At 49.8% G+C, this 43,706-nt stretch carries 40 protein-coding genes, 2 tRNA genes and 1 riboswitch (1 of these 43 only partly in view); of the genes, 30 read left to right on the forward strand and 12 right to left on the reverse strand.

Going from position 1 to position 43,706, the window contains the following annotated elements; genetic code table 11:
- On the reverse strand, nucleotides 1-193 hold the 5' end (the start) of the coding sequence (locus ACTHUM_RS00880) for an EamA family transporter (protein ID WP_003680126.1). 239 nt of this gene lie to the left of the window's left edge; the window shows 193 of its 432 coding nt (coding positions 1-193); it begins with the start codon at nucleotides 191-193; its stop codon lies beyond the left edge, outside the window.
- 178 nt (nucleotides 194-371) lie between these two features.
- On the opposite strand from ACTHUM_RS00880, the gene ACTHUM_RS00885 reads away from it, so the two are divergent.
- Nucleotides 372-2,048 carry a formate--tetrahydrofolate ligase gene (locus tag ACTHUM_RS00885; protein WP_004518820.1) on the forward strand — a complete coding sequence of 559 codons (1,677 nt, stop codon included), beginning with the start codon at nucleotides 372-374 and terminating at the stop codon, nucleotides 2,046-2,048.
- Between the two features lie 64 nt (nucleotides 2,049-2,112).
- Here the strand turns inward: ACTHUM_RS00885 and ACTHUM_RS00890 are convergent, their stop codons facing one another.
- Nucleotides 2,113-3,042 carry a glycosyltransferase family 2 protein gene (locus ACTHUM_RS00890; RefSeq protein ID WP_004518819.1) on the reverse strand — a complete coding sequence of 310 codons (930 nt, stop codon included), beginning with the start codon at nucleotides 3,040-3,042 and terminating at the stop codon, nucleotides 2,113-2,115.
- A 128-nt stretch (nucleotides 3,043-3,170) separates the two neighbouring features.
- Entirely contained in the window at nucleotides 3,171-4,235 is a 1,065-nt protein-coding gene (gene fba / locus ACTHUM_RS00895) for a class II fructose-bisphosphate aldolase (RefSeq protein WP_003686828.1), read from the reverse strand.
- A 150-nt stretch (nucleotides 4,236-4,385) separates the two neighbouring features.
- On the opposite strand from fba, the gene ACTHUM_RS00900 reads away from it, so the two are divergent.
- The 8 genes from ACTHUM_RS00900 to ACTHUM_RS00935 all read left to right on the forward strand — a co-directional run bounded on the left by ACTHUM_RS00900 (nucleotide 4,386) and on the right by ACTHUM_RS00935 (nucleotide 11,083).
- Nucleotides 4,386-4,814, forward strand: coding sequence for an acyl-CoA thioesterase (locus ACTHUM_RS00900; RefSeq protein WP_070588022.1), 429 nt, complete (start codon nucleotides 4,386-4,388; stop codon nucleotides 4,812-4,814).
- 1 nt (nucleotide 4,815) lies between these two features.
- Nucleotides 4,816-5,712, forward strand: a complete 897-nt coding sequence (locus ACTHUM_RS00905; RefSeq protein ID WP_070625055.1) for a tyrosine recombinase XerC — start codon at nucleotides 4,816-4,818, stop codon at nucleotides 5,710-5,712.
- Between the two features lie 340 nt (nucleotides 5,713-6,052).
- Nucleotides 6,053-6,982, forward strand: a complete 930-nt coding sequence (locus tag ACTHUM_RS00910) for an energy transducer TonB (RefSeq protein ID WP_049344498.1) — start codon at nucleotides 6,053-6,055, stop codon at nucleotides 6,980-6,982.
- Nucleotides 6,983-7,084: 102 nt separating this feature from the next.
- A complete protein-coding gene (locus ACTHUM_RS00915) occupies nucleotides 7,085-7,744 on the forward strand; it encodes a MotA/TolQ/ExbB proton channel family protein (RefSeq protein WP_049332314.1) in 660 nt (219 codons plus the stop codon).
- A gap of 3 nt (nucleotides 7,745-7,747) precedes the next feature.
- Nucleotides 7,748-8,185: an ExbD/TolR family protein gene (locus ACTHUM_RS00920; protein WP_049344497.1), complete on the forward strand. Its 438-nt coding sequence runs from the start codon at nucleotides 7,748-7,750 to the stop codon at nucleotides 8,183-8,185.
- Nucleotides 8,186-8,317: 132 nt separating this feature from the next.
- A complete protein-coding gene (locus ACTHUM_RS00925; protein WP_070695214.1) occupies nucleotides 8,318-9,979 on the forward strand; it encodes an electron transfer flavoprotein-ubiquinone oxidoreductase in 1,662 nt (553 codons plus the stop codon).
- Nucleotides 9,980-10,062: 83 nt separating this feature from the next.
- Nucleotides 10,063-10,914 (forward strand): dihydropteroate synthase, encoded by an 852-nt coding sequence (gene folP, locus ACTHUM_RS00930; RefSeq protein WP_070695213.1) that lies wholly within the window; start codon nucleotides 10,063-10,065, stop codon nucleotides 10,912-10,914.
- Between the two features lie 93 nt (nucleotides 10,915-11,007).
- Nucleotides 11,008-11,083: transfer RNA gene (locus ACTHUM_RS00935), tRNA-Ile, on the forward strand.
- Between the two features lie 540 nt (nucleotides 11,084-11,623).
- Here the strand turns inward: ACTHUM_RS00935 and ACTHUM_RS00940 are convergent.
- Complete coding sequence (locus tag ACTHUM_RS00940; RefSeq protein WP_004518811.1) at nucleotides 11,624-12,082, reverse strand: RrF2 family transcriptional regulator; 459 nt, start codon at nucleotides 12,080-12,082, stop codon at nucleotides 11,624-11,626.
- Nucleotides 12,083-12,228: 146 nt separating this feature from the next.
- On the opposite strand from ACTHUM_RS00940, the gene ACTHUM_RS00945 reads away from it, so the two are divergent.
- Both ACTHUM_RS00945 and ACTHUM_RS00950 read left to right on the forward strand, forming a co-directional pair.
- A complete protein-coding gene (locus tag ACTHUM_RS00945) occupies nucleotides 12,229-12,609 on the forward strand; it encodes a hemerythrin domain-containing protein (protein WP_049344491.1) in 381 nt (126 codons plus the stop codon).
- 86 nt (nucleotides 12,610-12,695) lie between these two features.
- The gene (locus ACTHUM_RS00950; protein WP_049344489.1) at nucleotides 12,696-13,853 is read left to right on the forward strand and encodes an NnrS family protein; all 1,158 of its coding nucleotides are present in this window, start codon (nucleotides 12,696-12,698) and stop codon (nucleotides 13,851-13,853) included.
- Between the two features lie 100 nt (nucleotides 13,854-13,953).
- Here the strand turns inward: ACTHUM_RS00950 and ACTHUM_RS00955 are convergent.
- From ACTHUM_RS00955 to ispB, 3 genes are all read right to left on the reverse strand, one after another.
- Nucleotides 13,954-14,028: transfer RNA gene (locus ACTHUM_RS00955), tRNA-Arg, on the reverse strand.
- 18 nt (nucleotides 14,029-14,046) lie between these two features.
- Nucleotides 14,047-14,493, reverse strand: coding sequence for a DUF441 domain-containing protein (locus ACTHUM_RS00960; protein WP_004518807.1), 447 nt, complete (start codon nucleotides 14,491-14,493; stop codon nucleotides 14,047-14,049).
- Between the two features lie 4 nt (nucleotides 14,494-14,497).
- Nucleotides 14,498-15,472, reverse strand: a complete 975-nt coding sequence (gene ispB, locus ACTHUM_RS00965; RefSeq protein ID WP_004518806.1) for an octaprenyl diphosphate synthase — start codon at nucleotides 15,470-15,472, stop codon at nucleotides 14,498-14,500.
- A gap of 263 nt (nucleotides 15,473-15,735) precedes the next feature.
- Between ispB and rplU the strand changes: the two genes are divergently transcribed.
- From rplU to ubiM, 3 genes are all read left to right on the forward strand, one after another.
- Nucleotides 15,736-16,044 (forward strand): 50S ribosomal protein L21, encoded by a 309-nt coding sequence (gene rplU / locus ACTHUM_RS00970; RefSeq protein WP_100066624.1) that lies wholly within the window; start codon nucleotides 15,736-15,738, stop codon nucleotides 16,042-16,044.
- A gap of 27 nt (nucleotides 16,045-16,071) precedes the next feature.
- Entirely contained in the window at nucleotides 16,072-16,344 is a 273-nt protein-coding gene (gene rpmA, locus ACTHUM_RS00975) for a 50S ribosomal protein L27 (protein WP_002212328.1), read from the forward strand.
- A 274-nt stretch (nucleotides 16,345-16,618) separates the two neighbouring features.
- Nucleotides 16,619-17,803: a 5-demethoxyubiquinol-8 5-hydroxylase UbiM gene (gene ubiM, locus ACTHUM_RS00980; RefSeq protein ID WP_004518804.1), complete on the forward strand. Its 1,185-nt coding sequence runs from the start codon at nucleotides 16,619-16,621 to the stop codon at nucleotides 17,801-17,803.
- A 67-nt stretch (nucleotides 17,804-17,870) separates the two neighbouring features.
- On the opposite strand, the gene ACTHUM_RS00985 is transcribed toward ubiM, so the two are convergent.
- Together ACTHUM_RS00985 and queF are read right to left on the reverse strand one after the other, a co-directional pair.
- Complete coding sequence (locus ACTHUM_RS00985; protein WP_049337017.1) at nucleotides 17,871-18,548, reverse strand: 7-cyano-7-deazaguanine/7-aminomethyl-7-deazaguanine transporter; 678 nt, start codon at nucleotides 18,546-18,548, stop codon at nucleotides 17,871-17,873.
- A gap of 101 nt (nucleotides 18,549-18,649) precedes the next feature.
- Nucleotides 18,650-19,123 (reverse strand): preQ(1) synthase, encoded by a 474-nt coding sequence (gene queF / locus ACTHUM_RS00990; RefSeq protein WP_003748427.1) that lies wholly within the window; start codon nucleotides 19,121-19,123, stop codon nucleotides 18,650-18,652.
- A 3-nt stretch (nucleotides 19,124-19,126) separates the two neighbouring features.
- A riboswitch (PreQ1 riboswitch) is annotated at nucleotides 19,127-19,171 on the reverse strand.
- A 147-nt stretch (nucleotides 19,172-19,318) separates the two neighbouring features.
- Here queF and rfaQ point away from each other — a divergent pair.
- On the forward strand, nucleotides 19,319-20,401 hold the full coding sequence (gene rfaQ / locus ACTHUM_RS00995; RefSeq protein ID WP_049337016.1) for a putative lipopolysaccharide heptosyltransferase III: 1,083 nt from the start codon (nucleotides 19,319-19,321) through the stop codon (nucleotides 20,399-20,401).
- Nucleotides 20,402-20,407: 6 nt separating this feature from the next.
- Here the strand turns inward: rfaQ and ACTHUM_RS01000 are convergent, their stop codons facing one another.
- The gene (locus ACTHUM_RS01000; protein ID WP_049337014.1) at nucleotides 20,408-21,388 is read right to left on the reverse strand and encodes a hypothetical protein; all 981 of its coding nucleotides are present in this window, start codon (nucleotides 21,386-21,388) and stop codon (nucleotides 20,408-20,410) included.
- 362 nt (nucleotides 21,389-21,750) lie between these two features.
- On the opposite strand from ACTHUM_RS01000, the gene ACTHUM_RS01005 reads away from it, so the two are divergent.
- Both ACTHUM_RS01005 and pncB read left to right on the forward strand, forming a co-directional pair.
- Entirely contained in the window at nucleotides 21,751-23,046 is a 1,296-nt protein-coding gene (locus ACTHUM_RS01005) for a M23 family metallopeptidase (protein ID WP_003748435.1), read from the forward strand.
- Between the two features lie 92 nt (nucleotides 23,047-23,138).
- Nucleotides 23,139-24,359 carry a nicotinate phosphoribosyltransferase gene (gene pncB / locus ACTHUM_RS01010; protein ID WP_039861840.1) on the forward strand — a complete coding sequence of 407 codons (1,221 nt, stop codon included), beginning with the start codon at nucleotides 23,139-23,141 and terminating at the stop codon, nucleotides 24,357-24,359.
- 39 nt (nucleotides 24,360-24,398) lie between these two features.
- On the opposite strand, the gene mtgA is transcribed toward pncB, so the two are convergent.
- Together mtgA and aroE are read right to left on the reverse strand one after the other, a co-directional pair.
- Entirely contained in the window at nucleotides 24,399-25,100 is a 702-nt protein-coding gene (gene mtgA, locus ACTHUM_RS01015; protein ID WP_004518794.1) for a monofunctional biosynthetic peptidoglycan transglycosylase, read from the reverse strand.
- A 2-nt stretch (nucleotides 25,101-25,102) separates the two neighbouring features.
- Complete coding sequence (gene aroE / locus ACTHUM_RS01020; RefSeq protein WP_004518793.1) at nucleotides 25,103-25,912, reverse strand: shikimate dehydrogenase; 810 nt, start codon at nucleotides 25,910-25,912, stop codon at nucleotides 25,103-25,105.
- Between the two features lie 197 nt (nucleotides 25,913-26,109).
- Here aroE and glnA point away from each other — a divergent pair, with 197 nt between their 5' ends.
- From glnA to ACTHUM_RS01085, 13 genes are all read left to right on the forward strand, one after another.
- Entirely contained in the window at nucleotides 26,110-27,528 is a 1,419-nt protein-coding gene (gene glnA, locus ACTHUM_RS01025; protein WP_004518791.1) for a type I glutamate--ammonia ligase, read from the forward strand.
- A 375-nt stretch (nucleotides 27,529-27,903) separates the two neighbouring features.
- Nucleotides 27,904-28,554, forward strand: a complete 651-nt coding sequence (locus ACTHUM_RS01030; protein ID WP_004518789.1) for a site-2 protease family protein — start codon at nucleotides 27,904-27,906, stop codon at nucleotides 28,552-28,554.
- Nucleotides 28,555-28,685: 131 nt separating this feature from the next.
- Nucleotides 28,686-29,690, forward strand: coding sequence for a tRNA dihydrouridine synthase DusB (gene dusB / locus ACTHUM_RS01035; protein WP_004518788.1), 1,005 nt, complete (start codon nucleotides 28,686-28,688; stop codon nucleotides 29,688-29,690).
- A 38-nt stretch (nucleotides 29,691-29,728) separates the two neighbouring features.
- Nucleotides 29,729-30,001, forward strand: a complete 273-nt coding sequence (locus ACTHUM_RS01040; protein ID WP_004518787.1) for a hypothetical protein — start codon at nucleotides 29,729-29,731, stop codon at nucleotides 29,999-30,001.
- Between the two features lie 130 nt (nucleotides 30,002-30,131).
- Complete coding sequence (locus ACTHUM_RS01045; protein WP_004518786.1) at nucleotides 30,132-30,653, forward strand: hypothetical protein; 522 nt, start codon at nucleotides 30,132-30,134, stop codon at nucleotides 30,651-30,653.
- Between the two features lie 119 nt (nucleotides 30,654-30,772).
- The gene (locus ACTHUM_RS01050; protein ID WP_003684241.1) at nucleotides 30,773-31,012 is read left to right on the forward strand and encodes a Fis family transcriptional regulator; all 240 of its coding nucleotides are present in this window, start codon (nucleotides 30,773-30,775) and stop codon (nucleotides 31,010-31,012) included.
- Between the two features lie 43 nt (nucleotides 31,013-31,055).
- Nucleotides 31,056-31,790, forward strand: a complete 735-nt coding sequence (locus tag ACTHUM_RS01055) for a glutamine amidotransferase-related protein (protein WP_004518785.1) — start codon at nucleotides 31,056-31,058, stop codon at nucleotides 31,788-31,790.
- A 76-nt stretch (nucleotides 31,791-31,866) separates the two neighbouring features.
- Nucleotides 31,867-32,742: a DMT family transporter gene (locus tag ACTHUM_RS01060; protein ID WP_288971014.1), complete on the forward strand. Its 876-nt coding sequence runs from the start codon at nucleotides 31,867-31,869 to the stop codon at nucleotides 32,740-32,742.
- Nucleotides 32,743-32,807: 65 nt separating this feature from the next.
- Nucleotides 32,808-33,626 (forward strand): hypothetical protein, encoded by an 819-nt coding sequence (locus tag ACTHUM_RS01065; protein ID WP_004518783.1) that lies wholly within the window; start codon nucleotides 32,808-32,810, stop codon nucleotides 33,624-33,626.
- A gap of 108 nt (nucleotides 33,627-33,734) precedes the next feature.
- On the forward strand, nucleotides 33,735-34,904 hold the full coding sequence (locus ACTHUM_RS01070; protein ID WP_314574835.1) for a chloride channel protein: 1,170 nt from the start codon (nucleotides 33,735-33,737) through the stop codon (nucleotides 34,902-34,904).
- A 162-nt stretch (nucleotides 34,905-35,066) separates the two neighbouring features.
- A complete protein-coding gene (purH, locus tag ACTHUM_RS01075) occupies nucleotides 35,067-36,647 on the forward strand; it encodes a bifunctional phosphoribosylaminoimidazolecarboxamide formyltransferase/IMP cyclohydrolase (protein ID WP_295698640.1) in 1,581 nt (526 codons plus the stop codon).
- Nucleotides 36,648-36,802: 155 nt separating this feature from the next.
- On the forward strand, nucleotides 36,803-36,931 hold the full coding sequence (locus ACTHUM_RS01080; RefSeq protein WP_256388401.1) for a hypothetical protein: 129 nt from the start codon (nucleotides 36,803-36,805) through the stop codon (nucleotides 36,929-36,931).
- 764 nt (nucleotides 36,932-37,695) lie between these two features.
- A partial coding sequence (locus tag ACTHUM_RS01085) for a collagen-flanked surface repeat-containing protein (protein ID WP_440392565.1) occupies nucleotides 37,696-43,706 on the forward strand: 6,011 nt, incomplete at its 3' end.

Raw genomic sequence — 43,706 nt, forward strand, 5'->3', positions numbered from 1 at the left:
TAAAGCCGTTCACACCCTGCCATTTGCCGGTGTAGGTTAAAAACAATACCAAAGCGGCGAGGATGACCAAGGTGCGGATAAAGGTGGCGAAATCTGAATCTATGCCCTGTAAACCCATTTTGGCGAAAATGGCGGTCAATGAGGCGAAGCCTGCCGATGCCAATGCCCAAAACAGCCATGCGTTACTGCTCATGTTTTATTCCTTTGTTTCAAATTGTTGACAATATGAATCCGCTTGTTGATGAAATATCGAAATTTTCACTGCGGTTTGTCTTTGGAAAACGCTATAATAGAACTAATATTCTTTTTCTTCCAGCCGTCTTTATTATATTGTTTCAGACGGCCTTTCCCTCTCTCAATAAAGGAAAATCATGAGCTTCAAAACCGATGCTGAAATTGCCCAGTCTTCCACCATGCGCCCGATTGGTGAAATTGCCGCCAAGCTGGGTTTGAACGTTGACAACATCGAGCCCTATGGTCATTACAAAGCCAAAATCAATCCTGCCGAGGCATTCAAGCTGCCGGAAAAACAAGGCCGTCTGATTTTGGTTACCGCCATTAATCCGACTCCTGCGGGTGAGGGTAAAACCACCGTAACCATCGGTTTGGCGGACGCATTGCGCCATATCGGCAAAGACTCGGTTATCGCCCTGCGCGAGCCTTCTTTGGGTCCGGTGTTTGGTGTTAAAGGTGGTGCGGCAGGCGGCGGCTATGCCCAAGTTTTGCCGATGGAAGACATTAACCTGCACTTTACCGGCGACTTTCACGCCATCGGTGCGGCGAATAACCTGCTCGCCGCCATGCTCGACAACCATATCTATCAAGGCAATGAGTTGAACATCGATCCGAAACGCGTGCTGTGGCGTCGCGTGGTCGATATGAACGATCGTCAGTTGCGCAACATTATCGACGGTATGGGCAAACCTGTTGACGGTGTGATGCGTCCCGATGGTTTTGACATTACCGTTGCGTCCGAAGTGATGGCAGTATTCTGTCTTGCCAAAGACATCAGCGATTTAAAAGAGCGTTTGGGCAACATCCTTGTCGCCTATGCCAAAGACGGCAGCCCTGTTTACGCCAAAGATTTAAAAGCGAATGGCGCGATGGCGGCATTGCTTAAAGATGCGATTAAGCCTAACTTGGTACAAACCATCGAAGGCACTCCGGCCTTTGTACACGGCGGCCCGTTCGCCAACATCGCCCACGGCTGTAACTCTGTAACCGCTACCCGTTTGGCGAAACACCTTGCCGATTACGCCGTAACCGAAGCAGGCTTCGGCGCGGATTTGGGCGCGGAAAAATTCTGCGACATCAAATGCCGTCTGGCGGATTTGAAACCTGATGCGGCTGTTGTCGTGGCTACCGTCCGCGCTTTGAAATACAACGGCGGCGTGGAGCGTGCCAATCTCGGCGAAGAAAACCTCGAAGCCTTGGCAAAAGGCCTGCCTAATCTGCTGAAACACATTTCCAACCTGAAAAACGTATTCGGCCTGCCTGTGGTGGTTGCCATCAACCGCTTTGTGTCCGACTCCGATGCCGAGTTGGCCATGATTGAAAAAGCCTGTGCGGAACACGGCGTCGAAGTTTCCTTGACCGAAGTGTGGGGTAAAGGCGGCGCGGGTGGTGCAGACTTGGCGCACAAAGTCGTCAACGCCATCGAAAATCAACCGAATAACTTCAATTTTGCCTACGATGTTGAGTTGAGCATTAAAGACAAAATCCGTGCGATTGCCCAAAAAGTGTACGGCGCGGAAGATGTCGATTTCAGCGCAGAAGCGTCTGCCGAAATCGCTTCACTGGAAAAACTGGGCTTGGACAAAATGCCGGTCTGCATGGCGAAAACCCAATATTCTTTGAGCGACAACGCCAAACTCTTGGGCTGCCCTGAAGGCTTCCGCATTACCGTGCGCGGTATTACCGTTTCTTCCGGTGCGGGCTTCATCGTTGCGCTGTGCGGCAACATGATGAAGATGCCGGGTCTGCCGAAAGTTCCAGCTGCCGAGAAAATCGATGTGGATGCAGACGGCGTGATTCATGGCTTGTTCTGATTTAGATTGATTTTGAAATAGATAAAGGCCGTCTGAAACGAGGTTTCAGACGGCCTTTTATAATTTAAGTGAATTTCAACCGGCTTTTTAAGAAATTGAAGAAATTGTCTATCATGTCGAACATCGTATTGCGGTCTTCGCCAAACAAAGAAATGCTGCGGTCCTTACTGATTCTGTCATACGCGGCAAAAATGGTTTTCAGCTCTTCGGTGGTCAAGCGCAGTTGCTTTTCGTACAAGATGCGGCTTAAGAGCGTTACTTCCGTCGCGTTCAAATCAGGGAAGAGATGACTGATCCACAACTCCATGGTGTATTGGACGGATCTGTTGATTTTGTCTCTTTTTTTGCTTTCTTGATTTGTGTGTATCCTGTATGACAACAAAGACTCGGGCAGGTTGGCAAAGGTTTTGCCATGTAGGGCGCATTGTACCCACATATGGAAATCGGGAGCGGTTTCTGTCGCGGTGTAGTTTATCCCAAGGTTTTTAATGCTATCGTGCCGCCACATGGTGGTGGGGTTGAACATGTTTTGGGCGGCAAAGGAGAGAAAGGCTTTAATGTCTTTGTCGAGCAGGGGGAGGTCGCTTAAAACGGGTTCTCTTCCGGTTTGGTCGTCGAAAAAGATGGTGGCTTGGCTGCCGACAATATCGATTTCGGGATGGCTGTCTAAAAACTGAATCTGTTTTTCAAAACGATCCAAGGCGCAAATATCGTCTGCGTCCATTCGTGCCACATATTCGACCTTTACGTCTTTGAGCATATCCATGGCAAATTGGCAGGCAAACGGCTCGCCCCTGTTTTCCGGAAGGTGGAAAACCTGCAAACGTGAATCTTTAGCTGCGTAAGCCTCGAGGATTTCGCCGGTTTTGTCTGTTGAAGCATCGTTGATGGCGATGACGAAAAAGTCACGGAATGTTTGATTCAATACCGAATCCAAGCATTCGGGCAAATAAGCTTCGGCACAATAGGCCGGCAAAATAACGGCGAGTTTCATGTTTGCTTTCGATGTGTTTTGATGTGTAGTCGGTGGAAGATTTTACTATAAATTTCCCAAAAGCTAAGGCCGTCTGAAACCTTATTTTCAAGTTTTCAGACGGCCTTAGTGTGAATCCGAGATACGGATTATTTAACGATTTGGTTCAATTCGCCTTTGGCGTATTTGGTTGCCATTTTTTCCAAAGAAATCGGTTTGATTTTGTCGGCTTGGCCTTCGCAACCGAATGCGAGGTAGCGGTCAAGACAGATTTGTTTCATGGCTTCGACGGTTTTGCTCAAGTATTTGCGCGGGTCGAATTCGGATGGGTTTTCTGCCATGAAGCGGCGGATGGCACCGGTAGAGGCGAGGCGCAAGTCGGTATCGATGTTGACTTTGCGCACGCCGTGTTTGATGCCTTCGACGATTTCTTCTACAGGTACGCCGTAGGTTTCACCAATTTTGCCGCCGTGTTCGTTGATGACTTTCAGCCATTCTTGCGGAACGGAGCTGGAACCGTGCATCACGATGTGGGTGTTGGGCAGGGCTTGGTGGATTTCTTTGATGCGGTCGATACGCAATACGTCGCCTGTGGGCGGACGGGTGAATTTGTATGCACCGTGGCTGGTACCGACGGCAATAGCCAATGCGTCAACGCCGGTATCTTTAACGAAACGTACGGCATCTTCGACGCTGGTCAGCATTTGGTCGTGGGAAAGTTTGCCCACTGCGCCGACGCCGTCTTCTTCGCCGGCTTCTCCGGTTTCGAGGTTGCCCAATACGCCGATTTCGCCTTCGACGGACACGCCGCAAGCGTGGGAGAAGTTAACGACGGTACGGGTGGCGTTGACGTTGTATTCGTAAGAAGAAGGGGTTTTGCCGTCTTCCATCAGCGAGCCGTCCATCATCACAGAGGAGAAGCCCAGTTGGATGGAGCGTTGGCACACATCAGGAGATGCGCCGTGGTCTTGGTGCATTACGACAGGGATGTGCGGGAATTCTTCAACTGCGGCCAAAATCAGATGGCGCAGGAATGGGGCACCTGCGTATTTGCGTGCGCCTGCGGATGCTTGAACGATAACGGGGGCGTTGACTTGGTCGGCCGCCTCCATGATGGCGCGCATCTGTTCGAGGTTGTTAACGTTGAATGCGGGCAGACCGTAGCTGTTTTCGGCAGCATGGTCCAATAATTGGCGCATGGATACGAGTGCCATGAGAAGCTCCTGAAGTAGTGAAGGGTAAATTTATCCGATAAATTATAATGTTTTTTGAAATGAAAAACTACAAGCTGCTACATTGTTTTTATATATTAACGAACAGGGTCTCGGTTTATAATGGCGTGGTATTGAAAACGGGTGTGCAAAATGGATAGGATTTCGGTGGCCAAGTGTGATAAGCCTTTGTTTCAGACGGCCTTGACGGTGCAGGTGGGCGATGTGAACTATGGCGGCCATTTGGCGAACGATGCTGTGTTGCGTTTGTGCCATGAAGTGCGGATGCGTTGGTTGGCGAAGCTGGGTTGGAGCGAAATGGATGCTGGAGGGGCAGGCCTGATTATGGCGGATGCGGCGGTGCAGTATTTGGCGCAAGGTCATCATGGCGATGAGCTGTCGGTAGAAATGGGGGCGGCAGGCATGGCCGGTGTGGGCTTTTCTTTGTTGTACCGTATCCGCAGGATTTCAGACGGCCTTGTGCTGGCGAAAGTACAGACAGGCATGGTGTGTTTTGATTATGGCAAACAACGCGTCTGCCGTCTGCCTTCGGCCTTGAAAGCAGCATTGGAGGCCGTCTGAAATGGCGGAATCAAATAATTTTGCGCTTCATCTTGAACGCTATCTGAAAACCTTGCTGCAACAAGGCAAGTCGGAGCATACCGTTTCCGCTTATCGGCGCGATTTGAGTGAATTGATGCGCCTATTGCCCGATAATCTGGAAAACGGTCTGCCGACGCGCCGTGATTTTGTGGCGGTATTGAAAAAGCTGTCGCAAAAGGGCTTGAGCGAAAGCAGCTTGGCGCGGAAATTGTCGGTATGGCGGCAGTATTGCAGTTGGCTGGTGCAGATAGAAGTCATGGAAAGCGATCCGACATTTAATATGAAAGCGCCGCGCCTGCCCGAACGCTTGCCTAAAGCACTACCGCAAGAACCTTTAAACCATATCCTTGACCATGCGCCTGTTGATGACGAATTGGACGTGCGCGATAAGGCCATGTTTGAATTGATGTATGGTAGCGGTTTGCGCCTGAGCGAGATACAAGGTTTGAATCTGGACGGTATCGTTTTGGACGAAGGCTGGGTCAGTGTGAAGGGTAAAGGCGGCAAGCAGCGGCAAGTGCCTTTGGTGGGCAAGAGCATTGCGGCATTGCGTGATTATTTGGCAGTGCGTATTGCCAAAGAGGGCGAGCAGGCCTTGTTTACTAATAAGAACGGCGGCAGGCTGGGGCAACGTCAAATTCAAAAACGCCTGCAGGCGTGGGCAGTGCGCGTGGGCAGCGCCAGCCATATCTCGCCGCACATGATGCGCCACAGCTATGCAACCCATCTTTTGCAGGCATCGGGCGATATCCGCGCCGTACAGGAATTGTTGGGTCACAGCAACCTTTCCGCTACGCAAGTTTATACAAAGCTGGACTTTGACCATTTGGCGCGCGTTTATGATGAGGCGCACCCAAGGGCGAAACGGAAAAAATGATTTTGTTTGAATCAGGCCGTCTGAAAGAATGTTTTCAGACGGCCTGATGTTTTATACAGATGATTTGAAACCATTTGAATTTTGATCGGTCTGATGAGGTTTCGATATTGGTTTAATGTGCGGATAGCATAAACGCCGGAAGAATAGGCTGTTTTGTCTTACCGTTTATCTTTTAAAACGACCTTTTGTTTGATAATATTAGTAATGAGAGCTAATATCATATTATGATATGCAGCCTTTAAAACAGCAGGTCTATAAACTTTCTCTATAAGCATTAATGCTTATTTTGACTGTAAAACGACTTGCAAACGGGAATTGTTGCTATTAACATAACGGAATTATGGATAAAAAACGAATTTTAACTCCAGCCGTCGTGACTTCCGTTGCGTTGATTCACGTCGGCTTGGTTGCACTTTTATGGCACGCGCACAAACCGCCTCCTGTCGAAATGGCGAATATTGAATTTGTCGATTTAGGCGATTTCGGCGGTGGCGACGGTAGTCCTGAGGGCGAAGGCGCACCTGCAGCCCCCGAGCCTACTCCAGAACAACCGAAACCCAAGCCGAAACCCAAACCTAAGCCTGTCGAACCGCCCAAACCTGTTATCAAACCTGTGGTAACGAAAAAAGAAAAAGCGGATATCGTGCAGCAAAAGGAAAAACCGAAACCTATCGAGAAACCTAAGCCCGAGCCTAAGCCGGAACCCAAACCTGAGCCGAAGCCCGAGCCAAAACCTGAACCAAAACCAGAGCCGAAGGCAGAACCTAAACCATCTCCTAAAGCATCTGAATACTCAGGCAGCAAAACCGGGCCGAACACTGCTGAAAACGGTAAAGGCAACGGCGAAGGCAAAGCCTTGAGTGGAGAAGGAAAAGGCAACGGCGGCGGTACGAAAGGTACAGGCAGCGGCCGTGGCGAAGGCGGCGGATCCGGTAGCGGCGGTGCGAAAGGCGAACATGGTTCCGGTACCGGTGGCGGAGGTGGTGGCAGCGGTACAGGTGCCGGCAGCAGTAAAGGCAATCCGGCAAAAGGAACCTGCCATATTCCGAGACCTCCGTATCCTTCACTGTCCACTGAAAATGGCGAAGAGGGCTTGGTTGTTTTGAAAGTCTTGGTTGGTCCCGGCGGTAAAGTGGATTCAATTAGTGTGAATAAATCAAGTGGTTATAGTCGTCTGGATAATGCAGCGCGTAAAGCCGTTAAAGATGGTAGCTGTCATGCAAGCGTTTGGACTGAATTTAAAGTACCTGTCAAATTCACGCTTGAATAAGTATCTAGGACTAAGCTGATTGATTGGAAAATATATGCTGTTGGGGAATATTTTTAAATGACCCGATAGAAATTTTAATTTTATTTTTAACTTGGAAAAATTATGGATTTAAGTTTAGTTTTCAAATCAGGTGATGTGGTACTGATTGGTGTATTTGTCCTGATGTTGTTGATGAGTGTGGTGACTTGGAGTGTCATTGTGATTCGCTGCATCAAATACCGCAAAGCGAAAAAAGGCAATGCTCAGGTAAAAGAGTTGATGTTGAATGCGTTTACGCTGGCTGATGCCGTACAAAAAGCCAAAGCGGTAGAAGCACCGATGAGCAATGTTGCCGATGAGTCTCTGCGCGCATACCAAAACTACCGTCAAACGACAAGCAAATCGCTGATTGACGAATTGCCTTTGAATGAATACTTGGTCGTTCACATCCGCAACAGCATGTCACAAACCATGCGTCAGTTCGACTATGGCATGACCGCGTTGGCCTCCATCGGCGCAACCGCTCCGTTTATCGGCCTGTTGGGTACTGTTTGGGGTATTTACCATGCCCTGATCGGCATCAGCGAAAGCGGTCAAATGAGCATTGCTGCGGTAGCCGGTCCGATTGGTGAGGCTTTGGTATCGACTGCCGTCGGCCTGTTTGTAGCGATTCCGGCTGTATTGGCATACAACTTCCTCAATCGCGGTACAAAAACCATCGCGCAAGATATGGACGCATTTGCACATGACCTGCATGTCCGCCTTCTGAATCAAAAGGATTAAATCATGGCTTTCGGATCAATGAATTCTGGCGATGATGCGCCGATGTCGGATATCAACGTTACACCTTTGGTGGACGTGATGCTGGTGTTGCTGATTGTATTTATGATTACCATGCCGGTGCTGACCCACTCGATTCCTTTGGAGTTGCCGACTGCTTCGGAAAAAGCGGCGAAAGAGGATAAGCAGCAGCCTAAAGATCCTTTGCGTTTGAGCATTGATGCCAATGGTGCTTATGTTGTTGGCGGAGATTCGGATAACAAAGTGGATTTGGCAACGGTAACTGCCAAGCTGAAAGAAGCCAAAGCGAAAAACGAAGATGTGATTGTGGCGATTGCGGCGGATAAAGCGGTTGAATACGATTATGTCAACCAAGCCCTGCAAGCGGCGCGCGAAGCCGGTATCAGCAAAATCGGTTTTGTAACGGAAACCAAAGCGCAGTAATCTTTTGAATACAGTAAAGGCCGTCTGAAATTTGAGTAAAGTTTCAGACGGCCTTTTGTTGTATTTGGTAACTATATGTCCAGGCTGTATAATTAGCGGATTAAATTGAATAATGACAATACAGGAACCACTATGACAGAAACCATCGAGCGCGACAGTATGCAATACGATGTCGTGATTGTCGGCGCAGGCCCGTCGGGTTTGTCTGCCGCCATCAAACTCAAGCAGCTTGCCGAAAAGAATGGACGCGAAATCAGCGTTTGCGTGGTGGAGAAGGGTTCGGAGGCCGGTGCGCACTCGCTAGCCGGTGCCATCATCGATCCGATTTCTTTGAATGAGTTGATTCCTGATTGGAAAGAAAAAGGCGCGCCGCTGACGCGTACAGTGACGAAGGACAGGGTTTTGTTCCTGACCGAGAAAAAAGCCTTCAACTTGCCGGTTACCCCGAATTTCGACAACCATGCGAACTATATTGCCAGCTTGGGTGAAGTCGTGCGCTGGTTGGCAGAGCAGGCGGAAAATTTGGGCGTGGAAATCTATCCGGGCTTTGCCGCCGCCGAAGTGCTGTATCACGAAGACGGTTCGGTCAAAGGCATTGCGACCGGCAATATGGGTGTGGGCAAAGACGGCGAACCGACCGATTCATTTCAGCCCGGCATGGAGCTTTGGGCGCAGCAAACCCTGTTTGCCGAAGGCTGTCGCGGCTCGCTTTCCAAGCAAGTCATTGAACAATTCAAGCTCGACCAAAACAGCGAACCGCAAACTTACGGCTTGGGCATTAAAGAAATTTGGGAAGTGCCGTCTGAAAAACATCAGCCCGGTTTGGTCATGCACAGCGCAGGCTGGCCGTTGGACAGCAAAACCTACGGTGGCTCGTTTATTTATCACTTTGATGAAAACAAAGTCGCTGTCGGTTTTGTGGTCGGCTTAGATTATCAAAACCCTTATCTGTCGCCGTTTGAAGAGTTCCAACGTTTCAAAACCCATCCTGAAATCCGCAAAACCTTTGAAGGCGGCCGCCGTATCGCTTATGGCGCGCGTTCGTTGATTGAAGGCGGTTTGCAAAGCCTGCCGAAACTCTCGTTTAAAGGTGGCGTTTTGGTCGGCGATGCGGCGGGTTTCCTGAATATGCCGCGCATCAAAGGCATTCATACGGCCATGAAATCCGCCATGCTTGCCGCAGAAGCCGTGTTCCCTATGTTGGAAAACCTCGAGGAAGTGGAAAGCTTCGACAGCGGCAAAGAGGCGGCGGATTATCAGCAACGTTTTGAACAAAGCTGGCTGTATCAAGAGCTTTACGCCGCGCGCAATGTCCGTCCGTCATTTAAATGGGGCGTTTACCTCGGCTCAATCTATACCGGCATCGACCAAATGATTTTCAGAGGCAAAGCCCCGTGGACCTTGAAACATCACGGCAAAGACAACGAGCAGCTCAAAAAAGCCGCCGAATGCAAGCCGATTGATTATCCGAAGCCCGACGGTGTGTTGACTTTCGACCGTTTGAGCAGCGTCTTCCTTGCCAACCTTGCGCACGAAGAAAACCAGCCCGACCATTTGGTACTGAAAAATCCGCAAGTCATGATAGACGTAAACTACAAAGAATACGCCTCGCCCGAAACCCGCTATTGTCCGGCCGGCGTATATGAAATCGTCGAAGAAAACGGCAGTCCGCGCCTGCAAATCAACGCTGCCAACTGCGTCCACTGCAAAACGTGCGACATCAAAGACCCGACGCAAAACATCACTTGGATTTGCCCCGAAGGCGCAAGCGGTCCGAATTACGGCGGAATGTAATTGACTGTTTGAAGTTAAAACCTAAAGGCCGTCTGAAAAATTTCAGACGGCCTCTATCCTATTATTTCATCAATGGAAGCATTATGAACACACGCATTTGGCAGGCAGGCCGATTTGAAATCGCCTTGGACAAACCGAAAATCATGGGCATCGTCAATCTGACCCCCGATTCATTTTCCGATGGCGGCACCTATTCGCAAAATGTCTCAATAGCATTGACACATGCCGAGCAGCTGCTGAAAGACGGCGCGGATATTCTCGATATCGGCGGCGAATCTACCCGCCCGGGTTCGGATGATGTTTCTCTCGAAGAAGAATGGGCCAGGGTGCAGCCGGTTTTAGTGGAAGTGGCCAAGTGGAATGTTCCCGTCAGCTTGGATACGCGCCGTACGGCGATTATGGAAAAAGCCTTGGCACAAGGCGGCGTCGATATTATCAACGATGTTGCCGCATTGAGTGATGAAGGCGCAGTCGCCTTGTTGGCGCAACAGCCGAAGACGGGCGTGTGTCTTATGCACATGCAGGGTTTGCCCAAAACCATGCAGCTTAATCCGCAATATCAAGATGTCGTCGAAGAGGTCGCGCGCTATTTAAAAGCACGCGCGGCAGAATGCGTTCAAGCAGGCATTGCCCCTGAACGCATCACGCTGGACCCCGGCTTCGGTTTCGGCAAAAACCTGCAACACAACATCACCCTGATAAAACATTTGCCTGAATTGATGGAAGCAACCGGATTCCCCCTTCTGATCGGCGTATCGCGCAAACGTATGATTGGCGAACTGACAGGCGAACAAGATGCCGCCAAACGCGTACACGGCAGCGTCGCAGCTGCTTTGGCCTCAGTGGCTAGAGGCGCGCAAATCATCCGTGTTCACGATGTCAAAGCAACATCGGACGCTTTGAAAGTTTGGGAAGCATTGGGCGTATCGGCATAATGCCCGAATAGAAAACCAACAGGCCGTCTGAAACATTTGCTCGGCATCTTGAACAAGCAACAAGTTATGCTATAATCCGCATCTACTCTTGACGGGTCTGTAGCTCAGGGGTTAGAGCAGGGGACTCATAATCCCTTGGTCGTGGGTTCGAAACCCACCGGACCCACCAAATATTAAAAATGCCCGAGGCTTTTGGCTTCGGGCATTTTTGTATTTATTGGTTTGTGAAGGGTTGGAATATAATGTCGAGTATAGAAATTCGGTTATGTCGTCCAATATATTTTTTAGGGAAAATTCTTTTTAAAAAAGAAGGAGTAGTTTGGTGGAGTTATTGCCTTATTTTCTGTTTTGTTTAGTATTTTTGTATTTTATTGCAATTATAATTAATTCAGTAATAGTATATAAAATATTAAAATCAGAAGGGGTAGATATAGGTTTTTTTGAATATCTATTTATTGGAAGTATGCAATTTAAATTTTTCAGAGTGCTATTTGGAATACAAAAAATATCCAATAAATTTTATTTGAAAATATTAAGAATAAATTTTACGGTTGCTATGATTATTCTTATTTTGGGTTTTTCTGTTGTCTTATATTCAACATATTTAGTATAAAAAATAACCTATCAAATGAAAGTCAGCTATTTAAGTTGTAGAATGTTTTGTAAACCAATGCCGTCTGAAAATCTTTATTTCAGACGGCCTGAAGATTTAGTCGGCCGTTCCGCGTATTTCGTTGATTGGGATGCGCGGTGTATAAAGTATGTCGTAAGTCGGCTTGTCCAGCAGATCTTGCAGTGAGTATTGATCTAAATGATTGAAGAAGGCTTTGATGGCACCGGTGATGATACCGGTCAGTCGGCAGGATGGGGTGATGAGGCATTCGTTGTTGTCGCCCATGCATTCGACAACCTGCATCGGCTCAAGATGGCGTACCACTGCACCGATATTGATGTTTTCAGGATTGTCTGCCAAGCGCAAACCGCCGCCTTTGCCGCGCACGCTGACCAGAAAACCGCCTTTGACTAATGAGGTAACCACTTTCATCAAATGGCTTTTGGAAATATTGTAAGTCTCGGCAATAGTGCCGATATTGACGAGGGTGTCGTCGTTGATGGCGGTATAAACCAATACGCGCAATCCGTAATCGGTATGTTGGGTCAGATACATGGCTGGCTCTTTAGATATTTTTATTATATGTCAAAAGCGTAGTGCTTGGTGAGGGGCTGTTTGACTTTATGTGGGATTGGGTTTCATAATATCTGAAACATTTGAATTAATCCAGTTTGACAGACTGTTGCCATTATAACGAACTTATGAAGCCCTTGAAACGCCATCCTGCCTTAATAGAACTTTCCCGCGAACATCATGGTTCGCTGTCGTTGTGCGTCCGTCTTCTGCGTACGCCCGATCAAAGCCATCAGGCGGAGCTGGAGCCTCATTTTGTTGAGCTTGAGCCACATTTTTGGGAAGAGGAAACCATGTTTGCGCCGTATTGGGATAAAATTGACCCTGCGTTGCGGCAGCGTTTTGAAGGCGATCATGCCAAATTACGCGCGATGATGGCGCATCCTGAATATATGAATGAATCATGGAATAAGGAGTTTGCTGTCACTTTGCGCGATCATGCGCGCTTTGAGGAGCGCGAGCTTTTCCCTGCGATTGAACCTTTTTTGCCTTTGCCTGAGAATGTGTAACAGGAAAGGGAATTGATGGCCGTCTGAAAAGTTTCAGACGGCCTCTGTTGCTGTTTTATGATGATATAAAAATTGAAGGAACCACCATGACCGATTTGTTCAAACACCCGGTTTGGGCAATGGCCTTCCGCCCGTTTTATTCGTTGGCGGCTTTGTATGGCGCATTGTCTATACTGCTTTGGGGCTTCGGCTTTCAGGGTACGCCTGAGTTGCCGGGTTTTTATTGGCATGCCCATGAAATGATTTGGGGCTATGCCGGATTGGTTGTCATTGCATTTTTATTGACGGCCGTGGCGACTTGGACAGGCCAGCCGCCGACACGCGGTAAGGCTTTGGCCGGTTTGACCGCATTTTGGCTGTTGGCCCGCATTTGTATGTTTATTCCTGGTTGGGGGGTAACGGCAAGCGGCATATTCGGTACGATCTTTTTCTGGTATGGCGCGGTATGCATGGCTTTGCCGGTAATTCGTTCTCAAAACAAGCGCAACTATGTTGCCGTGTTCGCTATTTTTGTTTTGGGCGGCACCCATTTCGCCTTCCATCTGAAAGTGCAGCCGTTTGATGCCATTGCGCTGATGACCGGTTTGCAATCCGGTTTGATTATGGTGGCCGGTTTTATTGGTTTGATCGGTATGCGGATTATCTCGTTCTTTACGTCCAAACGCCTGAACGTGCCGCAAATCCCCAGCCCTCAATGGGTGGCGCATGCTTCACTTTGGCTGCCTATGCTGACCGCCATGCTGATGGCGCATAACATTTTGCCGGGACTGGCCGCGTTGTTTGCGTTGGCTGCCGGTGTGATTTTTACCGTGCAGGTGTACCGCTGGTGGTATAAAGCCGTGCTGAAAGAGCCTATGCTTTGGATTTTGTTTGCCGGCTATCTGTTTACTGGCTTGGGCTTGATTGCGGTCGGTCTTTCTTATTGGATTCCAAGTTTCCTGAATTTGGGTGTGCACCTTATCGGCGTTGGCGGTATCGGCGTGCTGACTTTGGGCATGATGGCGCGAACTGCGCTTGGCCATACCGGCAACTCCATTTATCCGCCGCCTAAAGTGGTTCCTGTCGCCTTTTGGCTGATGATTGCCGCAACGGTTGTCCGTGTTTTGGCTACCTTTGTGAGCGGTACGGCATACACGCACAGTATTCGTTGCTCCGCCGCTTTGTTTGCCGCCTCTTTGCTGTTGTACGCATGGAAATATATTCCTTGGCTGATCCGTCCGCGTTCGGATGGTCGTCCGGGTTAACGGTTTGGCGAAATGAGAAGGCCGTCTGAAAAGTTTCAGACGGCCTTTATTGTTGATAATAAAAAAGCCTTTCAAAGTATGAAGGCTTTTCTTGAAACTGTGGCCTCGCCAACAGGAATCGAACCTGTATTTTACGCTTAGGAGGCATACGTTCTATCCGTTGAACTATGGCGAGGCGGTAAAGGAGGGGATTTTAAACCTTTCCAGCAAAAAAAGACAATAAGCCGGCGGCAATCAAAGGGCCGACCGGAATGCCGCCGACAAAGGCAACGCCGATGACCGTGCCGATTAATAATCCGGTTACCAAAACAGGCTGTTCGCTCATCAATGGAACGCCGCGTCCGGCAAGCCAGGCAACCAAAATGCCGATAAGGACGGCAGCAATCATTTTGAAATTGATAAACTCGGAAACCGGCGGAATCTGGATTTTACCGGAAACCAACGGACTCAATACGCCGATGGTCAGCAGGATGATGCCCAGATGCAAACCGTGTTTTTCCACCAAGGGAAGATATTGCGACAAGGCCGTCTGCTGCATGAGCAGCAATACCGCCGCCGAAATCGTAATCGAGTTGTTGTTGCTGACGACGCCCAAAAAAATCAGCGTAACCAGAAACAAAGGGACAAAGCTGAAATTCATCGGATTAAGATACTCGGGCTAAAGATTCTTTTGCCAGTTGGATCATGGCTTCTTTGACTTCGCTGTCAGGCAACACGTCCAATGAAGCGATGGCTTTGTCAACGGCTTTTTTCGCTTCAGAAATCGAATACGGCAAAGCGTCGGAGTTGACGACATAGTCGTGGATTTTTTCAAAATAGCTGCGGTCGGCATTTTCCAAAGCATAGCGCACATCGTTGGCGGCCTGCTCGGAGCCGTTTCGCATCAGGTAAATCAATGGCAGGGTAGGTTTGCCTTCTGCCAAATCGTCGCCGACGTTTTTGCCGATTTCTTCGGTTTCGCCTGAATAGTCCAAAACATCGTCAATGATTTGGAAAGCCGTACCGACGTACATGCCGTAGTCTTTCAAGGCTTGCTCGTGTTCGGGGGAAGCCTTGCCCAAAATTGCGCCGACTTGCGCGGCCGCTTCAAACAATTTTGCTGTTTTGTATTGGATAACTTGGACGTATTGCTCTTCGGTAATATCCGTATTGCCGATGTTCATCAGCTGCATGACTTCGCCTTCGGCGATGATGTTGGTCGCATCGGCCATCACTTCCAATATACGCATACTGCCTGAACCGACCATCAGTTGGAAGGCGCGTGTATAGAGGAAGTCGCCGACCAAAACGGCCGCTGCGTTGCCGAAGAGATTGTTTGCGGTTTTACGGCCGCGGCGCAATTCACTTTCGTCAACGACATCGTCGTGCAGGAGGGTGGAGGTGTGGATGAATTCCACCATCGCTGCCAGCGAATACAGCTTTTCATCGTCATGCCCGACTGCTTTGCCTGCCAAAATGGTAATAATCGGACGCAGTCGCTTACCGCCCGCGCTGATGATGTATGTGCCAATTTGCGAAATCAGCGCGACATCGGATTGAACAGCTTGGTTGATGACCGCGTTCACTTTGGCAAGGTCATCGGGCAGGTGGCGTTGGAAGTAAGGCAGGTTTTCGAGCATAAAACATTCTCTGTTGATAAAACGGAGCGGAGGCTCCAATGAATCTGTTTAAACCCGTACATTCGGTCGGGGTAATAACGTTGCATAAAGATATCAGCAATCCAGCGCGTGATTATATCAGTTAAAAAGCATGCAACATATCTTTCAGACGGCCTTTTCAGTTGTAAATAAAATAAATTTTGACAAAATAGGCAAATAGAAATAGAATAGCTCGTTTCGCACATGGTGTGCGGAATGTTAACCTAATTCTCATGGAGTTGAGTATGTACGCGGTCATAAAAACCGGCGGTAAACAATACAAAGTTTCCGTTGGCGAAAAATTGAAAGTAGAACAGATACCAGCCGAACTCGACAGCCAAATCGAACTGACTGAAGTTTTGATGATTGCTGACGGCGAATCTGTAAAAGTAGGCGCACCTTTTATCGAAGGCGCAAAAGTAACAGCCAAAGTCGTTGCTCATGGTCGTGGCGAGAAAGTACGCATTTTCAAAATGCGTCGTCGCAAACACTACCAAAAACGCCAAGGCCATCGCCAAAATTTCACCCAAATCGAAATCGTGGCAATCGCCTAATTTCAAGTAAGTTCAGGAGTATTACAAATGGCAAGTAAAAAAGCAGGCGGTAGCACCCGCAACGGTCGCGATTCAGAAGCCAAACGCTTGGGCGTTAAAGCCTACGGCAACGAGCTGATCCCGGCAGGCTCCATCATCGTTCGTCAACGCGGTACTAAATTCCACGCAGGTGACAACGTAGGCATGGGCAAAGACCACACTTTGTTTGCTAAAGTCGACGGTTACGTTGAATTCAAAACCAAAGGCGCGCTGAACCGTAAAACTGTCAGCATCCGTCCTTACACCGGTTCTGAAGAATAATCGTTTTACGATTGAAAGCCGCATTCCCTTTTCGGAATGCGGTTTTTGTTTATCTGAATGTTTGTCCGTTTGATAAAATCCGTATGTCGTGAAGCTTGATTTATATTAAGGCCAAAGTAAAAACGCGCTTACAATTGATAACATTTGTTTTATTCTATCAATGCTTTCTATATAATCTATCAAATGCCTTTGATTTACCCTCATGTAGCTAAACACAGTAAACTTAAGGCCGTCTGAAAAAATCCGTATCAGTTGAATACAAGGAATTCCTCCCATGAGCTTACACAGTGATATTCTCGTCGTCGGCGCAGGCCCTGCCGGATTAAGTTTTGCCGCAGAGTTGGCCGGAAGCGGTTTGAACATAACCCTGATTGAAAGAAGTCCTTTAGAAGTGTTGCAAAATCCGCCGTATGACGGCCGTGAAATCGCACTGACGCACTTGTCGCGCGAAATCATGCAGCGATTGGGTATGTGGGATTTGATTCCAAAAGACGAAATTTATCCTTTGCGCGATGCCAAAGTGTTGAACGGTCATTCCGATTACCAGCTCCACTTCCCGCAACCGACAGAGGCACGCGGTGAGCCTGCGGACTGCTTGGGCTATTTGATTTCCAATCACAACATCCGTAAAGCCGCTTATGAAGTCGTGTCCAAATTGGATAACGTCAAAATCTTGACCGGCACCAATGTTAAAGAAGTTAAAACTTCCGACAATGAGGCGCAAGTTATTTTGGAAAGCGGCGAAGTATTGACCGGCCGTCTGTTGTTGGCCGCCGATAGCCGCTTCTCGCAAACGCGCCGTCAATTGGGCATTTCTTCCGATATGCACGATTACAGCCGCACTATGTTTGTGTGCCGCATGAAGCATACTTTGTCTAATCTGCATACCGCATATGAATGCTTCCACTACGGCCGTACCATTGCGTTGCTGCCTTTGGAAGAGCATTTAACCAATACGGTGATTACGGTGGACAGCGATAAAGCCGAGACGATTAAAAACATGTCGCCGGAAGAGTTGGCAGCCAGCGTGAAAGAGCAACTCAAAGGCCGTTTGGGTGATATGGAATTGGTCAGCACCATTCACAATTATCCTTTGGTCGGCATGATTGCCCAACGTTTCTACGGCAAACGCAGCGCGTTGATCGGCGATGCCGCAGTCGGTATGCATCCGGTTACTGCGCACGGTTTCAACTTGGGTCTGGCAAGTGCCGATCTTTTGGCTAAATTGGTTCTTGAAGCCGAGCAACGCGGTCAGGATATTGGTGCGAAGAGCCTGCTGGAAAAATACAGCACCAAGCATATGCTACACGCCCATCCGATTTACCACGGCACCAATATGCTGCTGAAACTCTTTACCAATGAAACTGCTCCGGCAAAACTGCTGCGCGGTTTGGTATTGCGTGCAAGCAATAACTTCCCGCCGCTGAAAAAACTGATTACCAAACAATTAACCGGTTAATTGTTTAAAACATAAAAGGCCGTCTGAACGATTAAAGTTTCAGACGGCCTTGTTTTTTATCTACTGCTTATTTGGCTAAAACCGATTCGGGCATTTCTTGACGGACGTTTAAGGAAGTCAGTTTTTTGGTCAAGATGCTCAATACGATGCCGTAGGCAGGCAGGAAGAAGAGGGTGCAGATGGCAAGTTTGAATAGATAGTCGACAAATGCGATGCCTTGCCAGTTTGCCGCCATAAATTCATCGTTGCTCGCATAAAAGGCAACGGCGAAAAACACCAGCGTATCCAAAGCGTTGCCGACAACGGTAGAAGCTGTGGGGGCAATCCACCATGATTTTAGACGGCGTAATCTGTTGAACACGAAAATATCGAGGATTTGCCCGAGCGCATAGGCAGAAAAGCTGGCCAATGCGATACGGCCGACGAAGGTGTTAAATTCGGCTAAAGATGCCCAGCCTGTCCAGTTGCCGTCATGAAAGAGGACGGAGAAGACGTAAGAGAGCAGCAGGGCGGGGAACATCACCCAAAAAATAATCCGTCTCGCCAACGGTGCGCCGAAAATGCGCACGGTCAGGTCGGTTGCGAGGAAGATAAAGGGGAAGGAAAATGCGCCCCAAGTGGTAAAGATACTGAAAATTTGAAAGGGGAACTGCACCAGATAGTTGCTGGCGGCGATAATAAAAATATGGAAAAGCACCAGCCAGAAGAGCGCTTTCTTCTGCTGTGCGGCAGTAAATTCGTACATGGAAATCTTTCGGAAGTTTTTTCAGACGGCATGAAGCCTTGCGAGACCGTGCAATAGAGAAAGTCTTGCAATGAAAAGGGCGTTAGGCCGTCTGAATAGGATTATTGTGCATCGTGCTCAAACAGGCGTTTGCGTGCCAAAGCTTCAAACTCTGTGCCTGCTTTGCCGTAGTTGGCAAACGGATGAATGGCGATGCCGCCGCGCGGTGTGAATTCGCCGAATACTTCGATGTATTTCGGATCCATCAGGGCGATGAGGTCTTTCATGATGATGTTGACGCAGTCTTCATGGAAGTCGCCGTGGTTGCGGAAGCTGAAGAGATAGAGTTTCAGTGATTTGCTTTCCACCATTTTGATATGGGGGATGTAGCGGATGTAGATGGTGGCAAAGTCGGGCTGGCCAGTCATCGGGCAGAGGCTGGTGAACTCGGGGCAGACGAATTTGACGAAATAGTCGTTGTCTGGATGTTTGTTGTCGAACGCTTCCAAAATTTCAGGCGCGTATTCGCTTGGGTATTGGGTTTTCTGGTTGCCCAAAAGGGAGATGCCTTGCAGCTCTTCGTTGTTGCGGGACATGAGGTTTCCTTAGTTTTTTAATGTGGGAGGTTTTCGAACCACGGGGTGCGGATTGTAATATAAATTGCATGACTTGTGCGGATTTTATAGCGATGAATCAGCAGGATAGCTTTCAGACGGCCTGTTTTGTATTTTATGAAACCTGTTTTCCGCTTTACAATAGCAGCCAATCAACAGGCCGTCTGAAAGTTTTGTATGTCTTTAGCCCAACCCAAACGTATTCTGATCATCAAATTGCGCCATCATGGCGATGTGCTTTTGAGCACGCCGGTGGTCGATGCGCTGAAAACCCGTTTCCCCGATTGCGAAATCGATATGCTGGTGTATGCCGGTACGGAGCAGCTGATTGCTGATAATCCGCAGATTGCGCAGATTTTGACCATTGATCGAAATTGGAAGAAGCTAGGCGTATTCAAGCAGTTGGCGTGTGAGAAAAACCTTTTGTCTAAGCTGAAGGCGCGCGATTACGACTGGGCTTTCAACCTGTCCGACCAATGGCGCGCGGCAATAATCGCCAAACTGTGCGCCCGTTGCAGTGTGGGTTTTGACTGCATCAAGCGCGACGGTTTTTGGTGGCGTTTCTGTCATGATTTTATCAACCATGAGCTTGATCCCAGCCATCATATCGTTGAAAACCAATTGAATATCCTTGCGCCGCTTATCCAGCCTGAAGACGTCGCCGATGCGAAGGTACGCCTTTGGGTAGCACAAGATGCAAGGGAAAGCATGCAGCAGAAATTGCGTGAGCAGGGGTGGAGCGGTGAAGATTATGTGTTACTGCACCCGGGTGCGCGTTGGCATTTCAAATGTTGGGAAGACGGCAAAAACGCCGCCATCGTACAACTTCTGCTCAACAGCGGACAGAATGTCGTATTGACTGCTTCTCCCGACACTGTCGAACAATACATGCTTCAGGAAATTATAGGCCGTCTGAATATTCCGGAAGGCAGAAAAGTATATGTGTTGTCCGGATGTTTGAGCCTGCGTGAATTGGCGGCGGCCATTGAGGGCGCCAAGCTGTTTGTCGGTGTCGATTCCGCACCGATGCACATCGCTGCAGCTTTGGATAAACCGCAAATCGCTTTGTTTGGCGCATCATGGGTGGATAAATGGCGTCCGTATTCCGAGCAGGCCGAAGTCATTTATGCCGGCGATTATGCCGAACTGCCTCACCCCGACAGTATCGATACCAACGATCCGACACGTTTGTTGAAAGCGATTCCTTTGCAGGATGTGTGGGATAGAATTTCTGCCAAATTGGAGGCGTTGGAGGCTTAAAACCGCTTACCACGATCCGTTAAACGTTTTAGCTTTGCGCCAAAATGCCCATTTGGAACGGCGGCCGATTTCCAGCGTGCCGCCGTTTTCGCCGTCTGTGGTAATGCATACAGTTTTCAGACGGCCTGAGGCGAGTGCGTCCCATAAAGGCGAAAACCAACGGGTTTCCCAGCTTTCCAAAATATCTTTGTATGCCCAAACATCGCCTGTCTGTAAGGTGGAAACCAAGTCGTCCAAAAAGATAAGGCCGTCTGAAACTGTGCTGCCTGTTTCTTGAACCATCTCAAACCAAGCCTTCAAATCATACGGCGCATCGAGTTTGGGCGTATCTAAAAAACGCGCCCATGCGCTGTCTGAGGCGACAATATCCGCAGACTGTGTGCCGTTCGCATCGTTCCACAGCCACAAACCGTTGATTTCCGGCAATCCTTGTTGTTCACGCGCTTGGTTAATCGGATGCGAGTGGAGAAACATTTGGATTTCCGTCTGCACGGCCAACCAAGACACCGCATCTTTGCCGTGCGCCTGACCGTCCATTTCCGGCTGCCCGCACACATCCAAAACACATTCCGCCCCCCAATCTTCTATCGTCGGCATACTGAGCAGCCACATGCTTTCGCAAAGCGGCTCGAATTGCCAATCTTTATCTTGATAAAACGCCGACAAGTCCGCACATAACCGTTGCGCCTCCTCTTTTTGGATGCCGATAAACTCGCCACTGATAATGTTGACATGGTGCATGCCCATCTGTTGCCAAACCGGAGAGGCAAAAGCGGCTGTGCGTTTTTGGCTTGTGTGGCGTAAACGTTGCACTTGGGCAATGAGGCTGCCGCCCCACAAATGGCGTCCGTAAAATTCAGACGGCCTGAGTGTTTCTTTGCGTAATGTGCCGTAACGCAAAAGACGGTTAAAAGCAGGTAAGGCAAGCTCAGGGACGGATTCGTCGGCAAAGCGGTTGAGTGAGGGGAGGGCGAGGGTCAGCTTCATAAGCGCAAATAGATAGAAAAACCGTTATTTTACGCGACAAATGATGCGTTTCGGAACCTTGCCCTCACGTACTCAAAAAGAGCCGTTCAGACGGCCGGTTTGGAAAAAACGGGCTGCCATGCTAAAATGCGTGGCGTAAATTTCAGAAAAACAGGGTGTAAATCAACACAATAGCCCTGATAATAACGTCAATCTCAAACACGACCTCATTCATTCCGAATGAAAACCTGATTTTCAGATCGGAAAAAAGACTCAAAGTCCTTTATCCCCAAAACTGTTTAAACCAGCAGGCGGTCGCAGCAGGCCGGATGTGCCGGCATTCTGCAAACCTCAAAAACAGACCGCCCCATTAAGGATAACGCGTGATTAAAAACAAATATTCCACTCGATTCAAAGCAACCCTCTTAGCGTTTCTGCTGCCGGCTTCAGGCATCATGACCGCATACGCCATTACCGACCCTCAACCTGCACAAACCGATTTTAAAGTCGAGCGTATTTCCGAAGAGCTGCCTGCCGTTTATGTGGAAACCAATACCTATCAATCCAGCTATTGGGCGCAAGAAGCCGTCCAAGCCGGCGACTCTTTGGCAGACGTTTTGACACGTATGGGTGTCAACCAAGAAGACATCAAGCAAATCATGGCGAAAAACAATGCCAACCTCGACATGAAAAACCTGCGGACCAACCAATCCGTCAACATCCGCATCGATTCTTCAGGCCAAGTGACCGACGTTCAATTCTTTACTGATGAAGAATTGGAACGCAACTTGGTGGCTTTGGAAAAAGTCAAAGGTAAATGGCGCATCTCCAATGCCGAAATCGACATGAAAACCATGCCGACCCTGCGTTCTGTGCAAATCCGCACTTCCGCCATCGGCGATATGCTCCGTGCCGAAATCCCTTCCGAAGTGTATATCCAGCTCAAAGAAATCTTTGCCGACTCGTTTAATATGAGCGATTTGAAAGAAGGCGATACCGTGCGTCTTTTGTACAACAGCATGTATTTCCGCGGCCAACAAATGGCGGTCGGCGATATTTTGGCGGCTGAAGTGGTTAAAGACGGCAAAACCTACCAAGCCTATTATTACAGCCAAGGCAAAGGCGACGAAGAAAGCGGCAGCTACTACGACCAAAACGGTAAGTCCCTGCAACAAAAAGAAGGCTTTAATACCGAGCCTGTTGCATACACGCGCATTTCTTCCCCGTTTGGCTACCGTGTCCATCCGGTTTTGCATACCGTTCGTATGCACACCGGTATCGACTATGCCGCGCCGACCGGTACGCCTATTAAGGCTGCTGCCGACGGCGAAGTGATTTTCAAAGGTTGGAAAGGCGGCTACGGCAATACCGTGATGATCCGACATGCCAACGGTGTGGAAACCCTGTACGGCCACATGAGCGCGTTCAGCCCTGCCGACGGCAGAGTCCGCGCCGGCGAAGTGATTGGTTTTGTCGGTACAACCGGCCGTTCGACCGGCCCGCACCTGCACTACGAAGCACGCGTCAACGGCCAGCCGGTCAACCCGACTACCGTCGCCCTGCCGACGCCGAAATTGACCCCGACCAATATGGCCGCGTTCCGCAAACAGCAAAAAGATGCCAGCACGATGTTGTCTACCATCCGCTCTTTGCCGGTTTCCGTAGCGCAGCTGGATTAATAAGATAAAGGCCGTCTGAATAAGGTTTCTTTCAGACGGCCTTTCCCATTAAAATTGATACCTCAACGCCCACGTTTACTCAGAGAAAACTTATGTCTGCTTATCAGCCCATTATCCAATCCCTGCTTGATACCGACCTGTACAAATTCACCATGCTGCAAGTCGTGTTGCACCAATTCCCGCAAACCCACAGCCTCTACGAATTCCGCTGCCGCAACAAAGAGATGGTGTATCCGCTGGCCGATATTCAAGAAGACTTGGAACGCGAGCTCAACGCCCTGTGCCAGCTGCGCTTTACCCATGACGAACTCGACTATCTGCGCAGCCTGCGTTTTATCAAAAGCGATTTTGTCGATTATCTCGAACTTTTTCAACTCCAACGCCGCTTCGTCCAAGTCAGCCCTGACGATCAAGGCCGTCTGAACATCCGCATCGAAGGCCCGATGGTACAGGCGATGTTCTTCGAGATTTTTATTCTTGCCATCGTCAACGAACTCTATTTCCGCCGCTTGGAAACGCCTGCCGTCATCGAAGAAGGCGAGCGCCGTTTGCAGGCCAAAGCGCAACAGCTGAAGGAAATTGCGGCTACACAAAATCCGAATGATCCGCCGTTCCTTATTTCCGATTTCGGCACACGCCGCCGCTACACCCTTGCATGGCAGGAACACGTTATCCGCACCTTGTTGGAAGCCGCTCCCGACATCGTGCGCGGTACCAGCAACGTTTATCTGGCCAAAAAGCTCGGCATCACACCCATCGGCACCATGGCACACGAGTTCCTCCAAGCCTTCCAAGCCTTGGACGTACGTTTGCGTAATTTCCAAAAAGCCGCGCTGGAAAGCTGGGTACATGAATACCGCGGCGACCTCGGTATCGCCCTGACCGACGTAGTCGGCATGGATGCCTTCTTGCGTGATTTCGACCTGTACTTCGCCAAACTCTTCGACGGCCTGCGCCACGACAGCGGCGATCCTTATGTTTGGGGCGACAAAGCCTACGAGCATTACAAAAAACTTAAAATCGACAGCCGCACCAAAATGCTGACCTTTTCAGACGGCCTCGATATTGAGCGTTCATGGGCGTTGCACCAATACTTCAAAGACCGTTTCAAAACCAGTTTCGGTATCGGTACCAATCTGACCAACGACTTGGGACACACGCCTTTGAACATTGTTTTGAAGCTCGTCGAGTGTAACGGCCAATCCGTCGCCAAGCTCTCCGACTCCCCGGGCAAAACCATGACCACCAACAACACCTTCCTCGCTTACCTGCGCCAAGTGTTTGACGTACCGGAGCCGGAAGAGAAAGCCTAAAAACAAAGGCCGTCTGAAATGTTCAGACGGCCTTTTTCATTAATCCATATCGCTTTCAGGTAATTCTGCCGAACCCATGCGGCGCAGGATGATATTGGTTTTGTTGTGCATCCGTTTGCTCTTAGGGTGGTCTGCGTAAAACAGCGGAGCCGGAACGCGCGCCGTGAGTTTGGCGGCTTGTTGGCGGGTGAGGGCAGAGGCAGGTTTCTTGTAGAAATACTGGGACGCCGCTTCCGCGCCGAATACGCCGTAGTGCCATTCGATTGAGTTTAAATACAGCTCAAAAATGCGGTCTTTGTCTGTAACCGCTTCCATCATTGCCGTAATTGCCGCTTCTTCGCCTTTGCGGATGTAGCTGCGGCTTTCGTTGAGAAACAGGTTTTTCGCCAGCTGCTGGCTGATGGTCGAACCGCCGGCTTTGACTTCGCCGCTTTGCTTATTGCGTTTCATGGCGTATTTGATGCCGTTCCAGTCAAAGCCGCTGTGTTCGGCAAAGTTGGCGTCTTCGGAAGCAATCAGGGCTTTTTTGAGGTTGACGGAAATTTGGTCGTAAGGCACCCAGCGGTAATCCAGCTTGACATCGCGGCCTTCTTTTGCAAACTGGCTCATGCGCATGGACATGAAGGCGGTTTTGCTGGGCGCGACGGCGCGGTAGGTAATGATGTTGCCGTACACATAAGCGTTGAAGAAAATGAAGATGCCGATGGGCAGGGCAATCAGCCATTTGATGATGCGGAACATGGTTACAGGGCTTTCATGTATTCGATAACAGGGCGGATATCGGGCGTAAATCCGCGCCAAGTATGGTAAGAGGCGGCAGCCTGACCGACCAGCATGCCCAGGCCGTCTGAAACTTCGGCCGCGCCGTTGCTTTGGGCAAAGTTCAAAAACGCCTGAGCCGCTTCGCCGTAAACCATATCGTAGGCAAGGCGGCAGCCGCGGAAAATTTCAGGGCTGACGGCAGGAAGCTGACCGCTCAAGCCGCCGGATGTGCCGTTGATGATGATATCAAAACCGCCGTTCAAATCCGACATCGGGACGGCTTCAATGCCGAAAAGCCGCGCCAATTCCTCGGCCTTGGCGTGGGTGCGGTTGGCAATGACGATACGGGCAGGGCGGTGTTCTTTCAAAACAGGAATCACGCCGCGTACCGCGCCGCCTGCGCCCAAAAGCAAAATGGTTTTGTCTTCGATGGCAATATTTTTGACCTGCGTGATGTCGTTGGCCAAACCGATACCGTCGGTATTGTCGCCGCGTATCCTGCCGTCTTCCAACCACACTAGCGTATTGACCGCGCCGGCAGCCAAAGCGCGGTCAGAATGCTCGTCCGCCAGCGCAAAAGCTTCCTGCTTGAATGGGACAGTTACATTCGCACCTTGCCCGCCCTCGGCACGAAACGCCGCAACAGCCTCGGCAAAACCGCCGATTTCGGCACAAATGCGCTCATATTCGATGTCGATGCCTTCATGAAGGGCAAACTGCCGATGGATTTGCGGCGACTTGCTGTGGGCGACGGGGTTGCCGAAAACGGCGTAACGCGGAGTGTTGTTCATAAAATGGGTCTGAGAAAACAAAAGAAAAGAGTGCTTATTATAGCGGTCTTTATGTTAAGAAAGCGTAATGTAAAATTGTTGACAATTAAACAGTCTGAAACTATATTTCATTGCGTAAAAACGGGTGCCCTGATGTATTTCAGACGGCCTTACCGTGATAGAATAACAACTTAAACCCAATCCCTCAGGAGCTGAAGATGTCCATCAAAGACGCTGTAAAACTGATTGAAGAAAGCGAAGCCCGCTTCGTAGATTTGCGCTTTACCGATACCAAAGGCAAGCAGCACCACTTTACCATCCCCGCCCGCATCGTTCTCGACGATCCCGAAGAATGGTTCGAAAACGGTCAAGCGTTTGACGGTTCGTCCATCGGCGGTTGGAAAGGTATTCAGGCTTCCGATATGCAGTTGCGTCCCGATGCGTCTACAGCTTTCGTCGATCCTTTCTACGACGATACCACCGTTGTCTTTACCTGCGACGTTATCGACCCTGCTGACGGCCAAGGTTATGACCGCGACCCTCGTTCTATCGCACGCCGCGCCGAAGCCTATTTGAAATCTTCCGGTATCGGCGACACCGCCTATTTCGGCCCAGAACCTGAATTCTTCGTCTTCGACGGCGTAGAGTTCGAAACCGACATGCACAAAACCCGTTACGAAATCACTTCCGAAAGCGGCGCATGGTCAAGCGGCCTGCACATGGACGGTCAAAATACCGGCCACCGTCCGACCGTCAAAGGCGGTTACGCGCCTGTTGCACCGATTGACTGCGGTCAAGACCTGCGTTCTTCCATGGTCAATGTTTTGGAAGAACTCGGCATCGAAGTGGAAGTGCACCACAGTGAAGTCGGTACCGGCAGCCAAATGGAAATCGGCACCCGTTTTGCCACTTTGGTTAAACGCGCCGACCAAACCCAAGACATGAAATACGTGATTCAAAACGTCGCCCACAACTTCGGCAAAACCGCTACCTTCATGCCCAAACCCATCATGGGCGACAACGGCAGCGGTATGCACGTTCACCAATCCATTTGGAAAGACGGTCAAAACCTGTTCTCAGGCGATGGCTATGCCGGTTTGTCCGATACCGCCCTTTATTACATCGGCGGCATCATCAAACACGCCAAAGCCCTGAACGCGATTACTAATCCGTCCACCAACTCCTACAAACGCCTCGTGCCGCACTTTGAAGCACCGACCAAACTGGCATATTCCGCCAAAAACCGTTCCGCTTCCATCCGTATTCCGTCCGTGAACAGCAGCAAGGCACGCCGCATCGAAGCGCGTTTCCCTGATCCGACCGCCAACCCATACTTGGCGTTTGCCGCTTTGTTGATGGCCGGTTTGGACGGTATTCAAAACAAAATCCATCCGGGCGACCCTGCCGATAAAAACCTGTACGACCTACCTCCGGAAGAAGATGCATTGGTGCCTACCGTTTGCGCCTCTTTGGAAGAAGCACTGGCCGCCCTCAAAGCCGACCACGAATTCCTCCTGCGCGGCGGCGTATTCAGCAAAGACTGGATCGACAGCTACATTGCCTTTAAAGAGGAAGATGTCCGCCGTATCCGCATGGCACCTCATCCGCTGGAATTTGAAATGTATTACAGCCTGTAAAACAGCTGAGGCATTTTAAATAGGAAATCAAAGGCCGTCTGAAACTGGATTTGAAGTTTCAGACGGCCTTTAGGCTTGAAATAGATAGGGCAATTGAATTAGGTATGATAGCGAGAAGCAATAAATCATGCCGTTTGAAAACCTTTATGGAATCGGTATTGCGTGTTAAATTTCAGCATGACAGGCCTTTTATTAAAGATATTCGCCATTACTTTATAGTGAACCAGTCTTCAAATTTAATCCTCAAGGTAAAGGCATTACTTGGGAAGAGCTGAAAGAGTCTTTCGATTCGGATAAGACAGAAGAAGATTAAAGCCTCAGGCCGTCTGAAAGGATATTTTCTGTTTTCAGACGGCATGTTTGATAAGGAAAACCATGTTTGCAAATTTTGATTTAGGCGTATTTCTGCTGGCAGTATTGCCCGTGTTGTTGGCCATTACCGTGCGCGAAGTGGCACGCGGTTATACGGCGCGGTATTGGGGCGACCATACTGGCGAGCAGCTTGGGCGTTTGACGCTCAATCCGCTGCCGCACATCGATCCTGTCGGTACGATTGTCGTGCCGTTGGTGTGTCTGATGATAGGCAGTTTTCTGTTCGGCTGGGCGCGTCCCATGCCCATCGATTCGCGCAATTTCCGTGATCCGCGCCGCGCGTGGCGTTGGGTGTCGATTTCGGGTCCGATAGCCAATCTGATTTTGGCGTTCTTCTGGGGTTTTGTCGTCGTACTTGCCGCGTATGTGCCTGAGTCTTATCAAGCGCCCTTGGCGCAGATGGCCGGTTACGGCGTGATGGTGAACTCGATTTGGGTCGCATTCAGCCTGATTCCGATTTTGCCTTGGGACGGCGGTATTTTTATCGATACCTTTCTCAACGCCAAACAGTCCATGCAGTTCCGTAAAATCGAGCCATACGGCACATGGATTATCCTGATCCTGTTGTTTACCGGCCTGCTGGCCAAACTGATTTGGCCGATTATTGCCATGATTCAGGACGCAGTGCGGATGGTTGTCATGTTGTTTATTTAAATGTTTTGGCTGAAAAGGCCGTCTGAAACTCAGTTTCAGACGGCCTTTTTCATTGTGCAACATGTAAATACAATTGGAAAAATTGCTTAAAAATTGTACAATTTCAGCCCTTTCAATTTGGCGCACACATCATGCACATCGGCGGCTATTTCATTGACAACCCCATCGCACTCGCCCCCATGGCAGGCATTACGGACAAACCGTTCCGCCGGATTTGCCGCGAGTTTGGCGCAGGGTGGGCGGTATGCGAAATGCTGACCAGCGATCCGAGCTTGCGCCATACCAAAAAAACTTTGCGCCGCAGCGATTTTGAAGGCGAGGGCGGAGTGGTGGCCGTGCAGATTGCCGGCAGCGATCCGCAGCAGATGGCGGAAGCCGCGCGGTATAACGTCGGCTTGGGCGCTCAGGTGATTGATATAAACATGGGCTGTCCGGCCAAAAAAGTCTGTAATGTGCAGGCAGGCAGCGCATTGATGCAAAACGAGCCTTTGGTTGCCGAAATCTTGGAAGCCGTTGTCAACGCGGTGGACGTACCCGTTACCCTCAAAACCCGTTTGGGCTGGCACAATGAACATCAAAATTTGCCGACCATTGCCAAAATCGCCGAAGAATCAGGCATCGCAGCCCTTGCCATCCACGGCCGCACCCGTACGCAGATGTACAAAGGTGAAGCGCGTTACGAACTGATTGCCGAAACCAAAGGCCGTCTGAACATTCCCGTTTGGGTCAACGGCGATATTACTTCGCCGCAAAAAGCTGCCGCCGTCCTCAAGCAAACCGCCGCAGACGGCATCATGATAGGGCGCGGCGCACAAGGCAGTCCGTGGCTTTTCCGTGATTTAAAACATTACGCCGAACACGGCGTTTTGCCGCCGGCCTTAAGCTTGGCAGAATGCAACGCCACCATTTTGAACCACATCCGCGCTATGTATGAATTTTATGGCGAAGTGGCCGGCGTACGCATCGCCCGCAAACACATCGGCTGGTACATCGATGAAATGCCCAACGGCGAGCAAACACGCCGAGACATCAACCGCTTGGACAGCGCCGCAGCACAATACGACACCCTTGCCGCCTATCTTGAGACGCTTTCAGAGAAAACCGACCGTTGGGTATGCCACTATCGGGAAGGCTAAAGGGTTTCAGACGGCATTTTTCTTTTGGGGAAGTAAATATGAAATTGACCTCACGGTTCAAACGCTTCGGCATAGCCGTGCTGTTGCTGACAGGATTTGGTATTTATGCTTATGACTACAATCTGATAGCCTGTAAATTAATGGATCGCTATTGGAATGAAGACAAGAGCAGGTGCATGAATCCTGATTGTCGTCAACATGATGCTTGTATGCTGAGTGCAGGTAAGGATAAAGCAACATGCGAAACCATCCGCCCCGGTGACAGTTTGGACAAGGCTTGGTATGTACTGGGCAAGCCTTGGTATGAGTAGAACGGGCGTTTCTTTTGGGGTAATAAATATGGAGATAATGTAGCAGAAATCGAACCTGACGGAGAAAAGGTTGGCAAGATTACTTGCTTTGAGCAGTAGGTTGTGTGAGGAGATGGTTTCAGGAAACCCTATGTTTCAGTTGATTAAACGTATATTTTCTAAAAAGCATCAAGCTGATTCCATGTTTCCGCGCAATCGTTTCGAACATGTGGATTGGGAACAGGAATTGGCTGATGCCACTCGTCGGCTGGTCAATGATGAAGGGCATTATGACGAGCAGGGTAATACGGTTGAGCTGGAGTTAAGTGAGGGAGCGCATAATATCCTGCTGTATTTTGCCTCAGGGGATGAAGCTCAATGTATGGAAATCCTGCAGCGTTTGAACGCATGGGATAATCAGGTTCAAACCTCTCTGGAAAAAGAGGCTCAATCGCCTATTCCTAGAGCGTATCAAGAAATAGGATATAACCGCCAATCTTGGGAAAAAGCACGGAAATTTCATGTTTGGATAGTCAATTGTGAAGAAAAACCGTATTCCATTCGTTACGTTGCCGATCATGCCAATAATGAATTTGTTATCTATCTGGCTCAAGAAAACGGGATATGGCGGGCATTTTGGGATAGTAAATTACAGAAATCTATTGCAGTATAAGATTTTGATAAAAAATAAGAATTGAATAGAGTAAATTTCTCAATCAAATTAAATAAACGCCGTCTGAATGTTCAGACGGACTCATCATCTAAAAACAAATCTAAAGAAAGACAATCACGATGAATCAAACGACGACTGACATTGCGCAATGTATTGAACAAAACTTACGACAATACTTCAAAGACTTGGATGGTACGGAACCTTGCGGTGTGTATGATATGGTATTGCATCAAGTGGAAAAGCCGATGCTTGCCTGCGTGATGGAGCAATGCGGCGGAAACCAGTCTAAAGCGGCCGTTATTTTGGGTTTGAACCGCAATACCCTGCGTAAAAAATTACAACAGCACGGTATGCTGTAATACGGCAGGGCAATCCGTCCTGACGGTCGAAGGAGAAATAACAATGCAAAATCCGAATAAATTAAATATCCATTTCATCTTGCACGAGGCATTTGAAGTGCCGGGAGCATATTTGAAATGGGCGCAATGGCGCGGACATAACATCAGTACAACCAAAGTGTACGAAAGGGAAACCCTGCCTGACAATGTGGACGATATAGATTTTTTGATTGTGATGGGCGGGCCGCAATCGCCTGATGAAGACAGGCAGGCATTCTCGTATTACGACCCCGAATCCGAGCTGCGCCTGATGCGTCAGGCGATGGCGGCGGATAAATATATTGTCGGCGTGTGTTTGGGTGCGCAGCTTTTATCCGTTGCCTACGGCGCGCGCCACACACGCAGCCCTGAGCGTGAAATCGGCATTTATCCGATTGAGCTGACGGCGGAAGGTTTGGCGGATGCCCATGTTTCCCTGTTGGGCAAAACCCTGAATACCGGCCATTGGCACGGCGATATGCCCGGTTTGACGGATAAGGCGGTTGTGTTGGCAACCAGCAAAGGCTGTCCGCGCCAGATTATCCGTTTTGCGCCCAAACATTATGCCTTCCAGGCCCATTTGGAGTTTGACCGTGAAGCCGTCGGGCTGCTGATTGCGGCGGACGGACGCGAAAATGTGGCCGAACAAAGCCAAGCCCAAACTTATGTCCAGCATCCGGATAAAATCGAAGCGGCGGATTTCAGTGAAATGAATGCCAAACTCTTCGACTTTTTGGATTCTCTGACGCAGACAAAATAAAAAAGGCCAACCCTCCAGGCCGTCTGAATAATAAATATAGAGAAGAAACGATTAACCCTTTTTAAAAGGTCGGACCATGTTCTATCAAATACTTGCCCTGCTGATTTGGGGCAGCTCTTTTATCGCTGCCAAGTATTCTTACGAGATGATCGACCCTGCGCTGATGGTTGAGGCACGGTTGTTGATTGCCGCGTTGATGGTACTGCCGTCGTGCCGCCGTCATTTGGGAAGGATTCCGCGGAGCGAGTGGAAGCCGTTGTTATGGATTTCCTTTGTCAACTACGTTGTCGTTTTGATGCTTCAGTTTATCGGTTTGAAATACACGTCTGCCGCCAGCGCGATTACCATGGTCGGGCTGGAACCCTTGCTGGTGGTTTTTGTCGGTCATTTCTTTTTCAGCGACAAAGCGAAAATTTACCACTGGATTTGCGGCGCGGTGGCGTTTGCCGGCGTGGGCATGATGGTAATGGGCGGTGCAGAAGAAGGCGGCACGATTGATTGGTTCGGCTGTTTGCTGATTTTGCTTGCGGGATTGGGTTTTGCAGGCGTGATACGACCGAGCCAGCAGATGATTGCCCGCATCGGTGCGCCTGCATTTACCGTGGCTTCCATGGCGGTGGCGGCGGTATTGTGTCTGCCGTTTTCGCTGGTGTTGGCAGACAGTTATCAAATCAACTGGTCATGGGGCGGTACGCTGTCGATTTTGTATATGGGGATCGGTTGCAGTTGGCTTGCCTATCTGTTGTGGAACAAAGGCATGAACAAAGTCCCTGCCAACGTCTCCGGCCTGCTGATTTCGCTTGAGCCTGTCATCGGCGTTATCATGGCGGTGTTAATTTTGGGCGAACATTTAAGTGCTATGTCTGCGATGGGCATTACCGTTGTTATTGCGTCCACTTTTGTCGCCGGTATGTTGGCGCGTGTCAGCAACAAACACAAAAAGGCCGTCTGAAAACGGTTTCAGACGGCCTGAAGTAAGCAGTATCTTTTTTCAATAAACATTTTGGGAAAATTTCTATGAAACGCATTATCTCCCTGCTTTTGCTTGCCTGCCCTATTTTGACGTCGGCTGCACCCGATAACGACAAAGCCGCTGTACAGGCCGTCATTGCCAAGTATTACAACCGACCGCTTGCCGCGCACAAATGCCAGCTCGCCAAGCCGCCGAAAGACAGTGAGACAGCATCTGACAACATTATGTATTGCATGAAACCTGTTGCCAATCATACCGTAACGCGCAACGGCAAAGCCGCGCGCTATGTGTTGTACACAGGTTTTGCCTACGATATGGAACAAAAAGTAAAACAGGACGCTCATGTTTCTTCCGGTCTGGCAGAATTGTTTGTTTTGGAGAAAACAGACGGCAAGTGGGCAATCAAACAGCACGGAAAAGATAAAATCGGCGCATGGGGCGAGCCGCCGGAGAATAAGGAATGGAAGTTTGTTCAGGTGGGCGCACAAAACTGGGGCTATGTTGCCGAATCAAGTTATACAGGCCAAGGCGACACGACGACTTCGCAAAACTTCCTGTTTACCGATGATAGCAACCGAATCCGCAACAGCGTCATGATCAGCGGTAACGATAACGGCGCATATTTTGGCGATTGCGATGAATTGAAAGGGCGTGAAAAACGCCTCTGCAAAGACAGATATACCAGTCTGGAAGCCAAAATTGCTTTTGACAAAAGCCGTCCTGCCGTATCCGGCGTATGGGCGCTGACTGCAAAACTCAGCGGCGTATCAGGAAAGAAAAATTATAAAAATCAGAAATATATTTTCCCTTATAACGGCAAAACCCACGTCGCCCCCAAAAACTATCCCTTGGGCGGACAATAGTTCCCTCGAAAAACGCTTTGATCAAACCACTACTACCTCAAGTCAAATCCCGTGAAAGAAACGCATAAACTTTGGGCCGCCCTCATCATTACCGGCATCATCGGCGGCATGGTCGGCATTGTATTAACCGAAATCATGCATACGATTCAACATCTTGCCTACGGTTACGGTTCAGACGGCCTATACGTTTCATTCCGAGAGGGCGTAGCGCAGGCAAGTCCTGCGCGGCGTATCGTGGTCGTGGCCTGTTGCGGCGTGGTGGTCGGCTTGGGGTGGTGGTTGCTCAAACGCTACGGCAGGCCGCAACCGGGTATCAAAGCCGTGGTTAAAAATCCGCTTGCCGGTTTTCCGTTTTTTGAAACCGTCAGCCATGCCCTGTTGCAAATCATTACTGTCGGGCTGGGCTCGCCGCTCGGCCGCGAAGTTGCGCCGCGCGAAATGACCGCCGCTTTCGCCTCAGTCGGTGTCAACCGTTTCGGATCGAGCGAAGACGACGCAAGGCTGGTCATTGCTTGCGCCTCGGGTGCAGGTTTGGCGGCCGTGTATAACGTGCCGCTCGCCTCCACACTTTTCATCCTCGAAGCCATGCTGGGCGTATGGACGCAGCAAGCCGTCGCTGCCGCATTGCTGACTTCCGTCATCGCCACCGCCGTCGCGCGCATCGGCTTGGGCGACGTACAGCAATATCATCCGGCCAACCTTTCCATCAACACATCATTACTTTGGTTTTCCGTCATCATCGGCCCGATACTGGGCGCAACCGCCGTCGTTTTCCAGCGCACCGCCCAAAAATTCCCCTTCATCAAGCGCGACAACATCAAAATCATTCCCTTGGCCGTCTGCATGTTTGCACTCATCGGCGCGATTGCTGTTTGGTTTCCCGAAATTTTGGGCAACGGCAAAGCAGGCAACCAACTGACCTTTGGCGGATTGACCGACTGGCAACACAGCCTTGAGCTGACCGCCGTCAAATGGCTGGTCGTCTTGATGGCGCTGGCGGCAGGCGCATACGGCGGCCTGATTACCCCGTCCATGATGCTCGGCAGCACCATCGCCTTTGCCGCCGCAGCCGCGTGGAATACTTTCTTTCCTGCCATGTCCTCCGAAAGCGCGGCCGTTGTCGGCGCCGCCGTTTTCCTCGGCGTTTCCCTCAAAATGCCCCTGACGGCCATCGTCTTTGTTTTAGAACTCACCTACGCCCCCGTTGCCTTGCTCATGCCCTTATGCGCAGGCATGGCAGGCGCAGTATGCGTGGCGAAGAAAATGGGATTTAAATAGTCAAAAACATCAGGCCGTCTGAAACCGAGTTTCAGACGGCCTTTTACAATAAAATTGTCAACAATATCTATAAAAACCTACTGCCAAAAAGGCGAAAATAGCGGATAATACCGCCCTGAAAATTCATCCCATATCGATTAAACCTTCAACAAAGGAAATCTCATGTCTTCCATCAAACGCGCCCTGATCAGCCTGTCCGACAAGACAGGCGCAGTCGAATTTGCCCAAACCCTGACCAAGCTCGGTGTAGAAATCCTTTCTACCGGCGGTACAGCAAAGCTCTTGGCTGATGCAGGCGTTCCCGTTATCGAAGTTGCCGACTATACCGGTTTTCCCGAAATGCTCGACGGCCGCGTGAAAACCCTGCATCCGAAAATCCACGGCGGCATCCTCGGCCGTCGCGATTTGGACGAACACGTCGCTAAGATGGAAGAACACGGCATCGGCAATATCGATTTAGTGTGCGTCAACCTCTACCCCTTCGCCGCCACCATCGCCAAACCAAACTGCACATTGGAAGACGCGATTGAAAACATCGACATCGGCGGCCCGACCATGGTGCGCTCCGCCGCGAAAAACTGGAAACACGTCGCCATCGTTACCGACACCGCCGATTTCCCGGCCATCGCAGCCGAACTCGAAGCCAACAACGGCGCATTGAGCGACAAAACCCGTTTCAACCTTTCACGCAAAGCATTCAGCCATACCGCCCAATACGACGGCATGATTTCCAACTACCTGACCTCGCTTTCAGACGACGTCTTGAGCGGTCAGCCCCAAATCGGCGAATTCCCAAGCCAGTTCAACCAAAGCTGGATTAAAGTGCAAGACATGCGCTACGGCGAAAATCCGCACCAACGCGCCGCGTTCTATCGCGATATTTATCCAGCCGCAGGCAGCCTTTCCGCCTACAAACAGCTGCAAGGCAAAGAATTGTCGTACAACAACATTGCCGATGCCGATGCCGCATGGGAAGCCGTCAAATCCTTTGATGCGCCGGCCTGCGTGATCGTGAAACACGCCAACCCGTGCGGCGTAGCCGTTGCCGCCGATACCTTGACCGCCTACAAACTCGCCTACGCCACCGACACCACCAGCGCATTCGGCGGCATCATCGCCTTCAACCGCGAAGTGGACGGCGAAACCGTCAAACAAATTACCGACAACCAATTTATGGAAGTCCTCATGGCGCCGAAGTTCACCGCCGAAGCCCTCGAAATCGCCGCTGCCAAGAAAAACGTGCGCGTATTGGAAGTTCCGCTCGAAGCAGGTGCCAACCGCTTTGAACTCAAACGCGTCGGCGGCGGACTGTTGGTACAAACCCCCGATATCCACCGCCTCAACCGTGCCGATTTGAAAGTCGTCTCCAAACGCCAACCGACCGAGCAAGAATGGAACGACCTGATGTTTGTATGGAACGTCGCCAAATACGTCAAATCCAACGCCATCGTCTTTGGTAAAGGCGGTCAAACCTACGGAATCGGCGCAGGCCAAATGAGCCGCGTGGACAGCACCCGTATCGCCGCCCGCAAAGCGCAAGATGCCAATCTCGACCTCAACGGCGCCTGTGCCGCTTCCGATGCCTTCTTCCCATTCCGCGACGGCGTAGATGTCATTGCCGAGCAGGGCATCAAAGCCATCATCCACCCTGCAGGCTCCATGCGCGACCAAGAAGTCTTCGACGCAGCGGACGAACACGGTATTGCGATGGTAGTAACGGGTATTCGCCATTTCCGCCACTAATAAGCTGATATAAAATAAAGGCCGTCTGAAAACCGATTTCAGACGGCCTTTTTCAATACATTAAATCAAGACAAAGCAACAAAGCCATATCCATTCCGATTCATACGGCAACAAAACGTCCCAAGTCTAAAACCAACCCACTCAGAGAAAAAAACATGAAACACATCCTCCTCATCCTGACCCTCGCCACACTCACCGCCTGCGCCTCCAGCCATACCGGCGGCTACGGCTATGCAGGCAACAACGGCGCTTCCGCAGGCGTAACCCAAACATTCCGTTGGTAAGGCCGTCTGAAATACGGCATGGTGTTACACCATAAAAACAGACCGATTCCAAACGTAAAGGCAAGTTTTACACTTGCCTTTTTAACGCTGTCCATCGGCTCAATAGCGCATAAATTCGTATCATTTGGTTACTATTTATATGTTAGGAAACGTCAAAGGTCGTCTGAAAACAGGCCATATAAACCTATCACACGTTTTAAGCCGATCTTCAATACAAATTTCATTAATTCTCTAAATAAAAGCCCACATTTAAATCTATCACTAAAGAAACTATTCAAATTATATATTATTTATCAATCATTATTGTTTGAGAATAAAAAAGTAAAATCAAATAGCTAGAAAAACCGTTTAAAAAAAGCAACAAGTAAATTTAACGGGCATGACCGTTGAGGCCGAAAAAGTAACACTTTATCGGAAGAGTTGATTTGTAAAACCAAACGCATATAAAATTTGGACAAGGATTCCGAATGCATTGAAAGAAGCTGACAAAAAGTGACTGGTTAAGAAACAAGCTGACAAAAAACGGCACATCGTTTCCCAAACTTCACAAGCTTCCCAAAATGTATCAGCATAAAATCCCATAAAACAGGAATTTAGCTGCCATTCGGCCGAGTGGAAACTTTTGGCACGGGAATTGCATACAAGAGATTACGACGTAAAACCGCATAAAGGGGAAACTCTGAAGTGCGGCATATGTATGGGCAGGCGGTTTATAGCCGAGCAAACGTCCCAAAAGAAATCAAACCCCTTACAGGAAAATCGATATGAATAAAGTCTTTAAAGTCATTTGGAACCACGCGACCCAGACATGGACCGCGGTTTCCGAAATCAGCCATGCACACGGCAAAAAATCCGCTTCTGACAAGCGTAAAGCCGTAGCTGCTGCAGTTGCAGCGGCAGGTGCGTTGATGGCTTCTAGTGCTGCTCAGGCAGGTGTAGATTTGGGTGGTAGTGCGGTAAACATTACTCCAAATGGTACTTACAACGGTTCTAACAGAAACGTTGGTGTCAACTCTGTTGTAGTGGGTTATCAAAATACTGCCAGCAGTCAAGATGGCACTATCGCTTACGGTGCTAACAATACTGCGACTGCAAACGCAGCATTGGCAGTAGGTAATAACAATATCGCAACCGGCGGTGCATCGACTGCAATGGGTGTAAGCTCTGTTGCAAGTGGTGAAGCTTCTGTTGCAATCGGTAATGTAGCCCAAGCAACTCAAATTCGTGCGACTGCAGTAGGTAACCGTGCAACTGCTACTCAAGACTCCGCAAGTGCATTCGGTAACCGTGCAAATGCTGGTGCACAATTTGCAACAGCTATTGGTGATAACTCCAATGCAAATGCTGCTGCAGTTGCTGTAGGTACGCATGCAAACGCCGAAAAACAAGATTCTATCGCTATTGGTAATAACGCTCATGGTGCTTGGACCAATGCTATTGCTGTCGGTAAAGATACTGTAGCAAGTAAAGACCATGCGATGGCAATGGGTACCAGCTCAAATGCGTCAGGTGTTCAAGCTGTCGGCGTTGGTTCATATACAAAAGCAGAAGGTAATCTGACAGTTGCAGTTGGTCCATATGCGCAAGCCAATAAAGAAGCTGCAGTTGCTGTAGGTTCTAACGCTACTGCTGCTGAGTCTAACTCTATTGCTGTGGGTCAAACTGCCACTGCGTCTAACAATAACTCCATTGCTGTCGGTACTAAAACAGTTTCTAGAGGCGATAACGCAATTGGTATCGGTGCTTATGCTGAATCAACTGCTAACCGTGGTACCGCTATCGGCGTATTGTCTCAAGCTAATGGCACAGGCTCATTTGCTGGTGGTGCATCCGCTCAAGCAACAGGTGAAAATTCTGTAGCTATTGGCGGTGCGATGGATGGTACTCTGGGTAATAAAGCAGGTACTGCTGCTAAAGCAATCGGTAACAACTCTATCGCTTTGGGTACTCAATCTAAAGCTGCTGGCAATAACTCTATCGCTCAAGGTAACGGTGCAACTGCTAAGCAAGCTGCTGACGTTGCCGTAGGTCATGCTGCTACAGCTGACGGTACTTCTACTGGCGCTGATGGCGACGGCGTAGTAAATAATGCCGGTTCGGCAATGGCAATCGGTACAGAAGCTCAAGCAACCGGTATCGTAGCAACAGCCATCGGTGAGCGCTCTAAAGCTCTGGCAAACGGCGCGGTAGCATTGGGTGGCGACGCTCAAGCCAAACAAGGTTCTGACGTAGCAATCGGTCGTGGTTCCGTAGCTGATGGTACTTCTGCTGCAGCATTCGGTCCTGCTGCTACAGCAACTGGTAAATACTCAGTAGCTTTGGGCGTACAAAGTAACGCTGCTTCTAAACAAGCAATTGCATTGGGCCGTGGTGCTCAAGCTAATGGCGGTGAATATGCAACTGCTCTGGGTAACGGTGCTCAAGCAACAGCTAAAAACACTCTGGCTTTGGGTACTGAAGCTAAATCTACTATCGAAAACAGCGTAGCTCTGGGTAACGGTTCTACAACCAGCAACTTCGTACCTACTAACACTGCTACTGTTGGCAGCTACACTTACAGCGGCTTCGCAGGTGCAACCAGCGGTTTGGGCAATGGCGCAGTATTGTCTGTAGGTTCTGCAGGTAAAGAACGTCAAATTCAAAACGTTGCCGCAGGCCGTATCTCTGCAACTTCTACCGATGCAATCAACGGCTCTCAATTGTACGCTGTTGCAAATCGCATCGAAAACCTGAATCCATTTGTATTCTCAGGCCACAATGGTAGCGGTAGCTCACCTGCTGAAGGTACTTACAAATACGATCCTAAATCAAATGCCAATAACACCCTGAAACTGATCGCCGGTAACGGTTTGACAATGACCTCAAACGGCACTAACGAATACACCCTGAGCGTAATCGGTGGTGGTTCTACTGGTGCTTCCGGCGCGACTGGTCCTAAAGGCGATACTGGTGCAACTGGTGCTAAAGGCGATACCGGTGCAACTGGTGCTACTGGCGCAACTGGCCCTAAAGGCGAAAAAGGCGATACTGGTCCTGCTGGCCCTAAAGGTGATACCGGCGCTACTGGCGCAGCCGGCGCTAAAGGCGACAAAGGCGATACTGGTCCTGCTGGCCCTAAAGGTGATACCGGTGCTACTGGCGCAGCCGGCGCTAAAGGCGACAAAGGTGACACTGGCGCAGCCGGCGCTAAAGGCGACAAAGGTGACACTGGCGCAGCCGGCGCTAAAGGCGACAAAGGCGACAGCATCACAGGTGAAGTTGTAGATAATGGTGACGGTACCCATACCATTACTATTACTAATCTAGGTGATGGCTCAGTCACTACTACCATCGTTAAAGACGGTAAAAACGGTAAAGATGGTAAAGACGGCGCTACTGGCGCAGCCGGCGCTAAAGGCGATAAAGGTGACACTGGCGCAGCCGGCGCTAAAGGCGACAAAGGTGACACTGGCGCAGCCGGCGCTAAAGGCGACAAAGGTGACACTGGCGCAGCCGGCGCTAAAGGCGACAAAGGTGACACTGGTGCAGCCGGCGCTAAAGGCGACAAAGGTGACACTGGTGCAGCCGGTGCTAAAGGCGATAAAGGTGACACTGGTGCAGCCGGCGCTAAAGGCGACAAAGGCGACAGCATCACAGGTGAAGTTGTAGATAATGGTGACGGTACCCATACCATCACTATTACTAATCTAGGTGATGGCTCAGTCACTACTACCATCGTTAAAGACGGTAAAAACGGTAAAGATGGTAAAGACGGCGCTACTGGCGCAGCCGGCGCTAAAGGCGATAAAGGTGACACTGGCGCAGCCGGCGCTAAAGGCGACAAAGGTGACACTGGCGCAGCCGGCGCAGCCGGCGCTAAAGGCGACAAAGGTGACACTGGTGCAGCCGGCGCTAAAGGCGACAAAGGCGACAGCATCACAGGTGAAGTTGTAGATAATGGTGACGGTACCCATACCATCACTATTACTAATCTAGGTGATGGCTCAGTCACTACTACCATCGTTAAAGACGGTAAAAACGGTAAAGATGGTAAAGACGGCGCTACTGGCGCAGCCGGCGCTAAAGGCGATAAAGGTGACACTGGCGCAGCCGGTGCTAAAGGCGACAAAGGTGACACTGGCGCAGCCGGCGCTAAAGGCGACAAAGGCGACAGCATCACAGGTGAAGTTGTAGATAATGGTGACGGTACCCATACCATTACTATTACTAATCTAGGTGATGGCTCAGTCACTACTACCATCGTTAAAGACGGTAAAAACGGTAAAGATGGTAAAGACGGCGCTACTGGCGCAGCCGGCGCTAAAGGCGATAAAGGTGACACTGGCGCAGCCGGTGCTAAAGGCGACAAAGGCGACAGCATCACAGGTGAAGTTGTAGATAATGGTGACGGTACCCATACCATCACTATTACTAATCTAGGTGATGGCTCAGTCACTACTACCATCGTTAAAGACGGTAAAAACGGTAAAGATGGTAAAGACGGTGCTACTGGCGCTACTGGTGCAACCGGTGAAAAAGGTGACACCGGTGCAACTGGTGCCGACGGTAAGAACGCTGAAGCCGACGTTAAAGACAACGGCGACGGTACCCACACTGTAACCATCAAAGACGGTAACGGTAACACTACTACCACTATCGTTAAAGACGGTGCAACTGGTGCCAAAGGTGATACCGGTGATACCGGCGCTACCGGTGCAACAGGTGCCGACGGTAAGAACGCTGAAGCCGACGTTAAAGACAACGGCGACGGTACCCACACTGTAACCATCAAAGACGGTAACGGTAACACCACTACTACCATCATTAAAGACGGTGCAACTGGTGCCAAAGGTGATACCGGCGCTACCGGTGCAACAGGTGCCGACGGTAAGAACGCTGAAGCCGACGTTAAAGACAACGGCAACGGTACTCATACTGTAACCATCAAAGACGGTAACGGTAACACCACTACTACCATCATTAAAGATGGTGCAACTGGTGCCAAAGGCGATACTGGTGCAACTGGTGCCGACGGTAAAAACGCTGAAGCCGACGTTAAAGACAACGGCGACGGTACCCACACTGTAACCATCAAGGACGGTAACGGTAACACCACTACTACTATCGTTAAAGACGGTGCAACTGGTGCCAAAGGCGATACCGGCGCAACTGGTGCAACAGGTGCCGACGGTAAGAACGCTGAAGCCGACGTTAAAGACAACGGCAACGGTACTCACACTGTAACCATCAAAGACGGTAACGGTAACACCACTACTACCATCGTTAAAGACGGTGCAACTGGTGCTAAAGGTGACACTGGTGCAACTGGTGCAACTGGTGCCGACGGTAAGAACGCTGAAGCCGACGTTAAAGACAACGGCAACGGTACTCACACTGTAACCATCAAAGACGGTAACGGTAACACCACTACTACCATCATTAAAGATGGTGCAACTGGTGCCGACGGTAAGAACGCTGAAGCCGACGTTAAAGACAACGGCAACGGTACCCACACTGTAACCATCAAAGACGGTAACGGTAACACCACTACTACCATCATTAAAGATGGTGCAACTGGTGCCGACGGTAAGAACGCTGAAGCCGACGTTAAAGACAACGGCGACGGTACTCATACTGTAACCATCAAAGACGGTAACGGTAACACCACCACTACCATCGTTAAAGACGGTGCAACTGGTGCTAAAGGTGACACTGGTGCCGACGGTAAGAACGCTGAAGCCGACGTTAAAGACAACGGCAACGGTACCCACACTGTAACCATCAAAGACGGTAACGGTAACACCACTACTACCATCATTAAAGATGGTGCAACTGGTGCCGACGGTAAGAACGCTGAAGCCGACGTTAAAGACAACGGCAACGGTACTCACACTGTAACCATCAAAGACGGTAACGGTAACACCACTACTACCATCGTTAAAGACGGTGCAACTGGTGCTAAAGGTGAAGCTGGTAATACTGGTGCAACTGGTGCCGATGGTAAGAATGCCAAGGCCGATGTTAAAGACAATGGCGACGGTACTCATACAGTGACCATCGTTGACGGTGACGGTAAAACTACTACCACTATCGTTAAAGACGGTAAGAACGCTGAAGCCGACGTTAAAGACAACGGCAACGGTACTCACACTGTAACCATCAAAGACGGTAACGGTAACACCACTACCACTATCGTTAAAGACGGTGCAACTGGTGCTAAAGGTGACACTGGTGCCGACGGTAAGAATGCTGAAGCTGAAGTTAAAGACAACGGCGACGGTACTCACACTGTAACCATCAAAGACGGTAACGGTAATACCACTACTACCATCGTTAAAGACGGTGCAACTGGTGCTAAAGGTGAAGCTGGTAATACTGGTGCAACTGGTGCCGATGGTAAGAATGCCAAGGCCGATGTTAAAGACAATGGCGACGGTACTCATACAGTGACCATCGTTGACGGTGACGGTAAAACTACTACCACTATCGTTAAAGACGGTGCAACTGGTGCCAAAGGCGATACCGGTGCAACTGGTGAAAACGGTAAGAACGCTGAAGCTGAAGTTAAAGACAACGGCGACGGTACTCACACTGTAACCATCAAAGACGGTAACGGTAACACCACTACTACTGTCGTTAAAGATGGTGCAACCGGTGCAACTGGTGCCGACGGTAAGAACGCTGAAGCTGAAGTTAAAGACAACGGCGACGGTACTCACACTGTAACCATCAAAGACGGTAACGGTAACACCACTACTACTGTCGTTAAAGATGGTGCAACCGGTGCAACTGGTGC

It is taken from the genome of Neisseria sp. P0021.S006 (assembly GCF_051956895.1).

Coding starts and splice junctions, on each gene's coding strand:
- ACTHUM_RS00885 (WP_004518820.1), top strand. CDS start 372: ATGAGCTTCAAAACCGATGCTGAAATTGCCCAGTCTTCCACCATGCGC.
- ACTHUM_RS00890 (WP_004518819.1), bottom strand. CDS start 3,042: ATGAAACTCGCCGTTATTTTGCCGGCCTATTGTGCCGAAGCTTATTTG.
- fba (WP_003686828.1), bottom strand. CDS start 4,235: ATGGCACTCGTATCCATGCGCCAATTATTGGACCATGCTGCCGAAAAC.
- ACTHUM_RS00900 (WP_070588022.1), top strand. CDS start 4,386: ATGGATAGGATTTCGGTGGCCAAGTGTGATAAGCCTTTGTTTCAGACG.
- ACTHUM_RS00905 (WP_070625055.1), top strand. CDS start 4,816: ATGGCGGAATCAAATAATTTTGCGCTTCATCTTGAACGCTATCTGAAA.
- ACTHUM_RS00910 (WP_049344498.1), top strand. CDS start 6,053: ATGGATAAAAAACGAATTTTAACTCCAGCCGTCGTGACTTCCGTTGCG.
- ACTHUM_RS00915 (WP_049332314.1), top strand. CDS start 7,085: ATGGATTTAAGTTTAGTTTTCAAATCAGGTGATGTGGTACTGATTGGT.
- ACTHUM_RS00920 (WP_049344497.1), top strand. CDS start 7,748: ATGGCTTTCGGATCAATGAATTCTGGCGATGATGCGCCGATGTCGGAT.
- ACTHUM_RS00925 (WP_070695214.1), top strand. CDS start 8,318: ATGACAGAAACCATCGAGCGCGACAGTATGCAATACGATGTCGTGATT.
- folP (WP_070695213.1), top strand. CDS start 10,063: ATGAACACACGCATTTGGCAGGCAGGCCGATTTGAAATCGCCTTGGAC.
- ACTHUM_RS00940 (WP_004518811.1), bottom strand. CDS start 12,082: ATGTATCTGACCCAACATACCGATTACGGATTGCGCGTATTGGTTTAT.
- ACTHUM_RS00945 (WP_049344491.1), top strand. CDS start 12,229: ATGAAGCCCTTGAAACGCCATCCTGCCTTAATAGAACTTTCCCGCGAA.
- ACTHUM_RS00950 (WP_049344489.1), top strand. CDS start 12,696: ATGACCGATTTGTTCAAACACCCGGTTTGGGCAATGGCCTTCCGCCCG.
- ACTHUM_RS00960 (WP_004518807.1), bottom strand. CDS start 14,493: ATGAATTTCAGCTTTGTCCCTTTGTTTCTGGTTACGCTGATTTTTTTG.
- ispB (WP_004518806.1), bottom strand. CDS start 15,472: ATGCTCGAAAACCTGCCTTACTTCCAACGCCACCTGCCCGATGACCTT.
- rplU (WP_100066624.1), top strand. CDS start 15,736: ATGTACGCGGTCATAAAAACCGGCGGTAAACAATACAAAGTTTCCGTT.
- rpmA (WP_002212328.1), top strand. CDS start 16,072: ATGGCAAGTAAAAAAGCAGGCGGTAGCACCCGCAACGGTCGCGATTCA.
- ubiM (WP_004518804.1), top strand. CDS start 16,619: ATGAGCTTACACAGTGATATTCTCGTCGTCGGCGCAGGCCCTGCCGGA.
- ACTHUM_RS00985 (WP_049337017.1), bottom strand. CDS start 18,548: ATGTACGAATTTACTGCCGCACAGCAGAAGAAAGCGCTCTTCTGGCTG.
- queF (WP_003748427.1), bottom strand. CDS start 19,123: ATGTCCCGCAACAACGAAGAGCTGCAAGGCATCTCCCTTTTGGGCAAC.
- rfaQ (WP_049337016.1), top strand. CDS start 19,319: ATGTCTTTAGCCCAACCCAAACGTATTCTGATCATCAAATTGCGCCAT.
- ACTHUM_RS01000 (WP_049337014.1), bottom strand. CDS start 21,388: ATGAAGCTGACCCTCGCCCTCCCCTCACTCAACCGCTTTGCCGACGAA.
- pncB (WP_039861840.1), top strand. CDS start 23,139: ATGTCTGCTTATCAGCCCATTATCCAATCCCTGCTTGATACCGACCTG.
- mtgA (WP_004518794.1), bottom strand. CDS start 25,100: ATGTTCCGCATCATCAAATGGCTGATTGCCCTGCCCATCGGCATCTTC.
- aroE (WP_004518793.1), bottom strand. CDS start 25,912: ATGAACAACACTCCGCGTTACGCCGTTTTCGGCAACCCCGTCGCCCAC.
- glnA (WP_004518791.1), top strand. CDS start 26,110: ATGTCCATCAAAGACGCTGTAAAACTGATTGAAGAAAGCGAAGCCCGC.
- ACTHUM_RS01030 (WP_004518789.1), top strand. CDS start 27,904: ATGTTTGCAAATTTTGATTTAGGCGTATTTCTGCTGGCAGTATTGCCC.
- dusB (WP_004518788.1), top strand. CDS start 28,686: ATGCACATCGGCGGCTATTTCATTGACAACCCCATCGCACTCGCCCCC.
- ACTHUM_RS01040 (WP_004518787.1), top strand. CDS start 29,729: ATGAAATTGACCTCACGGTTCAAACGCTTCGGCATAGCCGTGCTGTTG.
- ACTHUM_RS01045 (WP_004518786.1), top strand. CDS start 30,132: ATGTTTCAGTTGATTAAACGTATATTTTCTAAAAAGCATCAAGCTGAT.
- ACTHUM_RS01050 (WP_003684241.1), top strand. CDS start 30,773: ATGAATCAAACGACGACTGACATTGCGCAATGTATTGAACAAAACTTA.
- ACTHUM_RS01055 (WP_004518785.1), top strand. CDS start 31,056: ATGCAAAATCCGAATAAATTAAATATCCATTTCATCTTGCACGAGGCA.
- ACTHUM_RS01060 (WP_288971014.1), top strand. CDS start 31,867: ATGTTCTATCAAATACTTGCCCTGCTGATTTGGGGCAGCTCTTTTATC.
- ACTHUM_RS01065 (WP_004518783.1), top strand. CDS start 32,808: ATGAAACGCATTATCTCCCTGCTTTTGCTTGCCTGCCCTATTTTGACG.
- ACTHUM_RS01070 (WP_314574835.1), top strand. CDS start 33,735: ATGGTCGGCATTGTATTAACCGAAATCATGCATACGATTCAACATCTT.
- purH (WP_295698640.1), top strand. CDS start 35,067: ATGTCTTCCATCAAACGCGCCCTGATCAGCCTGTCCGACAAGACAGGC.
- ACTHUM_RS01080 (WP_256388401.1), top strand. CDS start 36,803: ATGAAACACATCCTCCTCATCCTGACCCTCGCCACACTCACCGCCTGC.